The 57,671-nt window shown below is 58.5% G+C and carries 48 protein-coding genes, 1 tRNA gene and 1 pseudogene (2 of these 50 running past the window's edge); 20 read left to right on the top strand and 30 right to left on the bottom strand.

The window, feature by feature from the left end:
* Both F6R97_RS02360 and F6R97_RS02355 read right to left on the bottom strand, forming a co-directional pair.
* Nucleotides 1–522: the 5' portion of a carbohydrate ABC transporter permease gene (locus F6R97_RS02360; RefSeq protein ID WP_050683176.1), read on the bottom strand. Its footprint begins 441 nt before the window's first position; 522 of the gene's 963 nt are visible here — the first part of the coding sequence; its start codon is at nt 520–522; its stop codon lies beyond the left edge, outside the window.
* Nucleotides 523–543: 21 nt separating this feature from the next.
* Complete coding sequence (locus tag F6R97_RS02355) at nt 544–1,818, bottom strand: ABC transporter substrate-binding protein (protein WP_038983052.1); 1,275 nt, start codon at nt 1,816–1,818, stop codon at nt 544–546.
* Between the two features lie 169 nt (nt 1,819–1,987).
* Here F6R97_RS02355 and F6R97_RS02350 point away from each other — a divergent pair, with 169 nt between their 5' ends.
* Nucleotides 1,988–3,553: a carbohydrate porin gene (locus F6R97_RS02350; protein ID WP_038983053.1), complete on the top strand. Its 1,566-nt coding sequence runs from the start codon at nt 1,988–1,990 to the stop codon at nt 3,551–3,553.
* 199 nt (nt 3,554–3,752) lie between these two features.
* Here F6R97_RS02350 and F6R97_RS02345 read toward each other — a convergent pair whose 3' ends face one another.
* The 4 genes and pseudogenes from F6R97_RS02345 to F6R97_RS02330 form a co-directional block, all read right to left on the bottom strand.
* Complete coding sequence (locus F6R97_RS02345; protein ID WP_048393638.1) at nt 3,753–5,729, bottom strand: metallophosphoesterase; 1,977 nt, start codon at nt 5,727–5,729, stop codon at nt 3,753–3,755.
* A gap of 97 nt (nt 5,730–5,826) precedes the next feature.
* Nucleotides 5,827–6,646, bottom strand: a pseudogene (gene dapF / locus F6R97_RS02340) (diaminopimelate epimerase).
* A 105-nt stretch (nt 6,647–6,751) separates the two neighbouring features.
* On the bottom strand, nt 6,752–8,491 hold the full coding sequence (locus F6R97_RS02335; RefSeq protein ID WP_315865967.1) for a dipeptidase: 1,740 nt from the start codon (nt 8,489–8,491) through the stop codon (nt 6,752–6,754).
* Between the two features lie 284 nt (nt 8,492–8,775).
* Nucleotides 8,776–9,888, bottom strand: coding sequence for a CapA family protein (locus tag F6R97_RS02330; protein ID WP_315865966.1), 1,113 nt, complete (start codon nt 9,886–9,888; stop codon nt 8,776–8,778).
* 177 nt (nt 9,889–10,065) lie between these two features.
* Here F6R97_RS02330 and F6R97_RS02325 point away from each other — a divergent pair.
* Nucleotides 10,066–10,140 (top strand) — tRNA-Gln (locus tag F6R97_RS02325).
* Nucleotides 10,141–10,197: 57 nt separating this feature from the next.
* Nucleotides 10,198–10,347, top strand: a complete 150-nt coding sequence (locus F6R97_RS02320) for a hypothetical protein (RefSeq protein WP_156877852.1) — start codon at nt 10,198–10,200, stop codon at nt 10,345–10,347.
* On the opposite strand, the gene F6R97_RS02315 is transcribed toward F6R97_RS02320, so the two are convergent.
* Genes F6R97_RS02315 through F6R97_RS02290 form a run of 6 tightly spaced genes read right to left on the bottom strand, consistent with a single transcriptional unit; the run spans nt 10,344 to nt 16,531 of the window.
* On the bottom strand, nt 10,344–11,858 hold the full coding sequence (locus F6R97_RS02315) for an ABC transporter substrate-binding protein (protein ID WP_038983058.1): 1,515 nt from the start codon (nt 11,856–11,858) through the stop codon (nt 10,344–10,346). The two genes, F6R97_RS02320 and F6R97_RS02315, sit on opposite strands and share 4 nt — an antisense overlap.
* A 32-nt stretch (nt 11,859–11,890) precedes the next feature.
* Nucleotides 11,891–12,862 (bottom strand): ABC transporter ATP-binding protein, encoded by a 972-nt coding sequence (locus F6R97_RS02310; protein WP_315865965.1) that lies wholly within the window; start codon nt 12,860–12,862, stop codon nt 11,891–11,893.
* Nucleotides 12,859–13,845, bottom strand: coding sequence for an ABC transporter ATP-binding protein (locus tag F6R97_RS02305; RefSeq protein WP_315865964.1), 987 nt, complete (start codon nt 13,843–13,845; stop codon nt 12,859–12,861). The genes F6R97_RS02310 and F6R97_RS02305 overlap by 4 nt, the downstream gene beginning before the upstream one ends.
* The gene (locus F6R97_RS02300) at nt 13,842–14,696 is read right to left on the bottom strand and encodes an ABC transporter permease (RefSeq protein WP_038983061.1); all 855 of its coding nucleotides are present in this window, start codon (nt 14,694–14,696) and stop codon (nt 13,842–13,844) included. The genes F6R97_RS02305 and F6R97_RS02300 overlap by 4 nt, the downstream gene beginning before the upstream one ends.
* On the bottom strand, nt 14,693–15,640 hold the full coding sequence (locus tag F6R97_RS02295) for an ABC transporter permease (protein WP_038983062.1): 948 nt from the start codon (nt 15,638–15,640) through the stop codon (nt 14,693–14,695). The genes F6R97_RS02300 and F6R97_RS02295 overlap by 4 nt, the downstream gene beginning before the upstream one ends.
* A 3-nt stretch (nt 15,641–15,643) precedes the next feature.
* Complete coding sequence (locus F6R97_RS02290) at nt 15,644–16,531, bottom strand: proline iminopeptidase-family hydrolase (RefSeq protein WP_038983063.1); 888 nt, start codon at nt 16,529–16,531, stop codon at nt 15,644–15,646.
* A 180-nt stretch (nt 16,532–16,711) separates the two neighbouring features.
* On the opposite strand from F6R97_RS02290, the gene F6R97_RS02285 reads away from it, so the two are divergent.
* Complete coding sequence (locus F6R97_RS02285; RefSeq protein WP_038983064.1) at nt 16,712–17,470, top strand: LuxR family transcriptional regulator; 759 nt, start codon at nt 16,712–16,714, stop codon at nt 17,468–17,470.
* A 93-nt stretch (nt 17,471–17,563) separates the two neighbouring features.
* The gene (locus tag F6R97_RS02280; protein WP_038983065.1) at nt 17,564–18,508 is read left to right on the top strand and encodes a proline iminopeptidase-family hydrolase; all 945 of its coding nucleotides are present in this window, start codon (nt 17,564–17,566) and stop codon (nt 18,506–18,508) included.
* A 194-nt stretch (nt 18,509–18,702) separates the two neighbouring features.
* Here the strand turns inward: F6R97_RS02280 and F6R97_RS02275 are convergent, their stop codons facing one another.
* Nucleotides 18,703–19,422 carry an autoinducer binding domain-containing protein gene (locus tag F6R97_RS02275; RefSeq protein WP_048393640.1) on the bottom strand — a complete coding sequence of 240 codons (720 nt, stop codon included), beginning with the start codon at nt 19,420–19,422 and terminating at the stop codon, nt 18,703–18,705.
* Nucleotides 19,423–19,893: 471 nt separating this feature from the next.
* Between F6R97_RS02275 and F6R97_RS02270 the strand changes: the two genes are divergently transcribed.
* On the top strand, nt 19,894–20,082 hold the full coding sequence (locus F6R97_RS02270; protein ID WP_038983066.1) for a hypothetical protein: 189 nt from the start codon (nt 19,894–19,896) through the stop codon (nt 20,080–20,082).
* On the top strand, nt 20,079–20,777 hold the full coding sequence (locus F6R97_RS02265; protein ID WP_050683313.1) for a lysophospholipid acyltransferase family protein: 699 nt from the start codon (nt 20,079–20,081) through the stop codon (nt 20,775–20,777). The genes F6R97_RS02270 and F6R97_RS02265 overlap by 4 nt, the downstream gene beginning before the upstream one ends.
* Before the next feature lie 45 nt (nt 20,778–20,822).
* Here the strand turns inward: F6R97_RS02265 and F6R97_RS02260 are convergent, their stop codons facing one another.
* The 15 genes from F6R97_RS02260 to F6R97_RS02190 all read right to left on the bottom strand — a co-directional run bounded on the left by F6R97_RS02260 (nt 20,823) and on the right by F6R97_RS02190 (nt 39,875).
* Complete coding sequence (locus F6R97_RS02260) at nt 20,823–21,158, bottom strand: hypothetical protein (protein WP_315865963.1); 336 nt, start codon at nt 21,156–21,158, stop codon at nt 20,823–20,825.
* 61 nt (nt 21,159–21,219) lie between these two features.
* On the bottom strand, nt 21,220–22,692 hold the full coding sequence (locus tag F6R97_RS02255; RefSeq protein WP_038983067.1) for a family 16 glycosylhydrolase: 1,473 nt from the start codon (nt 22,690–22,692) through the stop codon (nt 21,220–21,222).
* Between the two features lie 11 nt (nt 22,693–22,703).
* Nucleotides 22,704–23,768, bottom strand: a complete 1,065-nt coding sequence (gene galE / locus F6R97_RS02250) for a UDP-glucose 4-epimerase GalE (protein ID WP_038983068.1) — start codon at nt 23,766–23,768, stop codon at nt 22,704–22,706.
* Between the two features lie 1,102 nt (nt 23,769–24,870).
* On the bottom strand, nt 24,871–26,265 hold the full coding sequence (locus F6R97_RS02245) for an oligosaccharide flippase family protein (RefSeq protein ID WP_315865962.1): 1,395 nt from the start codon (nt 26,263–26,265) through the stop codon (nt 24,871–24,873).
* Between the two features lie 37 nt (nt 26,266–26,302).
* On the bottom strand, nt 26,303–27,256 hold the full coding sequence (locus F6R97_RS02240) for a glycosyltransferase family 2 protein (protein WP_315865961.1): 954 nt from the start codon (nt 27,254–27,256) through the stop codon (nt 26,303–26,305).
* Between the two features lie 17 nt (nt 27,257–27,273).
* The gene (locus F6R97_RS02235) at nt 27,274–28,587 is read right to left on the bottom strand and encodes an O-antigen ligase family protein (RefSeq protein WP_315865960.1); all 1,314 of its coding nucleotides are present in this window, start codon (nt 28,585–28,587) and stop codon (nt 27,274–27,276) included.
* A complete protein-coding gene (locus F6R97_RS02230) occupies nt 28,580–29,695 on the bottom strand; it encodes a glycosyltransferase (RefSeq protein WP_315865959.1) in 1,116 nt (371 codons plus the stop codon). The genes F6R97_RS02235 and F6R97_RS02230 overlap by 8 nt, the downstream gene beginning before the upstream one ends.
* Entirely contained in the window at nt 29,692–30,771 is a 1,080-nt protein-coding gene (locus F6R97_RS02225) for a glycosyltransferase (RefSeq protein WP_315865958.1), read from the bottom strand. The genes F6R97_RS02230 and F6R97_RS02225 overlap by 4 nt, the downstream gene beginning before the upstream one ends.
* A gap of 2 nt (nt 30,772–30,773) precedes the next feature.
* The gene (locus F6R97_RS02220) at nt 30,774–31,517 is read right to left on the bottom strand and encodes a WecB/TagA/CpsF family glycosyltransferase (protein ID WP_050682081.1); all 744 of its coding nucleotides are present in this window, start codon (nt 31,515–31,517) and stop codon (nt 30,774–30,776) included.
* Nucleotides 31,518–31,528: 11 nt separating this feature from the next.
* Nucleotides 31,529–32,920: an undecaprenyl-phosphate glucose phosphotransferase gene (locus F6R97_RS02215; RefSeq protein ID WP_048393131.1), complete on the bottom strand. Its 1,392-nt coding sequence runs from the start codon at nt 32,918–32,920 to the stop codon at nt 31,529–31,531.
* Nucleotides 32,921–33,062: 142 nt separating this feature from the next.
* The gene (locus F6R97_RS02210; RefSeq protein WP_315865957.1) at nt 33,063–35,318 is read right to left on the bottom strand and encodes a polysaccharide biosynthesis tyrosine autokinase; all 2,256 of its coding nucleotides are present in this window, start codon (nt 35,316–35,318) and stop codon (nt 33,063–33,065) included.
* A gap of 2 nt (nt 35,319–35,320) precedes the next feature.
* The gene (locus F6R97_RS02205; protein WP_038983077.1) at nt 35,321–35,854 is read right to left on the bottom strand and encodes a polysaccharide biosynthesis/export family protein; all 534 of its coding nucleotides are present in this window, start codon (nt 35,852–35,854) and stop codon (nt 35,321–35,323) included.
* Between the two features lie 12 nt (nt 35,855–35,866).
* Nucleotides 35,867–37,021, bottom strand: a complete 1,155-nt coding sequence (locus F6R97_RS02200) for an outer membrane beta-barrel protein (protein WP_048393133.1) — start codon at nt 37,019–37,021, stop codon at nt 35,867–35,869.
* Between the two features lie 212 nt (nt 37,022–37,233).
* Complete coding sequence (rfaH, locus tag F6R97_RS02195) at nt 37,234–37,755, bottom strand: transcription/translation regulatory transformer protein RfaH (protein WP_080772128.1); 522 nt, start codon at nt 37,753–37,755, stop codon at nt 37,234–37,236.
* A 650-nt stretch (nt 37,756–38,405) separates the two neighbouring features.
* Complete coding sequence (locus tag F6R97_RS02190) at nt 38,406–39,875, bottom strand: aldehyde dehydrogenase family protein (protein ID WP_315865956.1); 1,470 nt, start codon at nt 39,873–39,875, stop codon at nt 38,406–38,408.
* A gap of 425 nt (nt 39,876–40,300) precedes the next feature.
* On the opposite strand from F6R97_RS02190, the gene F6R97_RS02185 reads away from it, so the two are divergent.
* From F6R97_RS02185 to F6R97_RS02125, 13 genes are all read left to right on the top strand, one after another.
* A complete protein-coding gene (locus F6R97_RS02185; protein WP_315865955.1) occupies nt 40,301–41,626 on the top strand; it encodes an FAD-binding oxidoreductase in 1,326 nt (441 codons plus the stop codon).
* 418 nt (nt 41,627–42,044) lie between these two features.
* Nucleotides 42,045–42,713: a haloacid dehalogenase type II gene (locus F6R97_RS02180; protein WP_030128895.1), complete on the top strand. Its 669-nt coding sequence runs from the start codon at nt 42,045–42,047 to the stop codon at nt 42,711–42,713.
* Between the two features lie 36 nt (nt 42,714–42,749).
* The gene (locus tag F6R97_RS02175) at nt 42,750–44,024 is read left to right on the top strand and encodes an NAD(P)/FAD-dependent oxidoreductase (protein ID WP_038983081.1); all 1,275 of its coding nucleotides are present in this window, start codon (nt 42,750–42,752) and stop codon (nt 44,022–44,024) included.
* 86 nt (nt 44,025–44,110) lie between these two features.
* The gene (locus F6R97_RS02170) at nt 44,111–45,757 is read left to right on the top strand and encodes an ABC transporter substrate-binding protein (protein WP_038983082.1); all 1,647 of its coding nucleotides are present in this window, start codon (nt 44,111–44,113) and stop codon (nt 45,755–45,757) included.
* Between the two features lie 46 nt (nt 45,758–45,803).
* On the top strand, nt 45,804–46,760 hold the full coding sequence (locus tag F6R97_RS02165) for an ABC transporter permease (protein ID WP_315865954.1): 957 nt from the start codon (nt 45,804–45,806) through the stop codon (nt 46,758–46,760).
* Nucleotides 46,757–47,629, top strand: a complete 873-nt coding sequence (locus F6R97_RS02160) for an ABC transporter permease (protein ID WP_038983084.1) — start codon at nt 46,757–46,759, stop codon at nt 47,627–47,629. The genes F6R97_RS02165 and F6R97_RS02160 overlap by 4 nt, the downstream gene beginning before the upstream one ends.
* Nucleotide 47,630: 1 nt before the next feature.
* A complete protein-coding gene (locus F6R97_RS02155; protein WP_315865953.1) occupies nt 47,631–49,475 on the top strand; it encodes an ABC transporter ATP-binding protein in 1,845 nt (614 codons plus the stop codon).
* The gene (locus F6R97_RS02150) at nt 49,472–49,780 is read left to right on the top strand and encodes a (2Fe-2S)-binding protein (protein WP_050682077.1); all 309 of its coding nucleotides are present in this window, start codon (nt 49,472–49,474) and stop codon (nt 49,778–49,780) included. The genes F6R97_RS02155 and F6R97_RS02150 overlap by 4 nt, the downstream gene beginning before the upstream one ends.
* On the top strand, nt 49,762–51,153 hold the full coding sequence (locus F6R97_RS02145) for an NAD(P)/FAD-dependent oxidoreductase (protein ID WP_315865952.1): 1,392 nt from the start codon (nt 49,762–49,764) through the stop codon (nt 51,151–51,153). The genes F6R97_RS02150 and F6R97_RS02145 overlap by 19 nt, the downstream gene beginning before the upstream one ends.
* On the top strand, nt 51,150–52,304 hold the full coding sequence (locus tag F6R97_RS02140; RefSeq protein ID WP_315865951.1) for an FAD-binding oxidoreductase: 1,155 nt from the start codon (nt 51,150–51,152) through the stop codon (nt 52,302–52,304). The genes F6R97_RS02145 and F6R97_RS02140 overlap by 4 nt, the downstream gene beginning before the upstream one ends.
* Nucleotides 52,301–53,458, top strand: a complete 1,158-nt coding sequence (gene argE, locus F6R97_RS02135; RefSeq protein ID WP_315865950.1) for an acetylornithine deacetylase — start codon at nt 52,301–52,303, stop codon at nt 53,456–53,458. Before F6R97_RS02140 ends, argE begins: the two co-directional genes overlap by 4 nt.
* 1,106 nt (nt 53,459–54,564) lie before the next feature.
* Nucleotides 54,565–56,022, top strand: a complete 1,458-nt coding sequence (locus F6R97_RS02130; RefSeq protein ID WP_038983090.1) for an NAD-dependent succinate-semialdehyde dehydrogenase — start codon at nt 54,565–54,567, stop codon at nt 56,020–56,022.
* Between the two features lie 40 nt (nt 56,023–56,062).
* Nucleotides 56,063–57,142: a tartrate dehydrogenase gene (locus F6R97_RS02125; protein ID WP_315865949.1), complete on the top strand. Its 1,080-nt coding sequence runs from the start codon at nt 56,063–56,065 to the stop codon at nt 57,140–57,142.
* Between the two features lie 214 nt (nt 57,143–57,356).
* On the opposite strand, the gene tatA is transcribed toward F6R97_RS02125, so the two are convergent.
* Both tatA and F6R97_RS02115 read right to left on the bottom strand, forming a co-directional pair.
* Nucleotides 57,357–57,569, bottom strand: a complete 213-nt coding sequence (tatA, locus tag F6R97_RS02120; RefSeq protein WP_038983091.1) for a twin-arginine translocase TatA/TatE family subunit — start codon at nt 57,567–57,569, stop codon at nt 57,357–57,359.
* A gap of 83 nt (nt 57,570–57,652) precedes the next feature.
* On the bottom strand, nt 57,653–57,671 hold the end of the coding sequence (locus F6R97_RS02115) for a cupin domain-containing protein (protein WP_315865948.1). Its footprint extends 689 nt past the window's final position; the window shows 19 of its 708 coding nt (coding positions 690–708); its start codon lies off the right edge, out of view — the gene reads right to left on this strand; the stop codon is at nt 57,653–57,655.

Raw genomic sequence — 57,671 nt, 5'->3', positions numbered from 1 at the left:
GGGCGCGTCGATCAGGCCGAGGCTCAGCATCAGGTGATTGATGATGCCGAACTGGTCGTTAAGCATCCATGACCAGATCTTTGCCGAGACAATGGTCGGAATCGCCCAGGGAATCAGAATCATCGCCCGCACCAGAGAACGTCCGGTGAACTTGATGTTCAGCAGCAACGCCACCAACAGTCCCAGTACGACTTCCAGTCCCACCGACACCACGGTGAAATGCAAGGTGTTGCGCACCGCGTTCCACCACTGAGGATCGACCAGGATGCCCGACCAGCTGGAGCCGTTGTGGAACAGATAATTGCTCAGGCCGATGAAGGATCCGCCACCGGTGTCTGACAGACTGGCGTCGGTCAGGCTGAACCAGAATGTGCGCAGTAGCGGCCAGGCTGCCACCAGGGCCAGACACAACAGCATCGGTGTCAGAAACAGCCAGGCGGCGCGTACCCGGCGTCGTTGTACGGGCGTTTCCCTGGTGAGCAGAAGCTCGTCACAGGGGACATGGGTAGTAGAGACAGACATGGTGATTTTCTTCCTTGTGGCTTACCAGTTCCGGCGTTTGATGCGTGTGAGTTCGCTTTCCAGCTCGGCCAGCGCCTGATCGACAGGCAACTCGCCCGCCAGCACGCCATGCACTCGATCGAAGAACGCATTGGAGACCCGTGGATAGCGATCGGCGGTTATTGAGGCGGGGCGCATGACCCCATCGTTGAGAATGCTGTGCAGCTGAGCGTAATAAGGCATGGCCGCGAGCAATTCGGGGTCTTGATAGAGTGACTCGATCACCGGGTTATAGGCGCCTATCAGGGCGCGGCGTTTTTGCTCTTGGGCACTGGTCAGGTAGCTCACCAGTTCTGCCGCAAGTTTTGGATGGGCGCTGTAACGCGATACCGCCAGACCCCAGCCACCGAGGGTGGATGCATGGGTGCCGGTCTCGCCGCCACGGGGCAGGGGAGCGACCCCGACCTTGTCTTTTACCGCACTGTCCTGGCTTTGCACCAAGGCCCAGACATACGGCCAGTTACGCATGAACAGCGCATTGCCCGACTGGAATACGCCCCGGCCTTCTTCCTCGGTGTAATTGAGTACGCCACGCGGGGAGATGTCTCCTACCCAGCTTTTCGCCAGGGTCAACGCCGTTCTTGAGGCCTGGCTGTTGACCACGATGTCGCCTTGCGGATTGACCAGCCCGCCTTGCGGTTGGCTGCTGATCCACTCCAGCGCATTACACGTCAGGCCCTCGTAGGCGCGCCCCTGAAAGATGTAACCCCAGGCATTGGGATTCCCGGCAGTGCGCTCGGCCTGTTGAATATTCCGGGCGGTAGCGGTCATTTCTTCCCAAGTCTGGGGAACCTGTTGGTTGTACTTCTCGAGCAAGTCCTTGCGGTAATACAGCAGACCCGAGTCGGTGAACCACGGCATCGTCACCAGCCGTCCGTTCACCGTGGCGTTATCCACCTGTGCCTGGAAGTAGCCTTGTGTTGCGTTGGCAGGAAGCACCTCGCGCAGATCCATCAGATGTTTGGCCAGCATTCCCGGCCACACCATATCGATTTGAATGATGTCGATGTCGCTGGACTGCGCACTGAGGATCTGTTGGTAGAACGACAACCTCTCGGTTGCCGAGTTAGGTGTTGAGACCACCTCGACGTGGTTGCCGGTCTGTTTCGACCACGCCTCGACAGCCTCCTTGCAGAGTTGTAACTCCGCCCCCACCGCCCCACACGAGATCGTCAAATCGGCTGCGCTCGAGAGGGATGGAAGCCCGGCAAAAAGGGTGAGCAGTGCTGCTGGAAGGAGAGATTTCAGCTGTTTCATAAAGCCCTCTTTATTTTTGTTTTAAGAAAAGTTAACGTTAACATCGCCAAATGTAGCAGCGTATTTGCGATGAGGCATCCTTTTTTTCATGGGTTTGGACAATTCAGAATTCATAGGAAAAAGGTCAGTCGCGGCAACAGAACAATAAAAACAAAACAGGGAAACCCACATGCAGAAAGCATCAAGCTGGCTACTCGCAGGCGTGCTCGGCACCTCGGCGGCAACCTCTCAGGCCGCGACTCTGGAAGAGCGCATGGCCGCGTTTGAAGCCCGTGCCAGCGCCGCGGAAAAACGTGCAGCCGCAGCTGAACAGCAAACCCAGGCACTTGCCAGAGAATTGCAGCAGATCAAACTGGCTACTCCCGCCTTGCAGTCGGCGGCGTCTACTGCAGCAGCCACTGCGGCGCCCACTTTGGATACTCGACTGGCAAAACTCGAAGCCCGTCAGCAAAGCATGGAAAAGCAGGACAGTAGCGGACACCTGACTGACGGCTTCAGCTTCAAGGGCTACGCCCGTTCCGGATTGCTGATCAACGATGGGCTGGGTGGTGGCCGTGGCGGTCCTTACACAACCCCTGCCGGTTCAGTCGGTGGCGCAGTCGGGCGACTGGGTAACGAAGACGATACTTACATGCGCATAGACCTGTCGAAAGAGCTCTATGCGCAGAACGGCACCCGTTCCAAATTCACGGTGTCCATCGCCGACGGTGTGGAGAGTTCCAATGACTGGACGGCCGATGAGAGCAACCTGAACGTGCGTCAGGTATTTACCGAACTCGATCATCTCGCCGCCTTCAAGGGCAACTCAGTGTTTGAAAATTCCACTCTGTGGGCAGGCAAACGATTCGACAGAGATAACTTCGACATCCACTGGCTGGACTCGGACGTCATCTTTCTGGCCGGCACCGGGGGTGGAATCTACGATGTGCAGATGAACAAGGACTGGCGCTCGAACTACTCTTTGATCGGGCGTAACTACGGGGATTTCAGTGAGGGCGGTGTCAATGCCGATGTGGAAAGCTACATCCTGACCTCCAACCAATACTTCGATAATGGTCAATGGCAGTGGATGTTCAATGGCATTGGCTCGAAGAAAAACGACTTTGCCACCCGCACCAATGAGGCGGGCCTGGCGCCGGCGGATTCCGGCTTGCACAGCATGCTGGCCAATCACCAGAAAGACTTTTTCGGCAGGGAAGGCTTCTTCAAAACGGCACTGCTCTACGGGCAAGGTCTGGGGGCAGAGGTCAAGAACATTGGCTCGGATGGCGAACTGATCGACGACGCCCGCGCGCTGCGTCTGGCGGTTTATGGTGAGACGCCCATTGCCCCCGGCTGGCGCATCGGTCCTAGCTTGTTGGCCGAACAGAGCAAGGACAGGTACGTCAAGGGTGACGATTACCGCTGGATGACCCTGAACGTGCGGTTGGCCAATGAAATCAACAGCAATTTCGAGATGGCCTACGAAATGAGCTGGCAAACCATGGACCTCGACCCCAAGGGCTACATGCAACGTAATGCGGTCGACGGTAACTTCTGGAAATTCACGATCGCCCCGACATTCAAACCTGACGTTGGAGACCTGCTCACACGCCCCGAATTGCGATTGTTCGCAAGCCTCATGAACTGGTCTTCGGACCTGGACAGATACAGTTCCACAGACAACTTCGGCAAGTCGGACTTCAACGCCGGTGGTGTATGGCAGTACGGCATACAGATGGAAACCTGGTTCTGATTTCTGCTTCATCTGCGACAGGCCGAACCTGTAGGAGCCAGGCTTGCCGTAATGCCTGTCAGTTAAGGCGAAATCTGTAGGAGCGAGGCTTGCCCGCGAAGAACGATGACGCGTAATACCTGAAAAACCGCGGTGCATTCTTCGCGGGCAAGCCTCGCTCCTACAGAAATTTCGCTTAACTGACCGGCAATCCTGGCTCCTACGGGACAGCTCTTCCACGCTGAATCTCGATGGGCGGCTCGATCAGTTGCAGTTCGAGCGCACCCGAGGCTGGCACGAAGCGCGGGCCGGTGCTTTCAGGCGTTGCCCGCAACCTCCAGGTGCGCTGCACCTTCGCCAGTTTGGCGACTCCTGATCCCAGGGACCAGCGCCGGCAGACCTTCTCCAGCTTGAGTGGGTAAAGGGTCAGTTGGTCGCCTTTGAAGTGCATGCGCAGGAAGCATTTGTGGTCGGCGATGCACTGCGAGGAAAAAACCGCCTCGCTATGTAGCCCCCAAAAGGTGTTGCCCATCACCATCCATGCACCGAACAACAGGCCTCCCAAACTGCCGCCGAGCACCAGTGTCTCCGCCAGGAACAACAAAACCTGGTGCAGGTTTTCTACCTCGAGCTGCAAGTAGTGGATGTTGACGCGGCCCATGAGCCACAGCAGTCCGATCGCCAGTCCCAGATGAAGTACCCCGTGAGCAGCGCCGATGGCATAGGCGAGCTTTCGGGTGCGCTTGACCCCGGCGGCTGAGAACACTGCGCAACCCAGCACAATGATCACGGCGAACATCACTGACGAAGGACTGTGTGACATGACCAGGAGCAGGTGTCGCCACACTTCGCTGATGTTGGAAATAGACGCTTGGAGGTCAGACAACACGTCCATCAGGCTGCGGTTGCCTCGTGCCGGGTGGGGCACCGTGCTGGCGCTTTGTACCATCCAGTCAAACAGCAGGTACAAGATGGCCAGCATGCCGCAGAACGAGAGATTGCGGGTAGGTAGCCGCCATGCCCGATTACGCAGTTGCTCGGAGGTTTTTTTGTCCGGGTAGACCGCCGCCAGCTCGTAGTGCTGCCGGGTGCCGCCAACGTTGATCGGCTTGGGCGGATCGGGAAGCTGATGTGTGGCATTCAAGAAGGCGCCACCGCCTCCGCAGGTGATGCGCTGCGGCGCCTGGGTGCCAGCTTTTGGCTGGTAGCGCGCGTAATGGTGCGAGTCTCCGGCCAAGACCACCGCCAGGTGATCACCCAAGAGTTCCTCGATCTCGCGCAGGCTGCGAAAGCGCGGCGTCTGGGTTTCGATCGAGGGCAAGGCCTTGCTCTCCTCGCGTGCCAGCCGTTCGGCCTCATCCACCCAGCTCGGCTCAGGTGTACAGAGGATCACGCGATCGCCTGGCTGCAGTTTGGCGTGCATCTGCTCGAAGTATTGCTTCTGCTGTCGGTCGATCATGGACTCAAACTGCAGATCCAGGCCCCAGATCCACCAGCCATGGGGCAATTGCAGCACGTAGTAACCGGTGCGCTGGCGGGTTTCCCAGGCGCCGATGGGCTTCTGCTCGCAAAACAGTTGGGAGAAACCGCGCAGACCGTCATACCAATCATGGTTGCCGGGCGTCGCCAATATCCACGGTGCACCCGGCTGCCGCACGGGCTGGTCCTGGTCATTAGGGCGCTCCTTGGGTACCGGCGCGGGAAATGCGGCGCGGAAGGGATCAAGGAAGCGAGTGCGGTAGCCGTTGCGGGCCGGTGTGGGATAGACCTGATCGCCGCCAAGCAGCAGCACATCACCGCGCGGCAGCGAGAGCTGGTGTTCCGGCAACTCGACAGCATGGCTGACGCACAGCGCCATCGAGTAGGTGGAGTCCCAGCCATCGCCGGTGTCGGCCAGATAATCGATCCATACGTCACCGTCGGCAGCCACCTGGATAGGCGGGTTAGAGTCCCGAGGGTTGAGCATGGCCAACACCTCACGTGGGTCCGCGAAGGCACCCATCGTGGTGGCGACAGCCGTTTGCAAGCCCGTGCGCATTAGCTGCAACGGGCCTAGCCAATTGACCATCGCCTCTTGGGTATAAAGCTCGATGCGGCTATTGAGCGTGGGGGATTGGGTGGGACGGGTCATGGCGAGGGGCGAAGAGTGCGGCGTAGGCGCCTCTCCAGCGCGAAACTCAATCGATTGCTCCTTCATCATTCAGCCTCCATTGCTGTAACGAGTTCAGGTACCTCAAAAGGGTGATCTTTTGTCGGTCGATTCAGAATAGGTCAGTTATGCGATGGCCGCCGGTTCATAGCCTGAAGGAGAGACTGTCGTGAACCGTTCCCGAAAACGTTGTTTCTACCGGCCCGATGAGAAAGACCGGTCCCACGCCATCCCATCGAACCGTTACGGTGCCGCCATCACATTCAACCTCAACGCAATGGTCTAACAAGCCGCGACGAATTCCGTTAACCGCGGCGCCACAAGAGCAGGAGCCTGAACCGAGCGGAATGCCACCGCCGCGCTCCCAAATGCGCAACCGAATGTGCTTTCGGTTAATGATCTGGACGAAATGCACGTTCGTCTTGAGGGGAAACAGAGGGTTGGTTTCAATGGTCGGTCCGAGGGTCGCTATATCAACGGCGGTTAGGTCATCGACAAAATAGGTGCAGTGCGGATTGCCCATGCTGGTCGCTGCTGGGTCACCCGCCAGTGGTAAAACAGCAGTGTCCAGTTCCAGGGCCAGGGGAATATCCGACCAGCCGAAAAGCGGTTCCCCCATGTTCACGGAAATCGCGCCGCTTGAGGTTCGTTCACACGTGAGTAGACCACGGTTGGTTCGCAGCGCTATCGAAGTAACATTTGATTCACGCATCAGCCTATCCGCGGCACCACGCGTTGCGCTGCCACACGCATCCAGCGTGGAACCATCGGCGTTCCAGAACATCAAGCAGCGCCGCTGCATCATCGCAATCGAGCACCACCGCGAGTTGATTGAATCCGATTCCTCGGTGCCGATCACCCAATCGCTGAGCCAGGGCACTTGTCATTGGATTGGCCGAATTTCGCGAGTCCACAATGACGAAGTCATCGCCATTGGCGTGCATTTTATGAAAACTCAGCGGCATAAAGAGATCCTGTCGACCAGGCATGGGATGAGTTGACGTTTAAAGGCCACCCAGCCCCATTCGCATAGAAATGGACCCGCCAGAATAGCGGGTCCGAAAGGGGGATCAGAGTTTCGGCAACTGCCCGATGCGCCCGAACATTTCGGTCACGATCTGCAGGTCCAGCAGGAACTGGTCGACAGTCTTGAACTCGTTGTCGTTGTGGCCGGTGTACTTGACCTCGGGCCTGGCCAGACCGAACTGCACGCCATTGGGCAGCTCATGGACCGAGGTGGCGCCGGCCGAGGTGCCGAACTTGTGTTCCATGCCAAGGTTTTCGCTGGCCACGGCCAGCAGGGCCTTGACCCATTCACCCTCGGGGTTGCGATGCATCGGCTCGGCGATCGAGTAGTCGAAACCCGCTGCAATGTGGGTCTTCTTGCTCCAGGCGCCAAGCTTGTCGGCGATTTCGGTCTTGAGCACTTCAGGGGATTTGCCCTTTGGCACGCGCAGGTTGACCGCGAGTTTGAAGGCTTTTTCATCCATTCCGACATAGGTCAGGGATGCGGTCAGCGGTCCCATGAAGTCATCGGAAAAACCGACCCCCAATTTGCCTCCCAGGTAGTCCAGTCCCCAGTTTTCGGCGGCGTAGCGGGCGGCGTCGGTAATGTGGTTGTGTTTGAGCGCAACCTTCCCGTCGAGGCTGTTGATGAAGTCCAGCATCCTTGCCACCGGGTTGACGCCTGACTCGGGTTCGGAGGAGTGGGCGGAAACGCCGGTGACCGTCAGCTGGACGTCCTTGCCGACGACCTTGGCGACCACCTCGAAGTCGCCGCCATTGCGCTTGGCATAATCGCTACCTGCCTTCTGCAGGCTGGCGGCCAATTCGGCGGGCTTGGCAGTCACCAGAGTGGCGACCGAAGTCGACGGAATCTGGTTGGTTGCCAGGCCGCCGGTCATTGCGGTGATTTCGGCGCCTTTGCCCTCTGCGGCGCGCCGAGGGAAACTGGCCATGACGGTGCCGTAGCCTTTCTCGGCAATCACCACCGGATAGCCGCCATCCAGCGCCAGGTTGTAGTTGGGTGTCGGGTTGTGTTCGAAGTAATAGGGGATGGCGTCGCCCGTGGTTTCTTCGGTGGTGTCCACCAGCAGTTTGAAATTCCTGGCCAGCGGCAGCTTCTCTTCCTTGATGATTTTCATGGCGTAGAGCGCCACCACGATGCCGTTCTTGTCATCCTCGGTGCCCCGGCCATACATGCGGTCGCCGACCAGGGTGACCTTGAACGGATCGAGTCGGGTGCCGTCTTTCAGGACCCAGTTCTCTGGGGTTACGGGCACCACATCGGCATGCGCGTGAATACCTACGACTTCATCGCCGTTGCCTGCGAGGGAAATCTCATAGACGCGGTTGTCGATGTTGCGAAAGTTCAGGTTGAAGGCCTGGGCAAGGCCCTTGAGCTTGTCGGCGATCTTGATGAATTCGGGATTATCGTGCTGTTCAACGCCGTCCACGCGGAAGGTCGGGATTGCCACCAGCTCGCGCAGGGTCTCGGTGGCCGCATTGCCGTATTTCACCCGTGCATAGAGGCCAAGCAGGCGATGGATTTCGTTCTGTTGTTCAGGGGTAAGGGTCTTGTTGCTCTGGAAGGCACTGATTGCCGGGCCGAGATCGCTGGTTTTGGCAAGGTCGCTCTTGGCCAAGCGACTCAGGAACTGCCTGAAATCGGTTACTGATGCGTCACTGAAAGTCTTGAGGATGGTCGCGCTCTGTTGCGCAGTGATGTTGGCGTGCGCTGACGTGGTGAACGACGAAAGGCTGGCCAGCATCAGGGTTGTCGCGGCCAGGTGCTTGAGTGATAAATCCATTGTTGAGGCATTCCTTTGCAGGCAGTTTGTGAGAAATATCTGGTCGATGAGTCAGAAACTTTCCCAAACTAACACCACGAGGGAGTGGTACGGGAGTCCCGGAAGTGGAATCTGTCGCACAAAAATGCAAAAGCGACGCAGAAATGAAAAAAAACGGGAAGCGAGCAAAGCGCTTTTTGTAGGAGCCAGGCTTGCCGGCGAAGGCGTCCTTAAGAGCGCTTTCGCCGGCAAGCCTGGCTCCTACAAAAAAAGGCATTGGGAAGCTTTCATATGTCCAGAGGCACCTACCAACGCGACTCGAAGGCATTTTTCGCGCCCGGCTGGATGCTGCTGCCCAAGCGTGCGCACTCGCGGGAAAGGGTGTCGTGCAGCCATTGACGGTCATCCCCTTCGGCGCGACAGATGCGAAAGCGACAGAGGCGGGTGGGTATCAGGTCCAGCGACTGCAAATGCCCGCTCGGTTCCAGCGAGGCAAAGTACAGCAGCCCCAGGTCGCCGCGAAAGGCTGTGTGGCCCTCGATGCCTTCGTAATCGTTCAGCAGATCACCGCAGCCATAAAGAATCAGATGTTCGCGATACACCTCAATGCCCTTGATGTGGTGCGAGGAATGCCCATGCACCACGTCAACTCCGGCCTCGTCGATCAAGGCATGGGCGAACCGGACCTGCTCGCGCGGGATATCGAACCCCCAGTTGCCGCCCCAATGAATGGAAGCGACCACCAGATCCCCCGGTTTTTTGCTTTCGAGAATCCGTTTGGCCACAGGGCGCAGGCTTTGCATAGTCAGATCTTCCAGCCGCGCCACGCCCGTTCGCTTATCCGTGGCGGCCCAGTCCGGCGGTATGCCACTGTCGGGTGCGCCGAGGCCAAACACCAGCAAGCGCCGTCCGCCAGACTGCGGCAGCACGGCAGGCGCTTCGGCAGATTGTCGGTTGTGCCCGGCGCCGGCGCTGCACATGCCGTTGCTCGACAAGGTCTCCAGCGTATCGGCCAGGCCGGCTGCTCCCCAGTCCAGCACATGGTTGTTGGCCAGCACGCAGCAGTCGATGCCGGCTGCACTGATGGCCGGGAAGTTCTCCGGGGTCATGCGGTAATTGATGCCCTTTTGCTCCGGTCGTCCACGGCGGGACACCGCAGTTTCCAGATTGATGATGCGTGCATGTGGCTGGCGAAGTTCAAACTCATCCAGCGCAGCGCCCCAGACATAGGTGAAATCGACGGGGAGGGGAATCGGGCCATTGAGTCTTTCTGCCAGCCGGACGTAAACGCCGGCATTCTTGACGTAGTCTTCGTAAAGCCGCGGATCGCCAGGATGTGGCAGTACGGAGTCAATGCCGCGTGCGGTCATGACATCGCCGGCGAGAAACAGCTTCAGTGAATCGGTAACAGCTGCCATGGCACCCTCCAGGATCAGGAGTAAGCATCTGTTTTAAAACAAATATATTTTTGTGTTGGCCTTCCCAGGCGAAGCAAAAGTTGATAAATTTCCGCCCGTTCTTGCAGAGGCCCTTACAGGGCTTGTCCGCAAGGACAAATCAGAAAGAGAGTGCCGAGCACTCGCCGCAACAGATACAGGGGCGTCGCCAAGCGGTAAGGCAGCAGGTTTTGATCCTGCCATGCGTTGGTTCGAATCCAGCCGCCCCTGCCATTTTCCTTATACTCATCCAAGTATGGCCTCCGCCGGCAGGTATTGCGGGAGTCCCGGATGATTGTCTTTACAGAAAACGCCAACGCCGATCCGGTCCGGCGTTTTTTTATGCCAAAAAAAATGGACCTCTTTTCAGAGGTCCATTTTTTTTCTGGATCAGTCTGGGTTGCGCTGGAGCTGCTTGCTTCAGCACAACTTATTCCTTAGTTCTTCACCGTTTCCTCAAGAGAGAAACGCCCCAGTGGATTCTGCTGGAAGTGCTCGATGTTCTTGCGCGAAATATTGATGTACGGACTGTAGTAGAGGTCGATCCAGTTGACGTCCTGTTTGGCGACCTTCTGTAAGTCGACGTACATCTGTTCACGCTTGGCCGGCTCCGCTTCCACTCGGGCAGCCGACACCAGATTCTTGACCTTGTCGTTCTTGTAGCGGGTCATGTAGTTCATGTTGGTGTCGTGGCCCAGAACGAAGGTGGTCTTCTGGTCCGGGTCAAGGATGTCGTTGGTCCAGTACATCACGGACAGGTCGTAGTCACCGTCCACCAGCATCTGCCAGCTCTGGGTGGGGTCGACCTTTTGCAGGGTGGCGGTCACACCGACGGCCGCCAGTTGCTGCTGAACCAGCACGGCAATCTGCTCATCGGCTTCGTTGCCGGCGTTGACCACATAGTTCAGCTTCATGCCCGCTGCGCCGGCATCGCTGAGCATCTGCTTGGCTTTGGTTGGGTCGAATGGACGCTTCAAGTTGTCGGCGTAGTGGTAAAGCGAGCCCTTGGGGATGTAGGAGTAAGCCTCCTGGCCATGGCCGAAGGTGACGGTATCGACCACCGATTTTTTGTTGATGGCCATGTCCAGTGCCTGACGCACTTCAGGCTTGCTCAGCAGCCCGTGCTCATGGTTGATCAGCAGGTGATCTTCCCGAGTGGAAGGGTCGGAGTGGATGGTCAGGTTGGGGTCCTTGCGCAGTGCATCGACTCGCGAAAACGGTACGAAGATCGCGGAGTCCAGTTCGCCTGCCTGCACCTTGAGCATCCGGGTATTGTCGTCCGGAATGGAAATCCACTCCACGCCATCCAGGCTGACCTTGTCGGCCTGCCAGAAATGCGGGTTCTTCTCCAGCTTCACGCGGTCGCCGCGCAGCCACTCTTTGACAAAAAATGCCCCTGAGACCACAGGCTCTTGCGCATAGGCATCTTCGCCCATGCGGGTCATGGCCTTCTGCGAGAGAACCGACACGGTCGGCGAGGCCAGTTGCGAGAGGAACGGTACCGACGGGGTGGTCAGGGTGACGACCAGGGTACGCGGATCGGCCGCTTTCGCCGTGTCGATCAGTTTGTAGGCATCGCTCCACAGCGAGGCCTTGTTATCGCGAGTGCGCAACAGACTGAATGCCGCATCATCGGCCGTGATCGGCGAGCCGTCGGAGAATTTCGCCGCGCGCATTTTGAAGGTGTAGGTCAGGCCATCGTCGGAGACTTTCCAGCTTTCAGCCAGGCCGGGTTCCATTTTGCTGCCGGCCTTGTCGACCCGGATCAGTGTGTCGTAGACATTGGAAAACACCCAGGTATCGCGGTTTTGCGCGCTCTTGATCGGGTCGAACGTGGTGCTTTCTTCACGGCAACCGATGGTGAGTACGCCGGCCGCTTGTGCAATGCCGCTGGCAAGGGTGCAAGCGGTCAATGTGGCTGCGGCGAGCAATTTCAAATGCCTGGATCGCATGGTCAAACTCCTTCTTGATGAGTACGTTGTTTTTAAAGCAGAGGCTCCTCGAGTACGCAGTCGTAACGGCGAGCGTCGAGTTGACGGGTAGGGGGCGCCACCTGGCTACAGGTCGGACGAACGTAGCGACAGCGCGGGTGAAAAGCGCAGCCGGATGGCAGCTGCAAAGGGCTGGGCGGTTCACCGGGCAAAGGGTCGGTGGGTAGCGCCCGGGCCGGATCGATTTCCGGAATCGACTGGATCAGTGCGGCGGTATAAGGATGTCGCGGGGAGCGAAATACTTCCTCCACGGGGCCCTCTTCGACGATCTTGCCCAGGTACATCACCGCCACCCGATCACAGAGCCGGCGAACGATCGCCAGATCATGGGCAATGAACACAATCGCCAGGTTCATGCGCTGGCGCAGTTCCAGCAGCAGGTTGATGATCTGCCCCTGGATGGACACATCCAGCGCGGCCACGCATTCATCGGCGACGATCAGGCGCGGCTCCACGGCCAGCGCACGGGCGATCCCGACACGCTGGCATTGGCCGCCACTCAAGGCGTGCGGCTTGCGCGAGGCTAATTCGGGGCGCAGACCAACCAGAGTCAGCAGTTCATCGACTCGGGCGGCAATCAGTGGCTCCGGCACTTTGCGCTGTACCCGGAGCACTTCTGCCAGAGTCTGGCCGATGCTTAGGCGTGGGTTGAGAGCGGCGTAAGGGTCTTGAAAAACCATCGCCGTCCCATGACGCAGCCGCTCTATATCGACCTTCCCGGCGTGGGCCATGTCGACGCCATCGAACAGCACCTGCCCGGCGTAAATCTCGTTGAGGTGCAGGATCGCCCGTCCCAAGCTGCTTTTGCCGCTACCCGACTCGCCGACCAGCCCGAGCGTTTCTCCGGCCGAAAGGGTCAGCGAAACGCCGTTGACCGCTGTCAGCCATTGACGGTTCATGCCCAGAAAACCAGTGCCCGGAGCGGCGAAGCGCACCTGCAGATCCTTGACCTTGAGCAGGGTCATGAGCGGTCTCCGACGGCCAAGGGGTAATGGCAAGCGATGCGGTGTCCATGGCTGACGGGCTGCAAACTGGGCATCAGTGATGTGCATCGGTTGCCGATTTGCTGGCAGCGCGGATTGAAGCGACACCCTTGGGGCAGGGCATCGAGCAGGGGCGGTTGCCCGGCGATGGTTTTGAGCAATGCGTGACCGTGACTGGTGGCCGGCTGACAGTCGATCAATCCAGCGGTGTAAGGGTGGCGCGGATACGCCAGCACCTCGTGTTTGTTGCCGTGCTCGCACAAGCGTCCGGCGTACATCACGGCAATCGAGTCGCAGGTCTGGGCAACCACCCCCAGGTCATGGGTGATCAAGATGATCGACAGGCCACGCTGGTCACGAAGATCGAGCAGCAGGCGCAGGATTTGCGCTTGCACCGTAACGTCGAGGGCGGTGGTCGGTTCGTCGGCGATCAGCACGTTCGGGTTGCAGCCCAGTGCCACGGCGATCATCGCGCGCTGACGCATGCCGCCGGAAAATTCGTGAGGGTAACTGTCGACCCGCCGCTGCGGATCGGGAATACCCACTTGCCGAAGTACGTCGATGGCCTGGGCGCGGGCTTCGCGTTTGCTGGCGCCTTGGTGCAGACGAATGCCTTCGCCAATCTGCTCGCCGATACGCATCAAGGGGTCGAGATGACTGCTGGGGTTCTGGAAAATCATACCCAGCTGACGTCCACGCATGCGACGCATGCCAGCCTCGTCCAGGTGCAACAGATTTTCCCCGGCCAGTTGCACGGTTGTGCCTTCGACTCGCAGGTTTGGCGACGGCAGCAGACGCATTAAACCGCGACAAGCCATGGTCTTGCCGGAGCCGCTTTCGCCCACCAGTCCGAGTACTTCACCCTCGGCCAGGTCAAAGGACAAGCGATCCACCAGAGTTACCTCGTGCTCACCCTTACGGGCGATGACACTGAGCTCTTCGACCTTCAGCACAGGCGCACTCATGAGCGTTTACCCAAGTGTTCGGCAACAGCGTCAGCCAGCAGGCTGAAGCCCATGGCCAGGGTGACGATCGCCAATCCCGGGAAGGTGCAGATCCACCACGCGGAAGTGATGAAGCTCTGGCCCTCGGCGACCATCGTGCCCCACTCGGCGGTCGGTGGTTGAACCCCGAGGCCGAGGTAGCTGACCGCCGCGCCGTTGAGCAATACCAGCACCGCATCGGACATGGAAAAAACGATCGAGCCGAACATCGCGTTAGGCAGCAAGTGCCGAAACAGGATGCGCCCATGACCGAAGCCGAGGCTTTTGGCGGCCAGGGCAAAATCACTTTCCTTGAGTATCAGGATCTGCGAGCGGATCAACCGTGCGTAGGACACCCAGCCCACCAGGGCCATGGCGATATAAAAACTCATCAGGCCGGGGCCGAGAATCGCCATGATCGCCAGCATCAACACCAGAAACGGGAAGGCCAGGATGATATCGATCAGGCGCATGCAAAACGTGTCGAAACGCCCGCCGATGTAGCCGGACAAGGCTCCGACACAGGTGCCGATCAGAAACGGAAAAATCACCCCGATCACCGCCAGCTGCAAGTCGATGCGGGCTGACCAGATCACTCGAGACAAGACGTCGCGGCCAAAATTGTCGGTGCCGAACGGGTGGGCCAGATGCGGCGCCAGCAGGCGAATATCAGTGTTCTGGGCGATTGGATCAAAGGGCGCGATCCAGGGCGCGAAGATCGCCAGCACCAGCCAGCCGAGCAGGATTGCCAGGCCCAATCCCATTGCCAATCGAGGGTTGCGCAAACCCAGGCGCAGGTTCAGTCGGGGAATCGTCGTTGCCTGACTGCTCATCGGATTTTCACGCGTGGATCGATGGCTACCGTGATCACATCAGCGAGGAAGTTTACCGCAACGGTGGCGCAAGCCAGCACCATTGCCACGCCCTGGACCACCATGTAGTCACGGGTGAAGATGCCCCGGACCAATAGCTGGCCGATCCCGGGAATGGCGAACAGACTCTCGATGACCACTGTGCCGCTGATCAGCCAGCCGATGTTCACCGCCAGCAGGTTGACGGCGGGTACGAGCGAGTTGGGCAGCACGTGGCGTCGAAACACCGCGTCTTCAGACAGACCGCGAGCCCGGGCTGCCGTGACATGGTCGGCTTGCAGCTCCATGAGCATGCTTGCCCGCAGATTGCGTACCAACACCGCCGATAACGCCAGGGCAATGGTCAGGCAGGGCAGGACCATATGGTGCAGTTTGTCCAGCCAGGAGCGGCCGTAGCCGGAAACCGGGAACCAGCCCAGTTGCACACTGAATAGCAGGATCAACATGATCCCCAGCCAGAACGCCGGCATGCCGAGGCCGGCGGTGGTGAACAGGCGGATCAGGTTGTCGCCCCAGCCGCCCTTGTTGCGGGCCGCAACGGTGGCCAGTGGCACCGCGATCAACATTGCCAGCAGCACACTGCCAAGCACCAGAAACAGCGTGGGTTCGATCCGCGTGCTGATCAACTTCAAGGCGTCGACCTTGTACAGCAATGACTGGCCGAGATCGCCGTTGAACAGGTTTTTCAGGAAGTAGAAATACTGCATCCACAGCGGCTGATCGAGGCCGAACTGAGCGCGAACCCTGAGCAGCCCCTCCGGCGTACTGCGCGAGCCGAGCAGGGCGCGCGCCGGGTCGCCGGGAATCGAGCGCACCAGCACAAACGTGATGAGACTGATGCCGAACAGCACCGGCAGCAGTTGCAGGGGCCGTGACAGGATGAAACGGTAACGCGACAGATTCATCGACTAACCTCGGTGCCGCTGGAGGAAATCCAGCAACACCGGAAAGTAGGCGTGAGGTTCTTCGTAGAAGGGCATATGGCTGCTGTTGGGGAACACATGCAGTGCAGCATCCTTGAGCGCCATTTTCATGCGCATGGCACAGGCCGGCGTCAGTTCGTCGTGCTGGCCGGTGGTAATCAATACCGGCATGGTGAAATCGGCCATTTCCTGCAGACGGTTCCAGTTTTTCAGGTTGCCGACGTAGAGAAACTCATTCGGCCCCTGCATGGTTGTGTACGGTCCCATGTTCCAGTCGCCCAGCGAGCGCGTGACCGGCGCCGGCCACTCGTCCAGGCGGCAGACATGGCGGTAGTTGAGAAGGGTGATCGCCGCTTGGTATTGAGGGTGATCGAGGGTGCCCATGGCTTCATGGCGCTGCATCATGGCCACGGTTTCGCTGCCCAGAGCGCCGCGCAGACGCTCCAGTTCCTGAGACAGATGCGGGATATCGCCTACCGTGTTTTCCAGAATCATCGTTTTGAGTGCGTGAGGGTGGTAAATGGCATATTCGATTGCCAGCCAGCCGCCCCAGGAGTGCCCCAACAAGTGCACCCGGCCCAGGTCGAGGGCCTGCCGGACGGTTTCCACCTCAGCGACATAACGGGTGATGTCCCAGAGGGATGGGTCTTCGGGTCTGTCAGACGCCCCGGTGCCGAGTTGGTCGAAGGCGACAACGCGCAACCCCTTGTCCTTGAGCCAGCCATGGGCGTCACGCAGATAATCGCAGGGAAGCCCCGGGCCTCCATTGAGGCACAGCAGGACCTCATCGCCCTCGCCAAAGCTGTAAACCACCAGATTGTGGCCGTCGACTTCAACGTTTATTTGTTGGTCCGGTTCGATTTCACGCCACATCGCACTCTCCCTTTATGATGCTGGCCGGTTCGCACGCTGACCAAATCACTCAACCCTACTGAGTAAGTCATGCGTCCAAAAGCTAGTATTTCTTATAGGTTTTGTCTGGCAGTCCCTCGCCGAGGCGTGGCATTCTACGTGCTGAATTTCAGGATTGAAATTAATTAGGGAGCGCAATGGATGCAGGCCAAGCTATCAGACCTCAATCCCCGTCTGTTGTCGGGCAAGAGCCTGGATGAGCAGATGGACAACGCCATGCTATTGGCCGAGGAGCTTGGCTTTGATGCCTTGGTGTACGACTACAGCCCGGTGCCGCTGGACCATGAAGGCAAGTTGATCACACCCGCGGTGCTCAAACTGCGCAACACGCCAGCTGATTGGCATGCGCGTTGGTGTACAGAGGGTTACTACCAGATCGACCCTGTCCAGCAGGTAGCACTCAATTGTGTTTCACCCTTTGTCTGGTCTTACAAACCCGGGACTGACACCTTGCTGGAGCCGGTCATCAGTCAGCGCCATGCGCCGGTGGTGAATTATCTGGAGGACGCGCAGATGACCTGTGGTGTGTCGGTCCCGATTCATCTGCCCAGAGGCGGCTTTGCCTCCTTGACCGGGTTGCGTACCGGCAACAGCAGTGTCCTGTGCGATGCCCGGCGGACCCTGGCGGATTTCAGCCTGATTTCCCATGCCTTGCAGGAAGCGGCCTATCCGTTGCTTGGCAAGGAGGCTCACACGCCTCCCATTCACCTGACCAAACGTGAACGCGAGTGCCTGAAATGGGCGGCTGAGGGCCTGACCGCCGGCGAGATTGCCAGCCAATTGAATCGCTCATTGGCCACCATCAGCCTCCATCTGACCTCGGCCATGCATAAACTCGGGGCCAAGAATCGGGTCCAGGCCGTGGTTCGGGCAACCCACTATCGATTGCTCGATAGCTGAAATAGGGCAGAAACCTATTTGTTTCTCTAGTTATTTCGAGGATCTGATCCCGGTATCGTGTGCCGTACGGTTTTTCAGGGGCGGCATGAAGAAATGGAATCTATCGGAATACGTGAAGGCTTCGCACCTTTTGGTCCTTATCAGACCTGGTACCGCGTCACGGGTCACTTCGACGGTAAGAACACGCCGCTGGTGATTCTGCATGGCGGCCCGGGCTGCACGCATGATTACGTCGACGCTTTCAAGGACATCGCCGCGAGTGGCTATCCAGTGGTTCATTACGATCAACTGGGTAACGGTCGCTCGACTCACCTACCGGAAAAAGACGCCTCGTTCTGGAATGTAGCGCTGTTTCTCGATGAACTGGACAACCTGCTGGATCATCTGGAAATCAGCGACAATTACGCGCTGCTGGGGCAATCCTGGGGCGGCATGCTCGCCAGTGAACACGCCGTACGGCAACCTGCGGGGCTACGGGCCTTGATCGCCGCCAATTCCCCTTCGGATATGCGCGTCTGGGTTGAGGAAGCCAACCGTTTACGTCAATTGTTGCCTGCCGGCGTACATGAAACATTGCTTGAACACGAACGGGCAGGGGATTTTCAAGCGGTCGCCTATCAGCAAGCGTCGAGGGTTTTTTACGACAACCATGTGTGTCGCGTCCTTCCCTGGCCGGACGAAGTCGCGCGTACGTTTGCCCAGGTCGATGCCGACCCCACCGTTTACCATGCCATGAGCGGGCCGACGGAGTTTCATGTGATAGGCAGCCTGAAAAACTGGACCATTGTCGACCGCTTGCGGCACATCAACGTGCCGACGCTGGTGATCTCCGGTCGCTACGACGAAGCAACACCGACGGTGGTCAGACCTTATCTGGAGCAGATCCCGAACGTGCGTTGGGCGTTGTTCCAGAACTCCAGCCACATGCCCCATGTCGAGGAGCGGGTCGCCTGCATGGGGACGGTAGTGAGGTTCCTGGATGAGTGTTTGCACGGGACGATGGTTGGCGATCGCAAGCTTGAAGAGCTGACGCCCTGACCTGTGTCCTTCCTGCTGCTGAGGCGGCCTCATGGGCCAGCTTCAGCCTGTGCCATATGCGGCACCGCAGGTATCGACTACAACGTGGAATTCGGCAACGCCGATGTCACCTCGTTGACGTATCCCTGCGCTATGGTTTATTTCCCGCTGCCTTCCAGCACGACAGTTCTTGTAGGTGCCGCAGAGGCCCTGGCTTAGAGCAGCAAACCCATCAAGGATGCTTTGACCGCTGCTTCGGCTTTATTCGAGGCTTGGAGTTTGCGCATGGAGTTGACCAAATGAAATTTCACGGTTCGCGTGTCGATATTCAGAATAATGCTGATTTCGACATAAGTTTTTCCCATGGCCGTCCATTTCAGGGTTTCTTTTTCGCGTGCGGTCAATGGCTTGTACTTTTCAGGTGTGGATTTTTCGGCAAAAAAACGCGTCATGGACTCATGCACTAACTGAGTCAACCAAATTAATTTAGTCTCTTTGCTCTCCAACTCTGCCGTGGAAATATATTCAGCGGAGCGGGAAACAGAGAGCAAGCCAATAGTGTTGTATTCGCGTTGCGAAGAAAGGCACCAACCATGATTGAGGTTGTAATGTCGCGCTTCTTCCCAGAACTCCAGTTTTTGACTTTGCTCTTCCGCGGACCAGCGCATGGGAATGGAGCGTGTCAGCCCGTGTTCAACGGTCGGGTCCTGAGAAAAATAATCGTCGGCTACATATTTTTTCTCCCAGGCACCAGGGTAGTTTGACCGTAGAAAATATTGAGGGGGGGCTGGGGCTAACGGTGAGTGGGTTTTTAATCCATAGGAACAGAACTCGAAACCCAAGTTGGAAGTTATTTTAATCAGTTCATTGAATAATTCATTTTCAGAAGTACAGCCAGAAATCAACTCTATGAAATATTCGCGCCAGTCATTCACCAATATTACCTTCCGTGGTCAGCGCTCTTAGTGAGAAGAGCGGGGGGCTTATCATACAGGATCGAAGCGCTGCAGGAAGGATGGCCTGAGTTGTAATTTCTTGAATACAATGGCAGCACCTCGCCAGGTAGGGTCCGTAGCACAGATGAATGCCTCGCAAGGGGGGCGGAGTGTCATGCCTGTGAAAAAAAGGTTAGTTATTTCATATGTTTTTTTGGTACGGAGGTACTAGAGAATCAGGGTTTGGAGTGTCTGAAATTTTTTACGTTCGATATAAAGATGTCACCATTTTCAACTCGCCGGAGAGGACAAATTAATCATCATTGAGCGATCAGTGCTGCTCGTCATGGGATGTCGCTTTAATTAACCTGCCCATTCGGGCAGCTACTAACATAGGTCTCGGTTTGTTGTACTGGCGGACTGAATCTGATCCTCGGGGCGAGGCTCGATATTCTGGATCGGGCAAAGGCTTTGAGTCTGTCTCTGGTGGGGGCCTATCAATTGGCCGAACTGGCGAATGGCGTCCTGGCCCACGGTTTTGGATTGATGGTGTGTGTTGATGATGAAGGCTTTTATGGTGTCGCGCTGATCGAACGTACTGATGTTCGGGGCGGTCTTTTCAGTGGCTCAAGTGATTTAGGCAAGGTGGATAAGTTATGATTTTTTTTGTGCGGTGGCTGTTGGTGTTGCTGTTCATTGTTCTGAGTTTTCCCTTTTTATGCTTGTTCATGTTAGTCAATCCTTCAAAGAACAAAAACCTGCATGTGGCCTGCCGGTCATACACAGTGATCAATAAAATATTCTCGGTTCGCGTCGCTGTCAGTGGATTCGACACCATCTCCACCGCCCAACCGTATATCTATGTGGCAAACCACCAGTGTAATTATGATGTTCTGATTGTTGCTGAGGCGCTTAAACCAGGTACGGTTATTGTCGGTAAAAAATCACTTAAGTGGTTGCCTCTGGTCGGGCAATTGTATTGGCTGACGGGCAGCCTGTTCATTGACAGGAACAGCCCTCGGGCGTCGATCCAGAGTCTGCGCAAGATCTCCAAGAGCGTTGTTGCTGACAATACTTCCCTCTGGATCTTTCCTGAAGGCACCCGAAACAAAGGCGGGGATATGTTGCCTTTCAAGTCGGGAGCCTTCCGGGTTGCCAAGGACATGGGGGTGGGTATCGTTCCAGTAACGATCAGTCCTGCTGTTGGGGACGTGGCTTACAACTCATTGCGCTCTACTGAAGTCAGTATCGTAGCCCATCAGCCCATCGAGGCGGATGTGGTCGCGAGCATGACTACCAAAGAGCTGGCGAGTTACACGCGTGAGATTATCAACAAGGGGCTTCCGATTATTTAGTAAAAAAAGGACCTCTGAAAAGAGGTCCATTTTTGTGTCAACGAACTATCTGTCTGTGGCGTCCCCGAAATAGCCTCTGAAAGCCGTCGTCATCCCTATCCAAACCGACGACTCATGCAGTGGGGGCTCCGCTGCGGGGAAATGAATAGAATATTCAACCATGATTAATCGCAAGTGTTCGATAGCTTCCAGGTATTTAAGATCGGCCTGTCGTCTTTTCTTCTGATATTGCGTGAACTGTTCGACGTCCATGTTGGGCTGGTCGAGAAGATCAAGGGCGGTGTGGCTCAAGTGATAGGCTTCGCTGAACAGTTGTTTGTTACGTTCAAGCGCCAGGTTTAGGCAGGCTATCGCTTGATCGGAAGTCATCGTACCGTTCATTGCTGCGACCTCTTTTATGAGTGTGTTCCAGGTTTTTGGGTAGTGCAGTGCAGGAGTCAGGCTATTTGCCGCGACGCCACACCTTGAGGTAGTCCACGCTGAAGGTGGAGGGCAGGTCGGCGTCGTCGACAACACCGAACCACTTCCACATGGCCTCGCTGTCAAAGACGATCTCCATCGGGAAAAACCAGTGGGTGTTCTTTGCCTCGCGTACCAGGACGCCGTCTACGTACCAGCGCAACGTGTCGGGCTGCCAGTCAAAACCGTAGACATGGAAGTCGCTGGCCAGCCGCCAAGGGCTGATCCAGTTGCTGCCATCGCTCAAATGCTCGGTGCTGTGCGGCGTGGCCCAAACGTGGGCGTTCATGTTGTACATGCGGTCGAAGGAGGCGTTTTTGGTTTTGCCACCGATTTCGAAGATGTCGATTTCCGTGGCGTTATCGGCAAGCCCCGTCCACGCGAGCCAGAAGGCGCTGGAACCTGCCGAGTCCATCGGTTTGGCCCGGGCTTCGTAGTAACCGTAAAAACTGCGCTCGATCGTACGGACCATCGCCGAGCTATAGCCTTCATAGCCGAGTCGTACGTACTTTTGCGGCAAGGTGTCCTTGCGAAATACGATGTTCAGATGGCCATCGCTCAAGTAGGCATTGTCCGGCTTGAACAGCGCCGGCTTACGCCCGAGCGATTCAGTGCCTTTAGCATTGTTGACGTGCCAGCGACTGGCATCAAGGGTCGCACCATCGAAGTCGTCGCAGAATCGTGGGTCCAGCCTCCATTGGCCGACATTGCCTTGATCAGACAGCGGCAGTTGGGCGTTAATCTGTTTCGGTGTTGTGCCCAGAGGGCCGACACGGGTCCAGGAATTGGCAGCCTTGGGCATGGCGACAGACCACTTGTTCGCCAGGTACTGAAACACGCGCTGCCGTTCCTCGAGGGAGGCCAGGTGGCGGTCGTACACCAATACTTCGCCGATGTCGCCGCGCAGGTCTTCGGTGCTGCCGACCACGTTGCGCCCGACCGCATAGGGGCCGATGGGTACGTCGTTGAGCTCCAGGAAAAACAGGGTCGGATCGTAGGCGGTGGTCTGTTGCACACTGATCGCGAAATTCGGTGCCACGTTGTCGTTATCGGCGATTTGCGGGCGCGAGCTGAACAGCCGTTGCCAGGTCTCACCGCTGCTTTGTTCAGTCAGTCTGCGTGACACGACCAACACAGTAACGGGGCCTTTTGCAGCGCGAATCGTCTTGCCGAGGAACGCCGAAGCGCCACTGAAACGCACCACGGAATGACCATTCATGGCGTTCTCCACGCGCAGCGGCAGCGCGGTGCTTGCTGCATCGTCTACGGTAACGTCGTTGGACTTGCCGGACTTGTCGTGCCAGCGCAAGAGACGACCGTGGGCATCGAGGGTCATTTTCGAGGCGTCGGCGGCGTCGAGCCACAGCACCAAACCATCGGCAAGCGGCTGCGGGGACGCTCCAGGTGCGTGGCAAACAACCGCTGCCAGGACAATCAGCAGAACATACCTGGACATGGGCCTTTTGCTCATACCCGTTGCTTTAACGCAACGGTTGCCAATAACTCGGACTGGGCGTGGTAGCCATGCGGATTACGCAGCTGCCATCGCCAGGTGTCGATGATCATCCGCACCAGGTCGCGCTGTGCGTACCAGCCCAGATCACGCCCGGCCTTGGTGGGATTGGCCCAGCATTCAGCGATATCGCCGGCGCGGCGCGGCGCGAATCGGAAGGGGATGCTAATGCCGGTGATGTCCTCGAAGGCACGGATGATCTGCAGAACGCTGTAGCCAATACCGGTTCCCAGGTTCCAGGCATGGATGCCGTTTCTGTCCTGCAACGCTTGCAGCGCTTTGAGATGGCCATCGGCAAGGTCGACCACATGCACGTAGTCGCGCACGCATGTTCCGTCGACGGTGGGGTAGTCGCTGCCGAACACCATCAATTCGGGCACTCGCCCCATCGCGACTTGGGTCAGGCAAGGCAACAGGTTGTTGGGCCTGCCGTTGGGGTTTTCCCCGATCTGCCCGCTCTCATGCGCGCCGATCGGGTTGAAGTAGCGCAATACAGCGATGCTCCAGCGCGGATCCGACAGGCATAGGTCGGTGAGCAACTCTTCGATCAGGAGCTTGGTGCGACCGTATGGACTTATCGGTTTGCCGGTGCCCAGGTCTTCAATGATCGGTATCTGCCGGGGGGCGCCATACACGGTGGCCGATGAGCTGAACACCAGTTTGAAGACTTCGTGTCGGGCCATCGCATGGCAGAGATTGAGCGTGCCGACCACATTGTTGGCGTAATAATCCAGTGGCTTTCGAACGCTTTCCTCGACGGATTTGAGACCGGCAAAATGCATCACGGCGTCGATGTCGTAGCGGCTGAAAATGTCGTCGAGCAGCTTGGTGTTGCGAATATCGCCTTCAATGAAATCGACCCGTGTCTGGGTCAAACGCTCCAGACGCGTGAGCGATTCGCGGCAGCTGTTACATAGATTATCGAGCACCAGTACCTGCTGGCCGGCGTTGATCAGGGCCAAGGTGGTATGGGAACCGATGTATCCGGCTCCGCCTGTAATCAGCGTGGTTTTTCCCATGATAGGGCGCTCCGGTCACAAGAAGACTGGACAAGATGGGGAGTGCGGTCCGTGCGGGTCGTGTGGTTCCTGGGTTCTTGCGGGATGCGGGAGAGGGTGCACATATCCGTTTTTGCGGTCATGGCCGCTGGCGGTTTCGCTTTTACAGCGAGTCACTTTCGAAAAGCCTGCGCGGCCCGGCGGAAAGTAACCAAAGCGCTTCTGCCCCTTTCGTTCGGTGCCTCGCCCAGGCTCGGCATGCCCTCGCTCCGGTCCTGCTCCGTGGGCCCGCCGCGATCGGCCATCCATGGCCGTGCGCGGCTAACCCGGCATCCATGCCGGGTTGCCCACTGCGCAGAACCTGCGCTCGGCCTCTCGAGGGGGCGGTGCGTCAACATCAAAAGCTGCAGGCGAGCTAACGCTCGGCCTGTTGAGTGGTGAACAGCCGAGCGGATGTGCGTTGGTTGGGGATGTGTTCTGATTTTTTGTGTGCTGCGATGATGGCGGCACATTCAACATCACATTGACTGACCTGCCGCTATCGCGGGCAAGCCCGCTCCCACAGGATTTGTGTCGTACACAGATTTTATATATGCCCGCTCCTCCTGTGGGAGCTGGCTTGCCTGCGATGGCGGCCTGTCAGCCGACCAGTCTTCCCCGAATGTACCCACTCCAAGTGTGTGCGAGCCTGCTCGCGAAGCTGTTGATCTTGCCGTTGCCGTTGCTTTGGCTTTTGATCTTGATCTGCCGCCCCTTTCCCAGAGGCCGAACGCAGGCGTTGCGCAGGGGGCACCGCGGCAAGGATGCCGCGGCAAGGATGCCGCGGTAGCCGCCCCCGGCCATGGATGGCCGATGGCGGCGGGCCCCCGGAGCAATGCCGGAGTGAGGGCATGCCGAGCCTGCGCGAGGCACCGAATGGCGGGGCAAAAAGCGCTTTGGTTACTTTCGCGCTTTTCGAAAGTGACCCGCCGTAAGGGCGGAACCCTAAGCAGCCGTTACCGCAAAAACGGATATGTACACGATCAAAGAGCCCAGCCGACGATTAGGCCGCCTTCGCGGGGAGGCCTCGCTCCTACAAAGGGCAATAACCGCCAGTCAGATACCCATGCATTGATGAGGGCATTCAACGAGCAGTGAACACCGATTTGAATTCTTGCGGCCATCGTGGGTGCAACGCGCTATAGGCCAGCGCATAAGTGAGCGTGCCGATTCCGATGTTGGCGGCCAGATGCCAATAGCCCCGAAAATCCAGGTACGGAGAAACAAGCACCACGGCGGCGGCCATGATGAGCGAGGCGATCATGCTGCGATAATTGGATTCGATGAATACTCGCCAGCCATAACCTATTGCCGTGTTCAGCCCGCGGACCTGCAGGGGCGTCATGATCACCATCCGCGCCAGCAAGGCCACGGCGGCAGCCATGCCTGCGTAGAGGTGACCCAGGCTGTAAACCAGCGCCAGCGCCAGCAGGGTGGTTGCCAATTCAGCCTTGACGATCAGGTGGGTTCGATTGACCGCCACCAGGGCTGTCATGGCGTACATGGCGGTGTTGCCGATGGCCGCCGTGCAGGCAAGTACTTGCAGCAAGGGAATGGCGTCTGCCCATTTGGCGCCGAATATCAACAGGATGATGTCCTCGGCCGTTAACGCGATACCGACGAACAGTGGCGTGAGCAGGAACCCGCTGATGGCCGTCGAGTCGCTGATCACCTCGATCAACCGCGCAGTATCGCTTCCGCGCCGGGCGAACACCGGCAGCGCATAACTCAAGAGGCCGTTATAGATCGCCGAGCGAGGCAGATCGATGATGCGCATAGCCATATTGAACATGCCGACGGCATGGGCGCCGGCCGTAATGCCAAGTACCACATTGACGCCGCGCTGCAGCGTCTGCGAACTCATTACGTTGATGGCAAGCGGTGCTCCGGCCGTCAACAATTCGCGCAGGAAGGGCCCGTCAATGTAGAAGGCAATCCGCCGGCGGTTTCCGAGCATCAATACGACGATGGAAACGAACTCCATGATCAGCGCTTGAGCGATCACGGCCCAGGCGCCAAATCCCCAGAACGCAATGGCGATTCCCCCCACACCGCCGGCCACTTTGCCCAATAGCGTGCGCGAGGCCAGCATTTTGAAGTTGCCGGTGCGGCGCATTTCCACGACATAGACCCGCGCCATCATGGTGAAGAGAATTTTCACCGAGGCGACCGCCGTCATCCATTGCAGCGCCAAGGATTTCGTATACAGCATGGCCGCGAACGATATGACGACGATGGAGGCCAGGCTGATCAGCACCGCGAACCAGAAGGCCGTGCAAATATGTTTTTCTTCCAGACGCTCCAACCGTACCAGCGGATCTTCGAGCATTGACGAGTAGAGGATGGCGAACATCTCGACGATCACAATGATCACCGTGCCCACCCCCAGCTCTGCCGGCGACATCAGCCTGGCATACGCAACAAAGGTAATCATCGACAGGAAAATCAGGCCGAATTTCTCGGTGAAAATCCAGATCAATTTAACCAGACGGTGATTGGCCATGGCGGATGCCGGCTCAATGAGCGGTGGTTGACGCAGCTGGCTTGCGCAATGATCGGACGCACGCGTAGAGGAAGCGCAATGTCGGTTTGCCGTTCCTGAAGATCAGCGTTTGCCAGGAATACTCCAGCATTCGCCGGTACACACCGATCACCTGGGCATGCTCGCCTCTGCGGGAAAACAGTTCGAGAAAGTCGCTGTGGCCGCCCAGCGCGAAATCGATCCGTTGCTGCTTGCTGAGCTGCGCGCCATAGAGGGCGAGGAAGGCTTCGATGAACCTGATCTTGTACGGGTAGTACCTTGTCGGTTGCGCGGTCATGTTGGCGCTGTTGACCATGCGCTGCAGCAGCACCTCTGGCACCGTGTGGACCTCCCAGTGTTCGGCGATCCGGGTCCACATGAAGCGGTCTTCGGAGTAACGCAGGCTGGCATTGAAGCCGCCGAGTTGCATGATCACGTCGCGTCTGACCATCGCGGAGGACACGCCATTGAGGACGTTGGCGCGGATGAAATCGTCGAAATGCCTGCCGTTTTTTTGCCGGTTTTCCAGTATTCGCTTGCCGTCGCTGTAATCGTTATGCACGTAGCAATCTACCAGCCCCACCGGCCGTCCCTGACGAATCAGTTCGTCAAACAGTGCCACTTGTTGCTCCAGTTTTTGCGGATACCATCTGTCATCGGCATCGAGAAACGCCACAAAAGTCTCTTCACAGTGCTGCAGTCCGTGGTTGCGGGCACTGGCTTGGCCTTCGTTGGCTTGGTGCAACAGCGTCAGGCGAAACGGCGCCGCGAAGTCTTTGACCCGTTGGGGGCCATCATCGGTGGAACCATCGTCGATGACGATGACATGATCGGGCAGTCGCGTTTGCCCGGCCACGGACGCCAGTGTTTGCTCAATGCTGTCGGCGCCGTTGTACATCGCGATTATGACGCACACTGAATGGGGTGAAGGGGGGGCTTGGTCTGGCACGGTTATTTCTCCTCTTGTTACGCCTTGGCCGAGTCGCGTGGTAATGCCTTGCCAGGCGGACGTTGACGCAGGGTTGCCGGTGACAACTGGGGGTATGTCACGTGGTGATGCCGAAATGAGAGGGCCAGAATGCAGAACACCAGAAACTCTGCGCTGCGGTAGTTGGGAACGACGTACGCCACATAGTTAGTGAGCATGAACGATCCGATGATGACCATTGCGCTGGCGTGAAACCGTGGCGACTGATCCGCCACCACGGCCCGGTAGTGTTTGATCAGCGCTTCGATCAGCATGAGGATAAGCGCTGTCAGCTGAATGACTCCGCCGTTAAGCAAGGTTTCCATGTAGCCGCTGTGGGCATTGCCGATGTAACCCCAGCGATTGATGAACGTCTCGGCGCCCGGGCTGGACCAGAAGGCGCCGAAGCCGTAGCCCTTGAGGAATTCGGCATCGATCAGCGGAGCGAGCAGACCCCAGATCAGCGTGCGATCGGTGAGTGAGTCGTCACGCCCGATCAGCCCCAGCAGCAGCGTGTAATTGCCATAGAGAAAAAGGCAGATCAGCAAATAGATAAATGTCGTACCAAGGAATGCTGTCAGTGAGCGATTGATGTGCATGCGGATAAGAGTGAGGAAGTACCAATAACTGACTGTGCCGGCAACAATCAGCGCCAAAGCCGTGGCAGATTGGGCCAGCGCAATCGCGATCAGCGAGAATATCGAGTAGAGGATGGCCCAGGGATTGCGCTGACGAATCATCGGCAGCAGTAACAGAATGGCGATAGCGTTGATCCGGGCGCCGGCATTCTTTTCCGGGAAAATCCCCTTGAACGCACCATCGCGAATACCGCCGTCAATGAAAGCGATGTCAGGCCTGAGAAGTCCCAATATCAAGCCGAACAACGCAGCGGCACCAATGATGCAGCCGAGCATGAAGGCGATTTTCTCGAGGCTGTAGTTGTAGGCGACGAACCCTGCAAAGAACACCACGCTGATCAACGCCACAAAACGTTTGAAACTCAACATCGGGTCGTGGGACCAACTGATCGAAACAGCCAGGCCGAGTATGAACAGCAGCAGGAAGGCATTGTTCCGGTAAAAGCTTTTGCTGATGAAGACCTTGTTGCGGATGAAGAAGAACAGCGGAACCAGCAGGGTGATCAGGCCGCAGATCTGGTTGACCACGTTGCCTTCGAGGTCTTTTTCGGCTGCACCCAGATTCGACACATCAGCCAATCCGAAAAAAAATCCGATGACCTGGATGTAGAACAGCACGCCGAACAACGTGAAAGCGTCGCGCAGGGTGGTGTACCTGACTTCCAGTTTATTCATGACGACTGGCTCCCAGGAGTGCATCGAGATAAGTTTTCGCCGCGCAGGCACTCACAAAACGGGCAGCGGCATCAATGCGCGCCTGACGGTTTGCATCACGTGGCAACGTCAGTTCCACGGTGATCGCCTGCGCCAGTGCATCAGGGTCGTCGACCGCCACCAGCGGTGCAATCGCGCCATTGTCGAGAATCTCTTGCGGGCCATAGGGGCAGTGGGTCGATACCACCGGGGTGCCCGTGGACATGGCTTCGACCAGCGCGTTGGGGCTGCCCTCGAAACGCGACGACAACACAAAGCAATCGGCCGCTGCCACTTCCGCCAATGGATCGCTGGTATAGCCCGGCAGATCGAAGCGGTCGGCCACGCCCAAGGCGACGGCCTGTTCGAATAACTCGGTTCTGAGCGCGCCTTCGCCGAAAATGATCAATCGAACATCGGGATCGGCTAATCGGGCGAAGGCATCGATCAATACGTCAAAGCCTTTTTGCCGTGCCAGGCGACCTACGGCGACAATCACCGGGGTGGTTTTTTTCAGCAGCCAGCGGTGATTCGGACGTCCCGGCGCCTTGTCGCGAAAGTCGTTATCGAGCACCGGGTTATCGGCGATGGTGACATCCTGCGCACGGGTGATGGTGGTGTCGACCAGATCCTGGGCGACACCGCGCGAGACGCAGATCACCGGATTGGGGATGAGTCGGTACAGCAGCGGTGCCAACAGATACGCGGTGCGCACCGCCAATGCGGGGTTGACGTGTTTGTCATGAGAAAACGCATTGCGCTCACTGACATGCAGGCGCGCCAGAGTACCGGACAGCGTGGCCGCGGCGATGGCTACCACGTTGACGTGGGTGAGGGCAGCCAGTAGCGCGTCAAAGCGGTTTTGGCGAAGAAAGCGTGCCAGCGCCGGCACCGCCCTGGAACTGCGCGCACTGTGCAGCTCGACGCGCTTGACCCTTGGGTCGATGCACGCCGAGTTCACACCTGTATCGGTGAGCATCAGTAAGGTCACGTCATTGCCTGCATCAGTCAGCGCACTGGCGAGGCGCACCATCATTTTTTCGGCGCCACCTCCGCGCAAGTCCTGCAGGATAATCAGCAGCCTTTTCATTGACTCCATACCTGGTAGTACGCCTGCGCGGCGTATTGACTGGTGTACTGTCGGACGGCGTCAGCGGCCACTTGGCCGCTTGGCGCAGCATGGCGTTGCGAGGTCACGCTGCGCAGCATCCCTTCGGCCAGTGCCGCTACATCATTGACCTTGACCAGATCGCCAAGGCGGCCGTTATCAAGCAGTTCCCTGGGCCCGGTTTCGCAGTCGCAGGCCAACACTGGCGTGCCCAGCGCCAGGGCTTCGATCAGCACGGTCGGCAAGCCCTCATGAAACGAACTCAGGATCAGCAGTCGAGCCTGCCTGATCAATGGGTACGGATTGCTCAGGAAACCGGTGAAATGCACACGATTCTCGATGCCCAGGCGGCCAGCCTGTGAGGTCAGCGCGGCGAGTAACGGGCCATCGCCGATGATCACCAGATCCGGCAGCGCGGCGCTGCGCAAGGCCATGGCATAGGCGTCGAGCAGCAGGTGGAAACCCTTCGGTTCCACCAGTCGGCCCACCGCTAACCAGAACTCGGCCGGCAACCCGGTGAGCATGGGCGTCTGTGCGGCACTGAGCAGTTGTTCGGTGACCACTGCATTGGGGCAATAACGGATGCGCTCGCGACCCCAGGGCACCCGCTCGGCGAGGGACTGGCGCAGCCCGTTGGAAACCGTCACTACCCGGCCGTTGCCACAGAGGTACAACGCATAGAGCAGACGCAGGGTGGCGGGACTGATTTTTTGTTCGCTGCAATCCAGTGCGGCATGACGGCTGTAGATGACCTTGCATGGGCTACCCAAGGTGGCAAACCAGGTGCAGAGGTTGGCTCGTTCCTTGGCGGCGATGAGGTGGGTCACCTGTTCGCGACGAATAATCCGCCGCAGCAATACGATGGACTTGATCAGACCGACGATTCCATTGCCACCGCCATTGAGCGTGGCAGCCCCTTCATCGTCCGGCGTGTCGCCGTTCATGACGAAATAACTGACACGCTGGCCATCTTCGAGAAACTGTCTGGCCAGGCGTTGCTGAACACGCTCCAGGCCACCATCGGGCTTGAAGTCCTTGAGGATGAACAGGATATGCATGGTTATTGCTCAGTGATCAATGTGCATTGATCAAGGCGCTCAGGATAAGTGACATTGATGGTCACTTCCCGCCGAACGATCTTCACCAATAGATGAACAAAATTGGTCGGGTAGTCGATCAGGTAGCGTTTGATGGTGTGCGGTTCGCAGTACATCCGATAGAACGCGCGCAGATGCAGGCGGTTGATCAGCTCAGGGTAATAATCATGAGTGGCCGTGGCTTCTTGGCGAATGAAACCACCACAGGTGAATGCCACACCGGGGAAGCCGGCACGCAGGGCATCCTGCTCGAACTGTTCCTGCAGCCCGGCGCCCAAACCTACGATCAGGATGTTCGCTTCGCTGCGGCAGATGTCTGTTTGAATGCACGCGGCCTGCGGCGCGTCGAAATAGCCGTTGTGATGACCGGCGATAATCAGCGCCGGGTAGCGAGCCTTGATCTTATCGATGAACAGGTCCAGTTCGGCTTGCCGGGCACCGACAAAATAGAGGCGCTTGCCTTGTTTCTCGGCGCAACTGAACACAGAGTCGGCGATGGACGTGAAGTCGAAGCTGACCCGGCCGATCGTGCGGCCGGTGATGCGCGACATGAAGGTTGACATCAGCATGCCGTCGCAAAAATAGGCGATGGACGTCGGGTGTCGGTCGAACAGACTGCCGACGGACGCAAAATTGATGAAGGAAAATGCCTTGTTGGCGTCCAGCAGAGTGGGTGCGTAATGGCCGATTAATTCCAGGTCGATCATTGCCTGATACCTCAATAAATATCTTTTGAGAACAACGTAAAAGGGGTCTTGACCAGAATCTTGATATCGAGCCACAGCGACCATTGGTTGATGTAGTTGAGGTCCTGGGCGACGCGCTGCTGCATTTTTTCCAGCGTCTGGGTTTCACCTCGATGCCCGGTGATCTGGGCCAACCCGGTGATGCCCGGCTTGAGGCGATGACGGGCCATGTAGGCGCGAACCTTGCCGGTGTAATAAATGTTGTGCGTGACCGCGTGCGGTCGCGGGCCGACCAGGGCCATTTCACCGCAGAGCACGTTGAACAGTTGCGGTAACTCGTCGATGGAACTACGGCGCAGAAAACGCCCAAGCGGGGTGATGCGGTCATCCTCGCGGGTGGCCTGACGGACTTCGTTGTCGTCGTGCAAACGCATCGACCGGAACTTCCAGACCTTGATCACCTCAGCGTTACAGCCGTAGCGATTTTGTTTGAACAACACCGGGCCGGGCGAGGAAAGCTTGATGGCTGCCGCCACGATCAGCAGCAAGGGGCTGAGCACAATAATGCCCACGGCGGCCAGGCTACGTTCAAACAGCTCTTTGCAGAGCAGGCTGCCGGGGTGCGAACTGATAAGGCTTTCATTGAGGTAGATGGCCGGCATTCGCTCTATTTCCGAGATCGACTGATTGAGCAGCACCATGCTGCCGAAATCGGGGATCCAGACCACGTCGACATTCATGTCCAGAAGATCGATGTACAAGGCTTCGATGATGGCGGCTTGTGCCATTGGCAAGACGATGTAGACGCGGCGTACATGTAGGCGGGTGATAATTTCGCGAATCTCGTCGATGCGTCCCAGCAGCGGCAGAATGCTCGGGGCCGGGCCGGTATGTTCGGCGGTTGCAATAAAACCCAGTAGCGGTACGCGATTGCGCCTGGACAGTTTTCTCGCCAGCTTATGGGCGGTCGGACACGTCCCGATGATCACCGCGCGGCGCTCGTTGCAGAGCTTGTGCGAATGCAGTCGGGCCAGGTAATGCAGGGGCAAAAAACTCGCCGCCTGGACCAGGTATCCCAACACGGCCCAGACAATGATCACCTGACGCGAGAAAATCACACTGGTCTGGGTGACGAAGGCAATGCTGATCAGCACGGCCAGCAAGATCATCCAGGCCGCCAGCAGCCGAGCAAGCCCTGACAACCACTCATGACGCTTGTGGTAAACCTGCATGACGCTGTAGATCGGCACCGAACCTAGAACGGTGAGAATCATCAGAACGCGGTATTCGCTGGTGAGGCTGCCGACTCGCCCGTACACGAGCAACACCAGCAGCAGGTTGACCAGGGTGAGTGCGCACAGCCATTGGCCCCAGAAGGTCAGACCTCGACGGCGCGTCATTTGAGCGGTGTAGAGCGATGTCATCGGCTCAACCTCCGGGCATGGGTTGGACTTCGGCGCCGAATACTGCACGCCCTCGTTCCCGCACGCTGGTATAGCTCGACTGGAATGAAGCAGCTTTTGGTAGATGTTTGGAGGGAGACTACTGGACAGACAGGTACAAGATTTACCTGGACATGTAGTCGTAGTTCTGGAACGTATCGGAATGGCTGTAGCCCTGTTTGCGGGCCTTGCTCAAGTCAACCTGGTTAAGCACCACACCGAACACCGGCGCATGACTCTGCTGCAGTATCGCGAGGCACTTCTGCACCTGGCTGACAGGCGTGCTTTGGGCCTTGATCACGTAGATCACCGCATCCGAATGCTTGGCCAGCAACAGTGCATCGCTGACCATTTGCGCAGGCGGGGAGTCGATGATGATGCGTTGGTACCGCGACTTCAGCGCCTCTAGCATGGGGGCCAGGCGCGGCGAGCTGAGAAGATCCAGCGGTGGCGGTGACAGCTTCCCGGCCGGCAGCATGTCGAGATTGCCGACAGTGCGGATGCAGTCCTCGAGCCGCGCAGTGCCTGCCAGAACGTTGGCCAACCCCGGGCCGTCCGCCGGAAAATCGAAGTTGAGCGACAGGCTGGGTCTGCGCATGTCGGCGTCGATCAACAGGACACGTTCCAGCTTGGCGAGTGAGTAGGCCAGATTGTTGGCGATGGTGCTTTTACCTTCATCGGCCATGGTCGAGGCAACGAGAACCACATGAGACGGCATGTCGCTGCTGTGCAACATCAACCAGGTGCGCAGGTTACGAATGGTCTCGCAGAAACGCGGATGGTCGTTGTCGTCGAACAGTCGCGCGAGTTGCCGGCGGCTTTTCCTCGTGACCAGCGGCACCACGCTGAGCAGGGGAACGTCAAGCGTGCTTTCGATCGCTTCGTCGGTCTTGAAGGTTTTGTTAAGGGTTTCTGAAAGTAATGCCAGCACAACACCGATCAGTGCCGCCACGATGGCAACAATCGCTACAATCAATGATTTACGAGGCTTGCTCGGTTCCAGAGGAACAATCGCAGGGTCGACGATGCGCGCCTTGGTAGCGTCCATGTCGGCCGTGGCCGTGGTTTCTTTCAAACGGGTGATGAAGGTCTCATACAGCGCGCGGCTGCTGTCGACCTCACGCTGAAATTCACGCAGCTGGAACTCCTTGCGCGAAATGTCCTGTATCTGCGCCTTGTTGCTGTTGAATGATTTACGCAGTGAGTTTTCACTGGTTCGGGCTAGCTGGTAATCCTGTTCGATGCTAGCCACCACCTGTCGAACCTGCAGGCGCAAGCTGTCGGTGGCCGTACGCAACTCGGCGCGCGCGGCGGCCAGAGTCGGGTGTTTTGGACCATAGCGCCCGGACAGTTCTTCGACCTTGGCTTGAGCCTTGGCCTGTTGCGCCTGGAATTTTTGCACCAGAGGATTGCTCAAGACGGCCGGCACACTGGACAGTTTGCTCAGGTTGCCATTGCTCAAGGTCTGTACCTGGCGGAACCGGCTCTCGGCTTCTGCCAGGTTACGGCGCGCATCGATCATGCGGTTGCCGGTCATTTCCAGTTCATTGGCGCTGATGGTGGCGACACCGCCGACGCCGCCGACGTCAACCAGGCCTTGTGCTTCCCGATAGGCCTGAAGTTTGTTTTCGGCACTGCGCAGGTTATTACGCAACTCGATCAGGCGTGAATTCATCCAGCTGGTATTGGTCTGTGAGGACCTCAGATTGTTGTCGAACTGGCTATCGATGAAGCCTTGGGCAATGGCGTTGGCGGTAGCGGCAGCCAAACCAGGGTCGGGCAATTCCACTTCTATCTTGATCAGCTGGCTCTTGCCGACGAATTTGACATGGGTACGCCGCATCAGATCCTGCGTGACTTGATTGAAGACATCGGCTTCGGAGGGCCTCACCTGCACGGGTATAAAGCGGCCCAGTACTGGCAGCCATTGGTCCAGTTCAAGCGCGGCCAACCATCGCCGTGGCGCAAACCAGGACTTCGGTTGCTGACGTGGATCAGTGACCGGATGAGTGGTCAGGCTCAGCTTTTTGACTGCGCGTTCAGCCAGGTCCCGCGATTGCAAGAGTGCCAGTTGCGTCTGCAAATAGTCGACGGTACCGGAGCTTGAATCCGTGACTTGCTGAAATGTCAGCAGCGGGGGCGTTTTTTCTTTGATCAGGAGGGTGGTGCTACCGGTGTACTGCGCAGGAATGAACGACAGCGTGGCCATCGCCAGTGCACAGCCAAGCACTATCAACCAGCCGATTTTCCAATGGGCGCGCCAGATCACCCTCCAGTATTTGAGCAGGTCAATGGTGTCCTTTTCCTCGCTGTACGGCTGATGCTGCGGCACATGCGGCTGGATCGGACGCTCGACATATAGGCTTGGGCTGTTATCCATGATTAGAAAAAGCCTTGTGCAATGGAAATGGTGTCACCGGGGGCGATGGCGGTGCTGCGCGTGACCTTGTCGGTCAGTGGTGGGGAGCCATCGCCGCGCACGATGGTCACCCGTTTGATCGAGGCTCGTTCGGTCAGGCCGCCGCCCAGGGCGATGGCTTTTTCCAGCGTCAAGCCGGGCTCGAACGGATAGCTACCGGGTTTCTGTACCTCTCCATTGATGTAGAACGAGCGGTAGACGATCAGGTTGACGCTGACCTTGGGGTCGACCAGGTAACCTTGCTTGAGCCCATCGACGATGATCTTTTCCACCTGATTGGGCGTAAACCCCTTGGCGGCAATGTCACCCAAAAATGGATAGGAAAACATTCCGGCATCGTTGAGACGGATTTTCTCGAAGCTCAGGTCCCGCTCACCGAATACCGTGATGCGCAACACATCGCCGGCTGCCAGTTTGTACTGGGTGCCGGGGTCTGCTGCAAAAGTCGCGGGCAACAGCCATGGCAAGAACAACAAGCCAAGCATTCGGGCGTTCATAGGGAAAACCTCTTAAAGACTGACGTTGAAGCTGAGCAGGAAAATGTTGCGTTCAAAACTCTGATTGTCGACATCGGAGTCATCGTTGCGGTAGCGATAGCCCAGCTCGATATCCAGCCAGCGGCGCATTGCGTACTCCACGGCGAGGTTGTAGTCACGAAGGTCATCGGTGCGGTCCTGCCCTTCGTATTCGTAGCGGGCCAGCCCGACTTCGGCCACCGTGGTGATGCGTTCGGTCCAGCCATGACGCCAGCCGACCAGGGCCGAGGTGGTCTTGACGGCATCAGCACCGTCGTCGCCCTCGGCCATGGCCTGGCGGGCAACAAACGAGAAGGTCGAATAGGTTCGTGGTTTCCATCGCAGATCCACCTGCCAGGTCGGGTTACTGAGGTCATCGACACTGCTGTCATCAAAGTTCTTGCGCTCATAACCAACGCGGACTTTACCGGTGGTGCGTGCGGTGAAGTCCCATTCGGCACCGGCAAGCACCGCATCGGATGTGCTATTGAGGCGGCTGTTGGATCGGTAATCAAAGTCGGTATGGTCGTATTCCAGCAATCCACGTGTATTGCTGCCGATGCGGTGGTACCAAGTGGTGGTCAGGCCAGTGGTATCGCGCTCTTTGTCGTCGTTGATGCCTCCCGAATTGTCGTAGCGAAGTTGAGCGTAACTGGCGCCCAGATCGATCTGATTGGCAGCGCTTCTGGCGCCATAGGTATAGAGGCCATTGACGCGGTTACTGCGAATCTTGTCATTGATGCCATCGACAGCGGTCGACGTCGTGCGCTCGTATTTACGTGCTTCCGCGTCAAGTTTCAGGCGATGGCGATCCGTGAATTCCATGATGCTGTTGAGGCGCACGCGTTGTGCCGTATTCGAAGCATCCGAGTCGTCATGATAAATGTACCGGGTAGGCTGCCAGATAAGTCGGGTGGCACTGTTGCGGTCTTCAGCCTTGAGTTCGAAAGTGGGTGCCACTTTGGTCACCATGGATGACTGCGCGCGCTCCAGTTCGCGGAAATTGTCATCATAACTTTCTGAAAACAGCAGGGTAGGGGTGAAGTCGAACCCATAAATATCAATGGACTGGGGATCGAGACTCCAGGCCGTTCCGGGACATAAATAGATCATGATCAGCGCGAAAGGGCCGCGGGTCTTGAGAGCCATATCATTGCTCCTGGGGGTGAGTTCAATGACTATAGACCGGAAAAATAGTGGATGAGTGTGGTTGTGTAATGCCAGTAGCTATCAATGATTTAATTGTGGGGGAAGAGTTTGTAAGTTTAATTAATAACTGGCCGGGGAGTAGTAAAGACACAGTATGCTGGAGCGGCGTAGGTTGTTGTGAAGTGCGCTAGTTAATAGCGGTAATGATTTATTTATAAATGAGGCCGGGGTCGCTCAATGTCAGTCAATGGCACGCCAACCTGATGTTCTCTATTCAAGAAGTGCAGAAGAATCATGACTCGTTCGTCACCTAACATGCTCAGAAAAATACCTTCAAGTGTCGACAGGGGGCCTCGGGTTATTTGCAGCGTTTCGCCAGGCTTGAACGGTTGGGGAGTGTGCGATTCTGGTGGTTTGAAACACCGGGCGCGCAGATGTTCGATGACGTCGTCCGGCACCGTTGCCGGGCCGTGATTGAAATCGACGATGCGGCTGACCCCGCGGGTAGAGCGCAAGGGCGCCCATTTGTCGTCACGGCTCAGCTGAATGAAAAGATATCCCGGAAAGAGAGATTCAAGCGATTGATGGGGTTTGCCATGAATCAGGCGCTCGCTAATAATTTGCGGGCAAAATATGACGTAGTTTTGACGCAATAAATTGATTTGAGCCCGTTCATCCTGACGCGGCTTGCACTGCAAAAGATACCAACTGGAACCTGGGGTACTCGTCAGCATTCTGGCAAGCTCCGGAGTATTGGTTAAGCATGCCTGTTCGCATCAGCAATGCCACTGCGCTTCCAATGTTCTATAGAGAATGCGGAATCGCGAAGGTGTTAAGTCAATGGAACAGGTGTATCAATAATGAAGCATCTAATGCACAAGTAGAGCTCAAGTCAATAATCTGGCGCGAGCGCCGTTTAGTGCAAGAAGATTCTCTTCGCCGAACTGCACTCAAGCAGAACTCTGGATCGAAAAGTGTAAACGTAACTTAACGCTATAAGTGATGTCGTCGCGTCATCAAAGGAGGGGTGTTTCTTTGCGATGGCCAAAGCTACCGCAGGGTCCGAACTCTCGGTCCTTTGAAAAACAAACACTTTCGATCGTGAACTTGAACGCAGGGGGTGACGTATATCTATTAATGGAGTTACATCTTTTGTTATACGTCGACCCTCTTAGGTATCGACCACTCCAGACGGCCTGTCAAATGTCACTAGTCAAAAATATAGCCTTCTGTCCAATAATCTACTAAGGCGCTTCAACCTATTGTTTTAACAAGTTATTTTTGTTGGTGGCGTCCTGCTGGAATCGGGTACAAGACTTCACTCAATGTCGGCGAGCCGCGCACGGCTCGCCTCAGTTCTTCATGGTGATCCCCGAAGGAGTCTCTATCGATCTTCGCCAAACCCAATGATTGCCTTGGTTTCCAGGTACTCTTTAAAGCCATGGACACCATACTCACGACCATTACCAGATCGCTTGTAGCCACCGAATGGCGCCATTGGATCCCAGGCAGGGTAATTCAGGTGCACTTGTCCGGCGCGGATACGAGAGGCGACGGCACGTGCAAGATCAAGGTTCTGAGCCTGGACATGGGCGCCTAGCCCATAGACCGTGTCGTTTGCGATAGCGATCGCCTCATCGACTGTCTCATAGGGAATGATGCACAGCACTGGACCAAAAATTTCTTCCTGGGCAATCCGCATGGCGGAATCGACCTCGGAGAAAACAGTCGGTCGGGTGTAGAAGCCCTTTTCATAACCTTGTACGCGTCCGGGTCCGCCGCACACGAGTTTTGCGCCCTCATTCAGGCCCGCCTCGATCATTGATTGCACGCGATTGAACTGGGCCTCGTTGGCAATGGGGCCGAGCACCGTCTCTTCCGAACGTGGGTCACCGACGATGATTGCATTGGCGGTTGCTGCTGCCAGCGATTCGACCTCTGCCAATCTGTCCTTTGGGACGATCATCCTTGTCGGGGCGCTGCAGGACTGTCCGACGTTGCGAAACGCAGACATCACGCCCAGCGGTACGGCTTTGGCGAAATCGGCGTCGGGAAGCAGAACGTTCGGGGACTTGCCTCCCAGTTCTTGCGTAACGCGCTTCACCGTATGGGCGGCCGCCTGTGCGACCAGCGCGCCCGCGCGGTTTGAGCCGGTAATCGAAATCATATCGATATCAGGGTGCGCCGCCATGGCTGCGCCGACCTCGGAACCACTTCCATTCACAAGGTTGAACACGCCCGGTGGAAGGCCTGCGTCATGCACCAGTTGTGCAAAAAGAAGGGCGCTCAGTGGCGACAGTTCGCTGGGCTTCAGGACCACTGTGCAGCCGGCAGCAATAGCCGGGGCGACTTTTGCGGTGATCTGATAAAGCGGCCAGTTCCACGGAGTGATGAGACCGCAAACGCCTATCGGTTCGCGTTCAATCGCGGTGCTGCCTTCAACGGTTTGGAAACGATAGGTGGACAGCAAATCGCGTGCGACCCGAACGTGTTCGGCCGCGAGTGGCACTTGCATGGCCCGGGCGGAACCGATGGCAGCGCCCATTTCCAGAGAGATCGCCTGCGCGAGCAGTTCTTTTCGTTCAAGGATGAGGTCATAGATCTTTCCAAGGTAAAGCGCGCGCGATGCTGCCGAGGTGGCAGACCAACCAGCCAATGCTGCACGAGCCGCAGCGACTGCCCGATCAACATCCTCGGCAGACCCTTGCGCGACGTGCGCAACAACCTCTTCAGTTGCCGGATTGATCACCGGCAAACTGGCCGGGATTGCCGGGGAAGACCAACAGCCATTGATATAAAACTGGTGAGACGTTTGCGGATCAATGCTGTAGCTATTCGAAGATTGTGTTGTCATCCAACTAGCTCCTTAGAGCGGTAATAGGCACTGCGAGCAGCAGAGGGGGGTCATCAATAAGCTAACAAAGCGGCCCAGACAAAATGTGCCGTTCTTTAAGTTTGCAAGGGATAATCTGCTGTATCTGCGAGGCTAACTTTGCATCAACGTCACTTGACCCGGTTACGCCAGTGCCCCGTAGCCGCAGAGCAAGAGCGCGAAAGGACCGTCCCGCACAGTCTGCTGAACGAGTCCTGTAAAACGGTGGTTTGTACCAGGCAGCCTATATTTTTAATAGTTTATGCATGGTCGCCTGGTGTTGTAATAAATCCGTGATGCAGCATTGCGCCGATGCCTCCCGAACGGAGCAACTGCTTGCCCTGGTCGCAATCCTCAGCGAATGGCCGGCGCACCAGCGACCCCGGCCCTCAATGGACATCCCTAAAATGCCTGCACCTTTAACTCCCGTAGAGACGAATTCTGAACTTGCGACGGACGCTGACGTTGTCGTGATTGGCGGCGGCATTGTCGGAACTTTTACTGCCTATTACCTGGCCAAGCGCGGCATGAAGGTCGCACTGGTGGAGAAAGGACGCATCGGTGCTGAGCAGTCGAGTCGAAACTGGGGCTGGTGCCGTCAGCAAAATCGAGACGCCCGTGAGCTGCCGTTGTCGACCAAAAGCCTGGAGCTGTGGGAGCAGTTCGCAGCAGAATCTGGTGAGGACACAGGATTTAGACGATGCGGCTTGCTCTATCTCAGCAACAACGAGAAGGAACTGGCTGGCTGGGCACAATGGGGTGAATTTGCCCGTACTGTCGATGTAAAAACCCATATGCTGACCGCGGAACAAGCTGCTCAACACGGCCGGGCGACCGGTAAACCCTGGAAAGGCGGGGTCTTTGCGCCTACCGACGGTATTGCGGACCCATCTCGTGCGGCTCCGGCGGTTGCACGGGCCATCATTAAACTTGGCGGCACTGTGCACCAGGGGTGCGCAGCACGTGGCCTCGAGACCGAGGGTGGCCGGTTGTCTGCAGTCGTCACCGAGAAGGGCGCCATTCGCACGAAGCTCGCTGTGCTTGCCGGAGGCGCGTGGGCCTCCTCTTTCTGCCGTCAGTACGGCATTCGGTTTCCCCAGGCAACCATTCGCCAGACGGTGTTGTCGGTTTCCCAGGGCGCCAAAGAGATACCTGATGCGCTCCACACGGCTGACGTCTCCATGACCCGTCGCTCCAATGGAGGGTTCACACTGTCCATCAGCGGTAGTGGGCGTGTTGACCCCACCCTGCAACTTCTGCGTTTCGCCCCGCAGTTCCTGCCAATGTTCCAGCGCAGATGGCGCAAGCTTGCGCCTGGCGGCCTGCAAGGCTTCCAGTCGGGTCATGAAGGCTTGGGCCGCTGGCGTTTGGACCAGCCAACGCCGATGGAGAGGATGCGAATTCTTGATCCGAAGGCAGACGCATCGATTGTTGAATTGACTTACAAACGCGCAGTAGATCTGGTCCCGCTGCTGAAAGCGTCGTCGGTCACCGGAGCCTGGGCAGGCTATGTGGACAGCACGCCTGACGGCGTCCCGGGAATCGGCGAGATGGCGACCCTCCCTGGCCTGGTGCTTGCGGCCGGGTTCAGTGGCCATGGCTTCGGCATCGGCCCTGGGGCAGGCCACTTGATCGCCGACATTGTCAGCGGCAGCGACCCCTTGGTTGATCCTCGACCCTATCACCCGGACCGATTCCAGTCTTCGGCGTGGGGCAAGGTCGCGGAATTCTGAAGATGGGCCGCCTACCGATGCAGATCTAATCAAACGGCTGCTCGGCACAGGCCCGAATGGGCCCTGTCACTCACTCGTAAAAACAATAAACGGGCGCATTCCTCAGGGGGATGCGCCCGTTCTCGTTGCGCAGGCAGATTCTGCCGCATGTTGGGTTCCGAGTCGCTCGCCGGTGCGCCATAACGGCCCACAAAGCTCAGAAAAAGGGGGGCAGCGCCCGAGTCTGGAGCGTCCCGCACAGTCTGCTGAGCAAGCCCTGTAAAACGGTGGTTTGTGCCAAGCAACCTATACTTTTAACGATTTATGCAGGGTCTCTTGGTGTTGTAATAATTTCGTGATGCAGCGTTACCCCGATGCTTCTCGAACGGAGTAACTGCTTGCCCCGTCATGACCTCAACCATCATTCAGGACTGCACTCATGAGCTTTCTTCGACCCAAGTTTATTACCTTCGACTGCTACGGCACGTTGACCAACTTCCAAATGGGAAACATGACGCGCGAGCTGTTCGCCGATCGTGTCCCAGCCGGGCAAATGGATCAGTTCGTCAAGGACTTCTCCGCCTATCGTCTGGATCAGGTGATGGGTGACTGGCGGCCGTATGATGAGATTATCAAGACCTCTCTGGCGCGGGTCTGCAAACGTTGGGGCATCGAGTACAAAGGCGAAGGCCAACTTTATTACGACGCCGTACCGACGTGGGGGCCGCATGCCGACGTGCCGGCTGGCCTGGCGAAAATCGCCGACAAGATTCCGCTGGTGATTTTCTCCAACGCAATGGACGAGCAGATCATGTCCAACGTCGACAAGCTCGGCGCGCCTTTCCATAAAGTCTTCACCGCCCAGCAAGCTCAAGCCTACAAGCCGCGCCTGGCCGCCTTCGAGTTCATGCTCGATAACCTCGGCTGCGGGCCGGAGGACGTTCTGCACGTATCTTCAAGCTTCCGCTATGACCTGATGTCGGCCCACGACATGAAGATCAAGCACAAAGCCTTCGTTGCCCGTGGTCACGAACAGCCGGCGAATGCGGTCTATGGCTACCACCAGATCCCCGATATCGGCGGTTTGGCCGGTTTGGTCGGTCTCTGAGTCTCAGGGCACTCTTCAAGGCAAAAGGGGATAGACATGGGCAGTGAGTCCTATTGGCTCGATACCGCACCGGTATTCACCGGTGCCCAGCTCGGTGCGTTGCCCGGGCAGGTCGATGTGGCCATCGTCGGTGGTGGTTTCACCGGCCTGGCGGCGGCCCGGGCCCTGGCCTTGAAGGGGGCCAGTGTGGTGGTGCTGGAAGGTGGGCGGGTGATTGGCGAAGCGTCAGGGCGCAATGGCGGTCAGTGCAACACCGGCGTTGCCCAGGACTACGCGGCGCTCAGCGCCAGCCTCGGCGCTGATAAAGCGCGAGCCTATTACCTGGCCTATGAAAGCGCCGTGCAGAGTGTCGTCTCGCTGGTAGAGCAGGAGCAGATTGCCTGTGACCTCAAGCGCAATGGCAAGCTCAAACTGGCCGCCAAACCGATGCATTACGAAGGCTTGGCGCGCACCTGCGAACTGATTCGGCGGGAGGTCGATGCCGAAGTCGAATTGCTCTCTGCGCAAGAGGCCCGTGCTGAAGTCAACTCGGCCCAGTTCCATGGCGGCTTGCTGCAGCGCAACGGCGTGCAGATGCATGTCGGGCGCTTCGGTGTCGGTCTGGCCGAAGCGGCCGCACGTCACGGTGCGTTGATCTTCCAGGGCGTGTCGGTGACGGACTGGAAAGCCCGTGCCGGCGGCTATCAGGTCAACACCACCAAGGGTTCGCTGCACGCCAAACAGGTTCTGCTGGCTACAGGCACGTGCCAGCAGGGTGGATTGGGTTGGTATCGGCGGCGGATCGTGCCGGTGGGCAGTTTCGTGATCGCCACCGAGGTGCTACCGCAGGCCCTGATCGACAGCTTGCTGCCGGCACGGCGTTCCTATGTCACCAGCCGCATGATCGGTAACTACTTCCGCCTGACGCCGGACAACCGCTTGCTGTTTGGCGGTCGTGCGCGGTTTGCCATGTCTGACAGCGTTTCCGACGCCAAGAGCGGCAAAGTGTTGCAAGCGGCGATGGTGCAGATGTTCCCGCAGTTGGCTGGCGTGAAGATCGACTATTGCTGGGGTGGGTTAGTGGACATGACCTCTGACCGGTTACCCCGGGCCGGCCAGCATGGAGGCGTTTATTACTCCATGGGTTACAGCGGTCATGGCGTACAGATGTCGGTGCACATGGGGCAGGTCATGGCCGAGGTCATGGCCGGCAAGGTCGAAGCCAATCCCTGGCGCGAACTTGACTGGCCAGCCATTCCCGGGCATTTCGGCAAGCCCTGGTTCCTGCCCTTGGTGGGTGCGTATTACCGCCTGCAGGACTACCTGCACTGAGTTCAAGGTATTTGCTTTACGTTTCAACCACACACGATTAATCGCGAGTACTCGAGCCTTATCATTTTTCGAAAGGTAGAACTGACATGACTGACAACAAAAACAGTATCGACTCCCAGTTGATCACAGGGAAAGAAAGTCTGCGCATTTTCGAAGGGCTCAATCGCGGCATGTCACGCCGCAATGCATTGCAAATGCTGGGGTTGGCAGGGGTGGCCGTCGCGGGCGCCGGCAGCCTGTTCGGCGCCGCCGGCAAGCTGTTTGCCGATGATGAAGCCGCAAGCCCTGGCAAAGGCAAACCTGGCGGTCGTATCCGCGTCGCAGGCTCGTCCAGTTCCACCGCCGACACCCTGGACCCGGCCAAAGGTTCATCGTCCACCGACTACGTGCGCCATTACATGTTCTACAACGGCCTGACGCGGTTCGACAGCCATATGGTGCCGCAACTCGAGTTGGCCGAGCGTATCGACACCACTGACGCCACGCTCTGGGTGATCACCCTGCGCAAGGAAGTGATCTTCCACAACGGCAAGCCTCTGACAGCCGCCGACGTGGTGTTCTCTCTGTTGCGGCACAAGGACCCAATCACCGGTTCCAAGGTCCTGCCGCTGGCGTCGCAGTTCGCCGAAGTCAAGGCCAACGGCACCCATGAAGTGCAGATACAGTTGAGCGGCCCAAATGCTGAACTGCCATCGGTGCTTGCCATCTCCCACATGTTGATCGTTCCCGAGGGGACGAGCGATTTCAGCCAGGGCATCGGCACCGGCCCGTTCAAGGCCAAGGAGTTCAAGCCTGGAGTGCGTTCGATTGGTGTGCGCAATACCAATTACTGGAAACCCGGCTTGCCGTATCTGGACGAGATCGAATTTATCGCCATTGCCGATGAGCCGTCACGGATCAACGCCCTGTTGTCGGGCGACGTACACATCGTCAACGAAGTTAACCCGCGTTCAACGGTTCGTATCAAGGCCAGTACCAAGCATCGGGTCGTGGACTCGCCGTCGGGTAACTACACCGACCTGATCATTCGTCAGGACCAGTTGCCAGGCAAAAGCCCGGAGTTCACCGAGGCCATGAAGTTGCTGCTGGACCGGGAACAGATCAAGTCGGCGATATTCCGGGGCTACGCCAGGGTCGGCAACGATCACCCGATCGCACCCGGTGCGCGCTTCTACAACGCCGACCTGCCACAACGTGCCTACGACCCGGAAAAAGCCAAGTTCCTGCTCAAAAAGGCCGGTATGGAAAGCATCACCATGCCGCTGATGTGCTCGCCTGCCGCGACCGGTTCGGTGGACATCGCTGTGCTACTGCAGCAGTCAGCCAAACAGGCCGGGCTCAAGCTCGACGTCAACCGCCTGCCGAGCGATGGCTACTGGTCCAACCATTGGGCGAAGCACCCGCTGAGTTTCGGCAACATCAACCCGCGGCCCAATGCCGACATGCTTTTCTCGCAGTTCTTCCAGTCGACAGCACCCTGGAATGAGTCCGGCTGGAAAAACGAACAGTTCGACCAGCTGCTGGTACAAGCCCGAGGCGAAACCGACGAGGCCAAGCGCGGCAAGATGTACGCAGACATGCAAACCCTGGTGCATGAACACAGCGGCATCGGCGTGCCGGTGTTCATCAGCAACATCGATGGCGCCGATCAGCGAGTCAAAGGTTATGGCACCAACCCTCTGGGTGGTTTCATGGGCTACATGTTTGCCGAGCAGATCTGGCTGGACGCTTGATGAAAGTCGGGTTTTTGCTGCAGCGATATTGCATGAGGATAGGGTGATGAATAGCAACACACTGTGGTTGATCGGCCGGCGCCTGGGCGCGGCGATCGTGACCTTGTTGATTGTGTCCATGGTGGTTTTCGCCATCACGGCGGTGCTGCCGGGGGACGCGGCGCAACAGTCTCTGGGGCAGTTCGCCACGCCGGAACAAGTGGCAGCCTTGCGCCTGAAAATGGGGCTGGATCAGCCTGGTGTGTTGCGTTACCTGCACTGGTTGATGAACTTGCTCAGTGGTGACATGGGGCTGTCCGTCTCCAACGCCATGCCGGTCAGCGAGTTGATGGCCGGGCGGGTGCCCAACACCCTGATGCTGGCGGCCGCCACGGCGCTGGTGTCAGTACCGGTGGCGTTGATCCTGGGTATCGGTTCGGCGATGGGGCGGGGCGGGCGCATCGACAGTTTCCTCAGCTTTTTGACCTTGACCATGGTGGCGGTGCCGGAGTTTCTGGTGGCGACCCTGGCGGTGCTGATTTTCGCGGTGAACCTGGGCTGGTTGTCGGCGCTGTCCTACGCCAGTGACATCACTTCACCTTGGCAATTCATGCGCACTTACGCATTGCCGGTGATGACGCTGTGCTGCGTCATCGTCGCGCAAATGGCACGCATGACCCGGGCGGCGGTGATCGATCAGCTCGACAGTCCTTACGTGGAAATGGCCCGGCTCAAAGGTGTGAGCAAGATTCGGATTGTCCTGCGCCATGCCTTGCCCAACTCCATCGGGCCCATCGCCAATGCCATCGCCCTGAGCCTTTCCTATCTGTTGGGCGGGGTGGTGATTGTCGAGACGATCTTCAACTACCCCGGCATCGCCAGCCTGATGGTCGATGCAGTGACCAACCGCGACATGGCATTGGTTCAAGCCTGCACCATGTTGTTTTGTACGGCGTATCTGACGTTGGTGCTGATTGCCGACCTGTGCGCGATTCTTTCCAATCCGAGGCTGAGAAATCAATGAACAATCTCATTGTGAAATCGCCGGCTACTAACAAATTGGCGCTGGGCAAGGTTTCCCACGGATCGTCCTGGCTCGGCCTGATCGGCGCCGCGATGTGTGTGATCTGGTTGCTGGTGGCCATCTTCGGTCCGTGGCTGGCGCCGCATCCGGTGGGGGAAGTGGTCTCTGATAATGTCTTCGACAACTTGAGCGCTGCTTACCCGTTCGGCACCGATTACCTGGGCCGCGACATGCTCAGCCGGATCCTCGTCGGCGCACGATTCACCGTTGGCCTGGCGTTGATAGCCGCGGTAATGGCCAGCGGGTTGGGGACCAGCTTTGCGTTGCTGTCGGTGGTTTCACCCAAGTGGCTGGATGAGTTGATCAGTCGCCTGATGGACGCCTTCATTTCGATCCCCAGCAAGATGCTGGCATTGATCATGGTCTCGGCCTTCGGCTCCTCGGTCACCTTGCTGATCTGCACGGCGGTATTGAGTTTCACCCCGGGCGCGTTCCGTATCGCCCGCAGCATGGCGGTGAATATCGAAGCGCTGGAATACGTGCAAGTGGCCCGTACTCGCGGCGAGCGTCGGCTGTACATCGCCTGCGTGGAAATCCTGCCGAACATGCTCAACCCGGTGCTGACGGACCTGGGCTTGCGCTTCGGCTTCATCGTCCTGCTGCTCAGCGGCATGAGCTTTCTGGGCCTGGGTGTACAACCGCCGGATGCCGACCTCGGCTCCCTGGTGCGCGAGAACATCGGTGGCCTCAATCAGGGCGCACCGGCCATCGTGATTCCAGCCCTGGCCATCGGCACGCTGACCATCGGTGTGAATCTGTTTATCGACCGGCTGTCGTCGCGACGTAGTCGACGTTCGGGAGGCCATTGAAATGAGCGAATTAATTCGAGTCCAGGACCTGCGAGTGGTCGCCTGTGGCGAGCTCGGTGAGGTGGAAATCGTCAAGGGCGTGAGCTTCTCCCTGCAAAAAGGTGAAGTGCTGGCGTTGATCGGTGAGTCTGGCTCCGGCAAGACCACCATCGCCCTGGCGTTGCTCGGTTATGCCCGACGCGGTTGTCGTCTGTCGGGCGGCGTGGTGCAAATCGGCGAACACGACATGCTGGCGTTGAGCGAAAGCGAGCTGCAAGGCCTGCGCGGCAATCGGGTGTCGTACATCGCGCAAAGCGCTGCGGCGGCGTTCAACCCGGCGAAAAAACTTATCGACCAAGTGGTGGAGGGCGCGTTGATTCATGGTCTGGGCAGCCGGGCTGTGCTTGAGGCCAAGGCCATCGAGTTGTTCCGCGACCTGGCCCTCCCGGATCCCGATCGCATCGGCCAGCGCTACCCCCATCAAGTCTCCGGCGGGCAACTGCAACGGGTGATGGCGGCCATGGCGCTGATCAGCGATCCGCTGCTGGTGGTGCTCGACGAACCAACGACGGCACTCGATGTGACGACCCAGATCGATGTGCTGCGTGCCTTCAAACGGGTGGTGCGCGAACGCGGCGCGACGGCGGTCTATGTTTCCCATGACCTGGCCGTGGTCGCGCAAATGGCTGACCAGATCGTGGTGCTCAATGGCGGCGAGATCTTCGAACAGAGCGCCACGGCGCCGTTGCTCAACGGCCCGGCCCATGAATACACCCGCAGCCTGCTGGCGGCGGCGCGGCCGGACACGACGATTCGTCCGCCTTGCGGCATCGCCGAAGAGACGCCGCTGCTGACCATCCAGGGCCTGACGGCTGGTTACGGCAACAAGAACGCGCAAGGCATGCCGGCCATTCGCGTGCTGGAAGACATCGACCTGACGGTTCGCAGAGGCCAGGCCATCGGCGTGATCGGTGAGTCGGGTTCCGGCAAGTCGACCCTGGCACGGGTGGTGGCCGGATTGTTGGAGCCCGCACTCGGAGGTCTGACTTTCGATGGCCAACCCTTGGGTGGCAGCCTGTCGTCGCGCACCGACGAGCAGTTCCGACGCATTCAAATGGTCTTCCAGAATGCCGACACCGCACTCAACCCGATGCACAGCGTCAGCACCATTCTGAGTCGTCCGCTGAAGATGTATTTCGGCCTTAAGGGGGCCGCGTTGCGCGAGCGTATTGGCGAGCTACTGGATCTGGTGCGCTTGCCGCGAACCATGGCCGAACGCCGCCCGAACGAACTCTCCGGCGGGCAAAAGCAACGGGTCAATCTGGCCCGGGCCCTGGCGGCCAAGCCGGATCTGATTCTGTGCGACGAAGTGACCTCCGCGCTGGATACCGTGGTGGGGGCAGCGATTCTCGAACTGCTGCGTGACCTGCGCCAGCAACTGGGGGTGTCCTATCTGTTCATCAGCCATGACATCTCCACCGTGCGAGCGCTGTGCGATGACATTGTGGTGATGTACAGCGGCCACAAAATTCAGGCCGGCAGTCGCCAGTCGTACGCTGAGGCGCCGTTCCATCCCTACACCGACCTGTTGATCCATTCGGTGCCGGAGTTGCGCCAGGGCTGGCTGGAAGGCTGCGGAACAACGACCTGCGGCACGCTGCCGCCCATTGGTGCAAAAGCCAATGTGCCTGGGCTGTGCACGTTCCTCAATCGTTGCCCGGTGCGGGTTGACGGCCTGTGCAATTGCGTCCCGCCGGACCGTCACTTGATTGTTGGCGGCAGTGAAGTCCTTTGTCATCACGACAGTGCCGAGTTGCTGAAAACCCAGAAGGATTCAAACAGCATGACCGCGGGAGCCTATGCATGAACGGGCGTTTCGTCAGGCTGGCCGAACAGGGCCGGCCCACCGTCAAACTGCAGGTAGACGGCAAGCCTATCGAGGCGCTGCAGGGCGATACGCTGATGGTCGCGTTGTTGACTCAGGGCTCGGCGTTGCGCCAATCGGAATTCGATGCGGGTCGCCGCGCCGGTTTCTGCCTGATGGGCGCGTGTCAGGACTGTTGGGTCTGGACCCGCAGCGGCGAGCGTCTGCGCGCCTGTTCCAATGAGGTCCGTGAAGGCCTGGATATTGTCACCACACAACCGGAGGCAATATGGCCACTGCGCGGCTGAGCACTCACCGAGTCGTGATCGTCGGTGCCGGACCGGCCGGCATACGTTGTGCCGAAGCTCTGGTCGCCGCTGGTTTCAAGCCCATTCTGATCGATGAAAATCGCCGGGATGGCGGGCAGATCTACCGTCGCCAACCCGAAGGTTTTACCCGCGATTACGCCACGCTGTATGGCACCGAAGCGGCCAAGGCCAACGACCTGCACCAGAGCTTCGACCGCTTGCGCGGACAGATCGACTACCGTGCGGACACGCTGGTGTGGAACCTGACGCCGGGGCAACTGTGCTGCGTCAGCCACGGCAAGCACTCGACGGTGGATTACGACGCGCTGATCCTGTGCACCGGCGCCACCGACCGCTTGATGCCGATCGAAGGCTGGCAATTGGCGGGCACCTATAGCCTGGGCGGAGCGCAGATTGCGCTCAAGTCCCAAGCTGTTTCCATCGGCCACCGCGTGGTGTTCATGGGCAGCGGGCCGTTGCTGTATTTGGTCGCCAGTCAGTATGTGAAAGCCGGGGCCAAGGTCGCGGCGGTGCTCGACACCTCGCCGTTGAGCAAGCGAATCGGCGCATTGCCGAAGCTGATGGCGCGTCCCGGACTGTTGTTTACCGGGATGAAACTGCTGGCGCAGCTCTATCGAGCGAAGATCCCGGTGCATCTGGGCATTTCGCCGCTTCAAGTGCTGGGCGATGCGGCCAATGGTGTCAGTGGCGTACGGGTGCGCACGGCGCGCGGCGAAACCTTGACGGTGGCATGCGATGCCGTGGCGCTGGGTTATCACTTGCGTCCGGAAACCCAGTTGGCCGACCTGGCCGGTTGCCGTATGCGCTTTGACGAGGCCTCCAGCCAATGGTGGCTGGCCGTCGATGAAGATGGTCGGACCTCGGTCAGCGGTGTATATGCCGCCGGCGACGGTTCGAAAATTCGCGGTGCCGATGCCGCCGAGCACGCCGGGAGACTGGTGGCCATGGCGCTGCTGGAGGATCTGCAGCAACCGGTGAACGCCGGATTGCGCGACGAACAACGGCACGCGCTGGCGGTAATGGATCAGTTTCGTCTCGGCCTGGCCCAGGCGTTTCCCTGGCCGGCGGCGCAAGCCAAAGCGTTGCCGGACACGGCCATCGTCTGCCGCTGCGAAATGATCAGCGCGGGCGAATTGCGTGCAGTGGTCCGGGAAAAAGGTGCGTGTGAAGTCAATCGGGCCAAGGCCTTTAGCCGGGTCGGCATGGGCCGCTGCCAAGGGCGTTATTGCTCCCAGGCCGGGGCTGAAGTGATTGCCGCGGCCGCCGGTGTTTGCGTGGAACAGGTCGGTCGTCAGCGCGGTCAGGCACCGGTCAAACCCCTTTCGATGCTCACCGAGGAGGTGTCGCCATGACGGTACAGAAAGCCGATGTCGTGATTGTCGGCGGTGGCATCATGGGTTCGGCAGCGGCGTTTTTCCTGCGCCAGCGCGGGCAGTCGGTGATTCTGCTGGAACGCGACCAGATCGGTCAGTACGCCAGCGGCGTGAATTTCGGCAACGTACGGCGCCAAGGCCGATTCCTCGGCCAACTGGAACTGGCCAATCGCTCGTATGGGCTCTGGAAGCGTCTGCCGGAGCTGATCGACGATGACCTGGAATTCATCGCCAGCGGGCATTTGCGTGTGTGTTACCGCGAAGACGAGATCGCTGAGCTGCAAGCCTACGCAGACGCCCCTGAGGCGGAGCAACTGGATTTGAAGATCTTTCGTGGCGACGAGTTGCACAAGCGCTTTCCGTTCTTCGGCCCGGATGTGAAGGGCGGCTCCTACGCCCCTCACGATGGTCACGCCAATCCACGTCTGGCGGCCCCGGCGTTTGCCCGGGCGGCACGACGCCTCGGCGCGCGGATCGAAGAGCGAACTGAAGTGGCCGAGGTGCAGAAGGTCGGCAGTGAGTTCAGCATCAGCACCACCGACGGTCGTCAGTTCAGCGCCACTCAGCTGTTGATCACCGCTGGCGCCTGGGGGCAAAAGCTCTCGGCGCAGTTTGGCGAACCGGTGCCGCTTGAGACCAAAGGCCCGCAAATGGCCGTGACCGAACCGGTGCCGTACGCTTTGCCGACGGTGATCGGCGTGTACACCAAGATTCCCGAGGAAGTGATCTATTTCCGCCAAATACCTCGCGGCAACATCATCATTGGTGGCGGCTATCGCAGCGAACCCGACATGCTCAACCGCCGGGCCTATGTCGAGCCGCGCAGCATTCTCAATCAGATGGATCAGATGCGGCGTCTGCTGCCGGGTGTCGGCAACCTGAACATCATTCGGGTCTGGAGTGGTATTGAAGGTTACCTGCCTGATTCCCTGCCGATCATGGGGCCAAGCGGCACCGTTGATGGCTTGTTCTATGCCTTCGGTTTCTCTGGCCATGGCTTCCAGCTCGGTCCGGGCGTGGGCGATGTGATGGCCGAACTGATCAGCACCGGTAGCACCAGCACTTCGATTTTACCGTTCTCCATCAACCGGTTCGCTTCTTCAGCCGAGCAACGGAGCAAGGCCTCATGAAACCCCGCGTACTGGATATTCTCAAACGTCTGATGGCCTTCGACACCGTTTCTTCGGAGTCGAACATGGCCTTGATCGAGTACGTGCGCGACCTGCTGCTGACCAAGGGCATCGAGTCGTTGATCGTCAAGGATTCCACCGGTAAAAAAGCCAACCTGTTCGCCAGTACCGGTCCACGGGAGGTGCCGGGGATTTTGCTGTCCGGGCACACCGATGTGGTGCCGGCAGCGGGGCAGGCCTGGACCTTCCCGGCGTTTCAGGCGACGGTGCAGGACGGGCGGATTTATGGGCGTGGCAGTTGCGATATGAAGGGCTTTATCGCGCTGGCTATCGACGCCATGCTCGATGCCGCTGACCATTCCTTGAACCGGCCATTGCAACTGGCGCTGTCCCATGACGAAGAGATCGGTTGTGTCGGTGTGCGGCGTTTGCTCGACGTGCTGCACCTGGCGCCGGTACGGCCGTTTTTGTGCGTGATCGGTGAGCCGACCAACATGCAGTTCGTGCTCGGGCACAAGGGCAAGGGTTCTTACCGCACTTACTGTCGCGGCCTGGAGGCGCATTCCTCGCTGGCACCGCGTTCGGTCAATGCGATTCACGTGGCCTGCGATTTCATCGCGGCACTGCGTCAGAGCCAGCAGCAACTGCAAGAGCAGGGCGCCCAGGATGCGGATTACGATGTGCCTTACAGCACCGTGCATGTCGGGCAGATTGTCGGCGGCAAGGCACTGAACATCGTGCCGAACCTGTGCACCCTGGATTTCGAAGTGCGTAACTTGCCGGCGGACGACCCGGATCAGTTCCTGGAGCAGGTGCGCGAGCGTGCCGAAGTGATCGTGCGCGAAGCCAAAAAGCTGTCCAGCGTGGCGGATATCGAAATCGAAACCCTGAACGTGTATCCCGGCCTCGATACCCACCCGAGTGTTGAAGCGGTGCGCTTTCTGAAAAACTTTGCAGCGCCGGATACCGGCACCGCCAAGGTCTCCTTCGGCACCGAGGGCGGGTTGTTCAAACAGCGGCTGGATGTGCCGGTGGTGGTCTGCGGCCCGGGCTCGATAGAACAGGCGCACAAGCCTGACGAGTTCATCGAGATCAGCCAGATGGAAGCCGGCGAGCGCTTCCTGCAAGGGTTGTTGGGCTCGATGCGGCTTTAGTGTCCCGTTTGCTGACACCGAACGTTGATCGGTGTACATATCCGTTTTTGCGGTGATGGCCGCTGGCGGTTTCGCTTTTACAGCGAGTCACTTTCGAAAAGCCTGCGCGGCCCGGCGGAAAGTAACCAAAGCGCTTCTGCCCCTTTCGTTCGGTGCCTCGCCCAGGCTCGGCATGCCCTCGCTCCGGTCCTGCTCCGTGGGCCCGCCGCGATCGGCCATCCATGGCCGTGCGCGGCTAACCCGGCATCCATGCCGGGTTGCCCACTGCGCAGAACCGGAACGAAGCCTCTCGATGGGGCGGTGCGTCAACATCAAAAGCTGCAGGCGAGCTAACGCTCGGCCTGTTGAGTGGTGAACAGCAGAGTGGATGTGCGCTGATTCTGGATGCTCTGATTTTTTGTGGGAGCTGGCTTGCCTGCGATGGCGGCGGCACCTTCAACATCACATTGACTGACCCACCGCTATCGCGGGCAAGCCCGCTCCCACAGGATTTGTGTCGTACACAGATTTTGTATATGCCCACTCCTCCTGTGGGAGCTGGCTTGCCTGCGATGGCGACCTGTCAGCCGACCAATCTTCCCCGGATGCACCCAGTCCAAGTGTGGGAGCGGGCTTGCTCGCGAAGCTGTTGATCTTGCCATTGCCGTTGCTTTGGCTTTTGATCTTGATCTGCTGCCCCTTTCCCAGAGGCCGAACGCAGGCGTTGCGCAGGGGGCACCGCGGCAAGGATGCCGCGGTAGCCGCCCCCGGCCATGGATGGCCGATGGCGGCGGGCCCCCGGAGCAATGCCGGAGTGAGGGCATGCCGAGCCTAGGCGAGGCACCGAATGGTGGGGCAAAAGCGCTTTGGTTACTTTCGCGCTTTTCGAAAGTGACCCGCCGTCAGGGCGGAACCCTAAGCGGCCGTTACCGCAGAAACGGATATGTACTCCCAATCACCAGGCCCCGACAGTGAATCCCACGACAATATCCATCACCCACCAACAGTAGAGCCTGCCGTCGAATACCGATTTTCAGCATTCGAAGGCTGCTGGGGCGGCGCTTTCAGCATCCTCGTCCGGGACGACCCAATAGACTGAAGGCTGTCTCGGAACAGGACTCGATACCATGCTCAAGAATCGCCTGAAAGACCCCAGCCTGCTGGTAGAACTCGCTTACATCGACGGTCAGTGGATCAGCGCCGACAACGCCGCCACCCTGGACGTCATCGACCCGGCCAGCGGCCAGTTGCTTGCTCGCGTACCCGCGATGCAAGGCAGCGAAACCCGACGTGCCATTGAAGCCGCCGACCGCGCCTGGCCGGCATGGCGCGCGCGCCCGGCGGCAGAACGGGCGGCGCTGCTGGAGCGCTGGTATCAGGCCATGATCGACAACCTCGACGACCTGGCGCTGATCATGACTTGCGAACAGGGCAAACCGCTGAATGAAGCCAAGGGCGAAATTCGCTACGGTGCCGGCTTCGTCAAATGGTTCGCCGAAGAAGCCCGACGGGTCTACGGTGAAACCATACCGGCACCCAGCGGCGACCGCCGTTTGCTCACGCTCAAACAGCCGGTCGGGGTCTGCGCCGCGATCACCCCGTGGAACTTCCCCAATGCAATGATCACCCGCAAGTGCGCGCCGGCCCTGGCCGCCGGCTGTACGATCATTGTCAAACCTTCGGACCTGACGCCACTGTCGGCGCTGGCGCTGGCCGTACTCGCCGAACGGGTCGGCATTCCGGCCGGGGTGTTCAACGTCGTCACCGGCATGCCCGCCGGCATCGGCGAAGAACTGACTGGCAACCCGACGGTGCGCAAAATCTCCTTCACCGGTTCCACCGCTGTCGGTCGGCTGCTGATGCGCCAGAGCGCCGAACACATCAAGCGCTTGAGCCTGGAGTTGGGCGGCAACGCACCATTCATTGTGTTCGACGACGCTGACCTTGAGCAGGCAGTGACCGGCATCATGCTCAGCAAGTTTCGCAACGCCGGGCAAACCTGCGTCTGTGCCAACCGGATTCTGGTGCAGGACGGTATCTACGAACGCTTCGCCCAGCGCCTGGTGGAGGAGGTGGGCAAGCTCAAGGTCGGCAACGGCCTGGACGCCGACGTGACCATCGGCCCGCTGATCAATGCGGCGGCGGTGACCAAGGTTGCCCGGCACATCGACGATGCCCTGAGCCTGGGCGCGCGTCTGCTCTGTGGCGCAATCCCTGAGGGCGACAGCCAGTTCGTCCAGCCGACGGTGCTCGGTGACGCCCATGCCGGGATGTTGCTGGCCACCGAAGAAACCTTCGGCCCAGTCGCACCGCTGATGCGCTTTACCACTGAGGAAGAGGCGTTGGCCTTGGCCAATGCCACGCCTTATGGCTTGGGCGCCTATTTCTTCACCCAGGACTTGCGCCGTTCATGGCGGTTCGGCGAGGCGCTGGAATTCGGCATGATCGGTCTCAACACCGGGCTCATTTCCATGGAAGTCGCCCCATTCGGCGGTATCAAGCAATCGGGCCTGGGTCGCGAAGGCAGCAAGTACGGCCTGGATGAATACCTTGAAGTCAAAGCCTTCCACATCGGTGGGCTGTGATCCGGTCATCGTTTGAACAGACATTGAGGAGCCACGATTGATGAGCAAACCATTCAGAATCGCCGCGATTGCCGGCGATGGCATCGGCAAGGAAGTCTTGCCGGAAGGGCTGCGGGTACTGGAGCAGGCCGCGAAAAAATGGCAACTGGATTTGAGCATCGAAGTGCTCGACTGGGCGCATTGCGATTATTACCTGGAACACGGGCAGATGATGCCCGCCGACTGGTTCGAACAGCTCAAGGGCTTCGACGCGATTTACTTTGGCGCCGTGGGCTGGCCGGACAAGGTTCCGGATCACATTTCCCTGTGGGGTTCGTTGCTGAAGTTTCGCCGTGACTTCGACCAATACGTGAATATCCGTCCGGTGCGGCTGTTTCCCGGTGTGCCGTGTCCGTTGGCCGGACGCGAAGCTGGGGACATCGATTTCGTGGTGATCCGCGAGAACACCGAAGGCGAGTATTCGTCGGTCGGCGGCAAGATGTTCGAGGGCACCGAGCATGAGTTCGTGCTGCAAGAGTCGGTGTTCACCCGGCGCGGCGTGGACCGGATTCTCAAGTTCGCCTTCGATCTGGCCCAGACCCGGCCGCGCAAGCGCCTGACGGCGGCGACCAAGTCCAACGGGATTTCCATCAGCATGCCGTACTGGGACGAGCGCACCGCATTGATGGCTGCGAAGTACCCGGACGTCACCTGGGACAAGCAACACATCGACATTCTGTGCGCGCGGTTTGTGCTGCAACCGGACCGCTTCGATGTGGTGGTGGCGTCGAATTTGTTCGGCGACATTCTGTCCGACCTGGGACCGGCCTGCGCTGGAACCATCGGCATCGCACCCTCGGCCAACCTCGATCCGGAGCGGCGCTTCCCCTCGCTGTTCGAGCCGGTGCATGGCTCGGCGCCGGACATCTATGGGCAGAACATCGCCAACCCGATTGCGATGATCTGGTCCGGTGCCTTGATGCTCGATTTCCTCGGCAACGGTGATGAACGTTATCGCGCGGCCCACGACGGTATTCTCAAGGCCATCGAGCAGATCATTTCCGAGGGGCCGATCACCCCCGATCTGGGCGGGCAGGGCTCGACCCAGGATGTCGGTAGGGCAATCGCCGCGTTGCTTTGAGCCGAGGCAACAACTGCTCAGCAGGAAGCTTTATTCATTCTTGTGTCTCACCCTTTTAGCCCGTCCACACTGCGGGCTTTTTTTTGCCTATCGCCCTCGTGTTTAACCTGCCTTTGCTGTTGCGAAGGAGGTAACGAAGGAGGGGGCGCGGAATGTGAGGGACGTCTTGAATGCGGATGTTGCTGATGGTTTTACTGGAGTGCGCGCTGCACCTTTACGAATCCTTGAACGTGCGTGCCTGGACGTCAATGGACTGGCCCTCGGGCTCCTCAGTGACTGGCTTATCGTCGCCCATGGATTTGCGGAACCCCTTGATCGTGTCGCCGATATCCGTCCCCAAACCTTTCAGGCGCCTGGTTCCGAACAACATGATCACGATCAACAGGATGATCAGGAGTTTCCCGGTACTGAAGCCACCTAATCCCATTGTCTGAACTCCGCAAGTGATTGGTCTGTTTTGTGGTGGGGCCGGCGGAGGAAACTCATCTGCCGGCGCTAACGTGGTTCGAGTTATTTGACGACGTAGAAC

Source organism: Pseudomonas sp. JV414, from assembly GCF_032424305.1.
Taxonomy (GTDB): Bacteria; Pseudomonadota; Gammaproteobacteria; order Pseudomonadales; family Pseudomonadaceae; genus Aquipseudomonas; species Aquipseudomonas lini.
This window is presented reverse-complemented; position numbering and strand designations above follow the sequence as displayed.

Excerpts from the sequence above, each read along its gene's own strand:
- F6R97_RS02310 (WP_315865965.1), bottom strand. The coding sequence starts at position 12,862 with ATGACCCTGCTCAAGGTCAAGGATCTGCAGGTGCGCTTCGCCGCTCCG.
- rfaH (WP_080772128.1), bottom strand. The coding sequence starts at position 37,755 with ATGCTGACGAGTACCCCAGGTTCCAGTTGGTATCTTTTGCAGTGCAAG.
- F6R97_RS02180 (WP_030128895.1), top strand. The coding sequence starts at position 42,045 with ATGAGCTTTCTTCGACCCAAGTTTATTACCTTCGACTGCTACGGCACG.
- F6R97_RS02140 (WP_315865951.1), top strand. The coding sequence starts at position 51,150 with ATGACGGTACAGAAAGCCGATGTCGTGATTGTCGGCGGTGGCATCATG.
- F6R97_RS02125 (WP_315865949.1), top strand. The coding sequence starts at position 56,063 with ATGAGCAAACCATTCAGAATCGCCGCGATTGCCGGCGATGGCATCGGC.
- F6R97_RS02290 (WP_038983063.1), bottom strand. The coding sequence starts at position 16,531 with ATGTGGCGTGAAATCGAACCGGACCAACAAATAAACGTTGAAGTCGAC.
- tatA (WP_038983091.1), bottom strand. The coding sequence starts at position 57,569 with ATGGGATTAGGTGGCTTCAGTACCGGGAAACTCCTGATCATCCTGTTG.
- F6R97_RS02215 (WP_048393131.1), bottom strand. The coding sequence starts at position 32,920 with ATGACATCGCTCTACACCGCTCAAATGACGCGCCGTCGAGGTCTGACC.
- F6R97_RS02335 (WP_315865967.1), bottom strand. The coding sequence starts at position 8,491 with ATGGATTTATCACTCAAGCACCTGGCCGCGACAACCCTGATGCTGGCC.
- galE (WP_038983068.1), bottom strand. The coding sequence starts at position 23,768 with ATGGGAAAAACCACGCTGATTACAGGCGGAGCCGGATACATCGGTTCC.
- F6R97_RS02150 (WP_050682077.1), top strand. The coding sequence starts at position 49,472 with ATGAACGGGCGTTTCGTCAGGCTGGCCGAACAGGGCCGGCCCACCGTC.
- F6R97_RS02280 (WP_038983065.1), top strand. The coding sequence starts at position 17,564 with ATGGAATCTATCGGAATACGTGAAGGCTTCGCACCTTTTGGTCCTTAT.
- F6R97_RS02330 (WP_315865966.1), bottom strand. The coding sequence starts at position 9,888 with ATGGCAGCTGTTACCGATTCACTGAAGCTGTTTCTCGCCGGCGATGTC.
- F6R97_RS02175 (WP_038983081.1), top strand. The coding sequence starts at position 42,750 with ATGGGCAGTGAGTCCTATTGGCTCGATACCGCACCGGTATTCACCGGT.
- argE (WP_315865950.1), top strand. The coding sequence starts at position 52,301 with ATGAAACCCCGCGTACTGGATATTCTCAAACGTCTGATGGCCTTCGAC.
- F6R97_RS02190 (WP_315865956.1), bottom strand. The coding sequence starts at position 39,875 with ATGACAACACAATCTTCGAATAGCTACAGCATTGATCCGCAAACGTCT.
- F6R97_RS02130 (WP_038983090.1), top strand. The coding sequence starts at position 54,565 with ATGCTCAAGAATCGCCTGAAAGACCCCAGCCTGCTGGTAGAACTCGCT.
- F6R97_RS02185 (WP_315865955.1), top strand. The coding sequence starts at position 40,301 with ATGCCTGCACCTTTAACTCCCGTAGAGACGAATTCTGAACTTGCGACG.
- F6R97_RS02230 (WP_315865959.1), bottom strand. The coding sequence starts at position 29,695 with ATGAAAAGGCTGCTGATTATCCTGCAGGACTTGCGCGGAGGTGGCGCC.
- F6R97_RS02160 (WP_038983084.1), top strand. The coding sequence starts at position 46,757 with ATGAACAATCTCATTGTGAAATCGCCGGCTACTAACAAATTGGCGCTG.
- F6R97_RS02285 (WP_038983064.1), top strand. The coding sequence starts at position 16,712 with ATGCAGGCCAAGCTATCAGACCTCAATCCCCGTCTGTTGTCGGGCAAG.
- F6R97_RS02220 (WP_050682081.1), bottom strand. The coding sequence starts at position 31,517 with ATGATCGACCTGGAATTAATCGGCCATTACGCACCCACTCTGCTGGAC.
- F6R97_RS02355 (WP_038983052.1), bottom strand. The coding sequence starts at position 1,818 with ATGAAACAGCTGAAATCTCTCCTTCCAGCAGCACTGCTCACCCTTTTT.
- F6R97_RS02145 (WP_315865952.1), top strand. The coding sequence starts at position 49,762 with ATGGCCACTGCGCGGCTGAGCACTCACCGAGTCGTGATCGTCGGTGCC.
- F6R97_RS02300 (WP_038983061.1), bottom strand. The coding sequence starts at position 14,696 with ATGAGCAGTCAGGCAACGACGATTCCCCGACTGAACCTGCGCCTGGGT.
- F6R97_RS02350 (WP_038983053.1), top strand. The coding sequence starts at position 1,988 with ATGCAGAAAGCATCAAGCTGGCTACTCGCAGGCGTGCTCGGCACCTCG.
- F6R97_RS02320 (WP_156877852.1), top strand. The coding sequence starts at position 10,198 with ATGATTGTCTTTACAGAAAACGCCAACGCCGATCCGGTCCGGCGTTTT.
- F6R97_RS02345 (WP_048393638.1), bottom strand. The coding sequence starts at position 5,729 with ATGAAGGAGCAATCGATTGAGTTTCGCGCTGGAGAGGCGCCTACGCCG.
- F6R97_RS02235 (WP_315865960.1), bottom strand. The coding sequence starts at position 28,587 with ATGAATAAACTGGAAGTCAGGTACACCACCCTGCGCGACGCTTTCACG.
- F6R97_RS02255 (WP_038983067.1), bottom strand. The coding sequence starts at position 22,692 with ATGTCCAGGTATGTTCTGCTGATTGTCCTGGCAGCGGTTGTTTGCCAC.
- F6R97_RS02155 (WP_315865953.1), top strand. The coding sequence starts at position 47,631 with ATGAGCGAATTAATTCGAGTCCAGGACCTGCGAGTGGTCGCCTGTGGC.
- F6R97_RS02205 (WP_038983077.1), bottom strand. The coding sequence starts at position 35,854 with ATGAACGCCCGAATGCTTGGCTTGTTGTTCTTGCCATGGCTGTTGCCC.
- F6R97_RS02265 (WP_050683313.1), top strand. The coding sequence starts at position 20,079 with ATGATTTTTTTTGTGCGGTGGCTGTTGGTGTTGCTGTTCATTGTTCTG.
- F6R97_RS02260 (WP_315865963.1), bottom strand. The coding sequence starts at position 21,158 with ATGAACGGTACGATGACTTCCGATCAAGCGATAGCCTGCCTAAACCTG.
- F6R97_RS02170 (WP_038983082.1), top strand. The coding sequence starts at position 44,111 with ATGACTGACAACAAAAACAGTATCGACTCCCAGTTGATCACAGGGAAA.
- F6R97_RS02305 (WP_315865964.1), bottom strand. The coding sequence starts at position 13,845 with ATGAGTGCGCCTGTGCTGAAGGTCGAAGAGCTCAGTGTCATCGCCCGT.
- F6R97_RS02315 (WP_038983058.1), bottom strand. The coding sequence starts at position 11,858 with ATGCGATCCAGGCATTTGAAATTGCTCGCCGCAGCCACATTGACCGCT.
- F6R97_RS02210 (WP_315865957.1), bottom strand. The coding sequence starts at position 35,318 with ATGGATAACAGCCCAAGCCTATATGTCGAGCGTCCGATCCAGCCGCAT.
- F6R97_RS02225 (WP_315865958.1), bottom strand. The coding sequence starts at position 30,771 with ATGCATATCCTGTTCATCCTCAAGGACTTCAAGCCCGATGGTGGCCTG.
- F6R97_RS02165 (WP_315865954.1), top strand. The coding sequence starts at position 45,804 with ATGAATAGCAACACACTGTGGTTGATCGGCCGGCGCCTGGGCGCGGCG.
- F6R97_RS02295 (WP_038983062.1), bottom strand. The coding sequence starts at position 15,640 with ATGAATCTGTCGCGTTACCGTTTCATCCTGTCACGGCCCCTGCAACTG.
- F6R97_RS02200 (WP_048393133.1), bottom strand. The coding sequence starts at position 37,021 with ATGGCTCTCAAGACCCGCGGCCCTTTCGCGCTGATCATGATCTATTTA.